At 64.3% G+C, this 55,770-nt stretch carries 56 protein-coding genes; 27 read left to right on the forward strand and 29 right to left on the reverse strand.

Annotation, left to right across the window (positions count from 1 at the left end; all coding sequences use genetic code 11):
- Positions 1 to 114 precede the first annotated feature (114 nt).
- Positions 115 to 2,859: a winged helix-turn-helix domain-containing protein gene (locus I6F37_RS08260; RefSeq protein WP_225150895.1), complete on the reverse strand. Its 2,745-nt coding sequence runs from the start codon at positions 2,857 to 2,859 to the stop codon at positions 115 to 117.
- Between the two features lie 305 nt (positions 2,860 to 3,164).
- Positions 3,165 to 3,908 (reverse strand): hypothetical protein, encoded by a 744-nt coding sequence (locus I6F37_RS08265; RefSeq protein ID WP_036022789.1) that lies wholly within the window; start codon positions 3,906 to 3,908, stop codon positions 3,165 to 3,167.
- Between the two features lie 245 nt (positions 3,909 to 4,153).
- Here I6F37_RS08265 and I6F37_RS08270 point away from each other — a divergent pair, with 245 nt between their 5' ends.
- Together I6F37_RS08270 and I6F37_RS08275 are read left to right on the forward strand one after the other, a co-directional pair.
- Positions 4,154 to 5,242, forward strand: a complete 1,089-nt coding sequence (locus I6F37_RS08270; protein WP_036022787.1) for an alpha/beta fold hydrolase — start codon at positions 4,154 to 4,156, stop codon at positions 5,240 to 5,242.
- A 126-nt stretch (positions 5,243 to 5,368) separates the two neighbouring features.
- Entirely contained in the window at positions 5,369 to 6,265 is an 897-nt protein-coding gene (locus I6F37_RS08275; RefSeq protein WP_225150897.1) for an alpha/beta fold hydrolase, read from the forward strand.
- 97 nt (positions 6,266 to 6,362) lie between these two features.
- Here I6F37_RS08275 and I6F37_RS08280 read toward each other — a convergent pair whose 3' ends face one another.
- Positions 6,363 to 7,067 carry a hypothetical protein gene (locus I6F37_RS08280; protein ID WP_225150899.1) on the reverse strand — a complete coding sequence of 235 codons (705 nt, stop codon included), beginning with the start codon at positions 7,065 to 7,067 and terminating at the stop codon, positions 6,363 to 6,365.
- Positions 7,068 to 7,370: 303 nt separating this feature from the next.
- Between I6F37_RS08280 and I6F37_RS08285 the strand changes: the two genes are divergently transcribed.
- A complete protein-coding gene (locus tag I6F37_RS08285) occupies positions 7,371 to 7,823 on the forward strand; it encodes a hypothetical protein (RefSeq protein WP_225150901.1) in 453 nt (150 codons plus the stop codon).
- A gap of 102 nt (positions 7,824 to 7,925) precedes the next feature.
- Here I6F37_RS08285 and I6F37_RS08290 read toward each other — a convergent pair whose 3' ends face one another.
- The 3 genes from I6F37_RS08290 to I6F37_RS08300 all read right to left on the reverse strand — a co-directional run bounded on the left by I6F37_RS08290 (position 7,926) and on the right by I6F37_RS08300 (position 10,747).
- Positions 7,926 to 8,747: a tetratricopeptide repeat protein gene (locus I6F37_RS08290; RefSeq protein WP_225150903.1), complete on the reverse strand. Its 822-nt coding sequence runs from the start codon at positions 8,745 to 8,747 to the stop codon at positions 7,926 to 7,928.
- A gap of 69 nt (positions 8,748 to 8,816) precedes the next feature.
- Positions 8,817 to 9,518, reverse strand: coding sequence for a GrlR family regulatory protein (locus tag I6F37_RS08295; RefSeq protein WP_225151159.1), 702 nt, complete (start codon positions 9,516 to 9,518; stop codon positions 8,817 to 8,819).
- Between the two features lie 194 nt (positions 9,519 to 9,712).
- Entirely contained in the window at positions 9,713 to 10,747 is a 1,035-nt protein-coding gene (locus tag I6F37_RS08300; protein WP_036000382.1) for a glutamine synthetase beta-grasp domain-containing protein, read from the reverse strand.
- A gap of 538 nt (positions 10,748 to 11,285) precedes the next feature.
- Between I6F37_RS08300 and I6F37_RS08305 the strand changes: the two genes are divergently transcribed.
- The gene (locus I6F37_RS08305) at positions 11,286 to 11,489 is read left to right on the forward strand and encodes a DUF2735 domain-containing protein (protein WP_036022780.1); all 204 of its coding nucleotides are present in this window, start codon (positions 11,286 to 11,288) and stop codon (positions 11,487 to 11,489) included.
- A gap of 111 nt (positions 11,490 to 11,600) precedes the next feature.
- Here the strand turns inward: I6F37_RS08305 and I6F37_RS08310 are convergent, their stop codons facing one another.
- Positions 11,601 to 11,927 carry an MliC family protein gene (locus I6F37_RS08310; RefSeq protein WP_036000389.1) on the reverse strand — a complete coding sequence of 109 codons (327 nt, stop codon included), beginning with the start codon at positions 11,925 to 11,927 and terminating at the stop codon, positions 11,601 to 11,603.
- A gap of 86 nt (positions 11,928 to 12,013) precedes the next feature.
- Here I6F37_RS08310 and I6F37_RS08315 point away from each other — a divergent pair, with 86 nt between their 5' ends.
- From I6F37_RS08315 to I6F37_RS08330, 4 genes are all read left to right on the forward strand, one after another.
- A complete protein-coding gene (locus tag I6F37_RS08315) occupies positions 12,014 to 12,757 on the forward strand; it encodes a tyrosine-protein phosphatase (protein ID WP_036000457.1) in 744 nt (247 codons plus the stop codon).
- Between the two features lie 24 nt (positions 12,758 to 12,781).
- Positions 12,782 to 13,462 (forward strand): SDR family oxidoreductase, encoded by a 681-nt coding sequence (locus I6F37_RS08320; protein ID WP_036000391.1) that lies wholly within the window; start codon positions 12,782 to 12,784, stop codon positions 13,460 to 13,462.
- 98 nt (positions 13,463 to 13,560) lie between these two features.
- Positions 13,561 to 14,247 (forward strand): DUF2161 domain-containing phosphodiesterase, encoded by a 687-nt coding sequence (locus tag I6F37_RS08325; protein WP_225141676.1) that lies wholly within the window; start codon positions 13,561 to 13,563, stop codon positions 14,245 to 14,247.
- A gap of 94 nt (positions 14,248 to 14,341) precedes the next feature.
- Positions 14,342 to 14,641, forward strand: a complete 300-nt coding sequence (locus I6F37_RS08330) for a hypothetical protein (RefSeq protein ID WP_036000395.1) — start codon at positions 14,342 to 14,344, stop codon at positions 14,639 to 14,641.
- Positions 14,642 to 14,721: 80 nt separating this feature from the next.
- Here the strand turns inward: I6F37_RS08330 and I6F37_RS08335 are convergent, their stop codons facing one another.
- The 8 genes from I6F37_RS08335 to I6F37_RS08370 form a co-directional block, all read right to left on the reverse strand.
- The gene (locus I6F37_RS08335; RefSeq protein ID WP_109143965.1) at positions 14,722 to 15,327 is read right to left on the reverse strand and encodes a GNAT family N-acetyltransferase; all 606 of its coding nucleotides are present in this window, start codon (positions 15,325 to 15,327) and stop codon (positions 14,722 to 14,724) included.
- Between the two features lie 152 nt (positions 15,328 to 15,479).
- Positions 15,480 to 15,878: a PaaI family thioesterase gene (locus tag I6F37_RS08340; protein WP_036000401.1), complete on the reverse strand. Its 399-nt coding sequence runs from the start codon at positions 15,876 to 15,878 to the stop codon at positions 15,480 to 15,482.
- A gap of 140 nt (positions 15,879 to 16,018) precedes the next feature.
- A complete protein-coding gene (kynU, locus tag I6F37_RS08345) occupies positions 16,019 to 17,221 on the reverse strand; it encodes a kynureninase (RefSeq protein ID WP_225150905.1) in 1,203 nt (400 codons plus the stop codon).
- An 8-nt stretch (positions 17,222 to 17,229) separates the two neighbouring features.
- Complete coding sequence (gene kynA / locus I6F37_RS08350) at positions 17,230 to 18,069, reverse strand: tryptophan 2,3-dioxygenase (protein WP_036022774.1); 840 nt, start codon at positions 18,067 to 18,069, stop codon at positions 17,230 to 17,232.
- Positions 18,070 to 18,101: 32 nt separating this feature from the next.
- Positions 18,102 to 18,914: an alpha/beta hydrolase gene (locus I6F37_RS08355; protein ID WP_225150907.1), complete on the reverse strand. Its 813-nt coding sequence runs from the start codon at positions 18,912 to 18,914 to the stop codon at positions 18,102 to 18,104.
- A 112-nt stretch (positions 18,915 to 19,026) separates the two neighbouring features.
- The gene (locus I6F37_RS08360) at positions 19,027 to 19,308 is read right to left on the reverse strand and encodes a hypothetical protein (protein WP_225150908.1); all 282 of its coding nucleotides are present in this window, start codon (positions 19,306 to 19,308) and stop codon (positions 19,027 to 19,029) included.
- Between the two features lie 5 nt (positions 19,309 to 19,313).
- Positions 19,314 to 20,591 carry an ArgE/DapE family deacylase gene (locus tag I6F37_RS08365; RefSeq protein ID WP_036000410.1) on the reverse strand — a complete coding sequence of 426 codons (1,278 nt, stop codon included), beginning with the start codon at positions 20,589 to 20,591 and terminating at the stop codon, positions 19,314 to 19,316.
- Positions 20,592 to 20,645: 54 nt separating this feature from the next.
- Complete coding sequence (locus I6F37_RS08370) at positions 20,646 to 21,371, reverse strand: pyridoxamine 5'-phosphate oxidase family protein (protein WP_225150910.1); 726 nt, start codon at positions 21,369 to 21,371, stop codon at positions 20,646 to 20,648.
- A gap of 74 nt (positions 21,372 to 21,445) precedes the next feature.
- Here I6F37_RS08370 and I6F37_RS08375 point away from each other — a divergent pair, with 74 nt between their 5' ends.
- Together I6F37_RS08375 and I6F37_RS08380 are read left to right on the forward strand one after the other, a co-directional pair.
- Positions 21,446 to 22,915, forward strand: a complete 1,470-nt coding sequence (locus tag I6F37_RS08375; protein WP_225150912.1) for a PLP-dependent aminotransferase family protein — start codon at positions 21,446 to 21,448, stop codon at positions 22,913 to 22,915.
- A gap of 67 nt (positions 22,916 to 22,982) precedes the next feature.
- On the forward strand, positions 22,983 to 23,228 hold the full coding sequence (locus I6F37_RS08380) for a DUF6719 family protein (RefSeq protein WP_225125650.1): 246 nt from the start codon (positions 22,983 to 22,985) through the stop codon (positions 23,226 to 23,228).
- 10 nt (positions 23,229 to 23,238) lie between these two features.
- On the opposite strand, the gene I6F37_RS08385 is transcribed toward I6F37_RS08380, so the two are convergent.
- Both I6F37_RS08385 and I6F37_RS08390 read right to left on the reverse strand, forming a co-directional pair.
- Entirely contained in the window at positions 23,239 to 23,601 is a 363-nt protein-coding gene (locus I6F37_RS08385; RefSeq protein WP_225150915.1) for a hypothetical protein, read from the reverse strand.
- 32 nt (positions 23,602 to 23,633) lie between these two features.
- Positions 23,634 to 23,798, reverse strand: a complete 165-nt coding sequence (locus tag I6F37_RS08390; RefSeq protein WP_167361658.1) for a hypothetical protein — start codon at positions 23,796 to 23,798, stop codon at positions 23,634 to 23,636.
- Between the two features lie 406 nt (positions 23,799 to 24,204).
- Here I6F37_RS08390 and I6F37_RS08395 point away from each other — a divergent pair, with 406 nt between their 5' ends.
- Entirely contained in the window at positions 24,205 to 24,417 is a 213-nt protein-coding gene (locus I6F37_RS08395) for a hypothetical protein (protein WP_036000463.1), read from the forward strand.
- A gap of 12 nt (positions 24,418 to 24,429) precedes the next feature.
- Here I6F37_RS08395 and I6F37_RS08400 read toward each other — a convergent pair whose 3' ends face one another.
- The gene (locus tag I6F37_RS08400) at positions 24,430 to 24,978 is read right to left on the reverse strand and encodes a CreA family protein (RefSeq protein WP_036000425.1); all 549 of its coding nucleotides are present in this window, start codon (positions 24,976 to 24,978) and stop codon (positions 24,430 to 24,432) included.
- A 208-nt stretch (positions 24,979 to 25,186) separates the two neighbouring features.
- Between I6F37_RS08400 and I6F37_RS08405 the strand changes: the two genes are divergently transcribed.
- From I6F37_RS08405 to I6F37_RS08425, 5 genes are all read left to right on the forward strand, one after another.
- The gene (locus tag I6F37_RS08405; protein ID WP_225150917.1) at positions 25,187 to 26,710 is read left to right on the forward strand and encodes a L,D-transpeptidase; all 1,524 of its coding nucleotides are present in this window, start codon (positions 25,187 to 25,189) and stop codon (positions 26,708 to 26,710) included.
- An 89-nt stretch (positions 26,711 to 26,799) separates the two neighbouring features.
- Complete coding sequence (locus tag I6F37_RS08410) at positions 26,800 to 27,369, forward strand: glutathione peroxidase (protein WP_225150919.1); 570 nt, start codon at positions 26,800 to 26,802, stop codon at positions 27,367 to 27,369.
- A 179-nt stretch (positions 27,370 to 27,548) separates the two neighbouring features.
- Positions 27,549 to 28,571, forward strand: a complete 1,023-nt coding sequence (locus I6F37_RS08415) for a polysaccharide deacetylase family protein (protein WP_225114138.1) — start codon at positions 27,549 to 27,551, stop codon at positions 28,569 to 28,571.
- A gap of 7 nt (positions 28,572 to 28,578) precedes the next feature.
- Positions 28,579 to 29,130, forward strand: a complete 552-nt coding sequence (locus tag I6F37_RS08420) for a dihydrofolate reductase (RefSeq protein WP_225150921.1) — start codon at positions 28,579 to 28,581, stop codon at positions 29,128 to 29,130.
- Between the two features lie 272 nt (positions 29,131 to 29,402).
- Positions 29,403 to 30,518 (forward strand): helix-turn-helix domain-containing protein, encoded by a 1,116-nt coding sequence (locus tag I6F37_RS08425; protein ID WP_225150923.1) that lies wholly within the window; start codon positions 29,403 to 29,405, stop codon positions 30,516 to 30,518.
- Positions 30,519 to 30,521: 3 nt separating this feature from the next.
- Here I6F37_RS08425 and I6F37_RS08430 read toward each other — a convergent pair whose 3' ends face one another.
- Together I6F37_RS08430 and I6F37_RS08435 are read right to left on the reverse strand one after the other, a co-directional pair.
- Positions 30,522 to 30,974 carry a DoxX family membrane protein gene (locus I6F37_RS08430; RefSeq protein ID WP_036000486.1) on the reverse strand — a complete coding sequence of 151 codons (453 nt, stop codon included), beginning with the start codon at positions 30,972 to 30,974 and terminating at the stop codon, positions 30,522 to 30,524.
- 352 nt (positions 30,975 to 31,326) lie between these two features.
- Positions 31,327 to 33,636: an NADP-dependent malic enzyme gene (locus tag I6F37_RS08435; RefSeq protein WP_225150925.1), complete on the reverse strand. Its 2,310-nt coding sequence runs from the start codon at positions 33,634 to 33,636 to the stop codon at positions 31,327 to 31,329.
- A gap of 239 nt (positions 33,637 to 33,875) precedes the next feature.
- Between I6F37_RS08435 and I6F37_RS08440 the strand changes: the two genes are divergently transcribed.
- Positions 33,876 to 35,840 (forward strand): hypothetical protein, encoded by a 1,965-nt coding sequence (locus tag I6F37_RS08440; RefSeq protein WP_225150927.1) that lies wholly within the window; start codon positions 33,876 to 33,878, stop codon positions 35,838 to 35,840.
- A gap of 165 nt (positions 35,841 to 36,005) precedes the next feature.
- Here I6F37_RS08440 and aspS read toward each other — a convergent pair whose 3' ends face one another.
- Entirely contained in the window at positions 36,006 to 37,778 is a 1,773-nt protein-coding gene (gene aspS / locus I6F37_RS08445) for an aspartate--tRNA ligase (protein ID WP_225150929.1), read from the reverse strand.
- Between the two features lie 197 nt (positions 37,779 to 37,975).
- Here aspS and I6F37_RS08450 point away from each other — a divergent pair, with 197 nt between their 5' ends.
- From I6F37_RS08450 to I6F37_RS08460, 3 genes are all read left to right on the forward strand, one after another.
- The gene (locus I6F37_RS08450; RefSeq protein WP_225150931.1) at positions 37,976 to 39,448 is read left to right on the forward strand and encodes a YdiU family protein; all 1,473 of its coding nucleotides are present in this window, start codon (positions 37,976 to 37,978) and stop codon (positions 39,446 to 39,448) included.
- 12 nt (positions 39,449 to 39,460) lie between these two features.
- Complete coding sequence (locus I6F37_RS08455; RefSeq protein ID WP_225150932.1) at positions 39,461 to 40,033, forward strand: hypothetical protein; 573 nt, start codon at positions 39,461 to 39,463, stop codon at positions 40,031 to 40,033.
- Positions 40,034 to 40,134: 101 nt separating this feature from the next.
- Entirely contained in the window at positions 40,135 to 40,464 is a 330-nt protein-coding gene (locus I6F37_RS08460) for a hypothetical protein (RefSeq protein ID WP_225150934.1), read from the forward strand.
- Here the strand turns inward: I6F37_RS08460 and I6F37_RS08465 are convergent.
- Positions 40,383 to 41,726, reverse strand: a complete 1,344-nt coding sequence (locus I6F37_RS08465; RefSeq protein ID WP_225150937.1) for a M23 family metallopeptidase — start codon at positions 41,724 to 41,726, stop codon at positions 40,383 to 40,385. The genes I6F37_RS08460 and I6F37_RS08465 overlap by 82 nt on opposite strands.
- A gap of 253 nt (positions 41,727 to 41,979) precedes the next feature.
- On the opposite strand from I6F37_RS08465, the gene I6F37_RS08470 reads away from it, so the two are divergent.
- From I6F37_RS08470 to I6F37_RS08485, 4 genes are read left to right on the forward strand one after another with little or no spacing between them, the layout of a single operon-like run.
- Entirely contained in the window at positions 41,980 to 42,831 is an 852-nt protein-coding gene (locus tag I6F37_RS08470; RefSeq protein WP_225150939.1) for a phosphodiesterase, read from the forward strand.
- Position 42,832: 1 nt separating this feature from the next.
- Positions 42,833 to 43,783 (forward strand): carbohydrate ABC transporter permease, encoded by a 951-nt coding sequence (locus I6F37_RS08475; protein ID WP_225150941.1) that lies wholly within the window; start codon positions 42,833 to 42,835, stop codon positions 43,781 to 43,783.
- Complete coding sequence (locus I6F37_RS08480) at positions 43,780 to 44,649, forward strand: carbohydrate ABC transporter permease (RefSeq protein WP_225150943.1); 870 nt, start codon at positions 43,780 to 43,782, stop codon at positions 44,647 to 44,649. The genes I6F37_RS08475 and I6F37_RS08480 overlap by 4 nt, the downstream gene beginning before the upstream one ends.
- An 11-nt stretch (positions 44,650 to 44,660) precedes the next feature.
- Positions 44,661 to 45,992, forward strand: coding sequence for an ABC transporter substrate-binding protein (locus I6F37_RS08485; protein WP_225150945.1), 1,332 nt, complete (start codon positions 44,661 to 44,663; stop codon positions 45,990 to 45,992).
- A gap of 76 nt (positions 45,993 to 46,068) precedes the next feature.
- Here I6F37_RS08485 and I6F37_RS08490 read toward each other — a convergent pair whose 3' ends face one another.
- Complete coding sequence (locus I6F37_RS08490) at positions 46,069 to 47,058, reverse strand: zinc-dependent alcohol dehydrogenase family protein (RefSeq protein WP_225150947.1); 990 nt, start codon at positions 47,056 to 47,058, stop codon at positions 46,069 to 46,071.
- A gap of 103 nt (positions 47,059 to 47,161) precedes the next feature.
- Here I6F37_RS08490 and I6F37_RS08495 point away from each other — a divergent pair, with 103 nt between their 5' ends.
- Positions 47,162 to 48,061: a LysR family transcriptional regulator gene (locus tag I6F37_RS08495; RefSeq protein ID WP_225114151.1), complete on the forward strand. Its 900-nt coding sequence runs from the start codon at positions 47,162 to 47,164 to the stop codon at positions 48,059 to 48,061.
- 351 nt (positions 48,062 to 48,412) lie between these two features.
- Entirely contained in the window at positions 48,413 to 49,561 is a 1,149-nt protein-coding gene (gene rnd, locus I6F37_RS08500; RefSeq protein WP_225150948.1) for a ribonuclease D, read from the forward strand.
- A 150-nt stretch (positions 49,562 to 49,711) separates the two neighbouring features.
- Here the strand turns inward: rnd and I6F37_RS08505 are convergent, their stop codons facing one another.
- The 5 genes from I6F37_RS08505 to I6F37_RS08525 form a co-directional block, all read right to left on the reverse strand.
- Positions 49,712 to 51,094 (reverse strand): aspartate aminotransferase family protein, encoded by a 1,383-nt coding sequence (locus I6F37_RS08505; RefSeq protein ID WP_036000540.1) that lies wholly within the window; start codon positions 51,092 to 51,094, stop codon positions 49,712 to 49,714.
- Between the two features lie 196 nt (positions 51,095 to 51,290).
- Positions 51,291 to 51,461: a hypothetical protein gene (locus I6F37_RS08510; RefSeq protein ID WP_167361657.1), complete on the reverse strand. Its 171-nt coding sequence runs from the start codon at positions 51,459 to 51,461 to the stop codon at positions 51,291 to 51,293.
- Positions 51,462 to 51,491: 30 nt separating this feature from the next.
- Positions 51,492 to 52,055 (reverse strand): isochorismatase family protein, encoded by a 564-nt coding sequence (locus tag I6F37_RS08515; RefSeq protein ID WP_036000543.1) that lies wholly within the window; start codon positions 52,053 to 52,055, stop codon positions 51,492 to 51,494.
- A gap of 25 nt (positions 52,056 to 52,080) precedes the next feature.
- Positions 52,081 to 52,701: a GNAT family N-acetyltransferase gene (locus I6F37_RS08520; protein ID WP_036000546.1), complete on the reverse strand. Its 621-nt coding sequence runs from the start codon at positions 52,699 to 52,701 to the stop codon at positions 52,081 to 52,083.
- Positions 52,688 to 53,305: a hypothetical protein gene (locus I6F37_RS08525; protein WP_036000548.1), complete on the reverse strand. Its 618-nt coding sequence runs from the start codon at positions 53,303 to 53,305 to the stop codon at positions 52,688 to 52,690. The genes I6F37_RS08520 and I6F37_RS08525 overlap by 14 nt, the downstream gene beginning before the upstream one ends.
- A 68-nt stretch (positions 53,306 to 53,373) precedes the next feature.
- Between I6F37_RS08525 and I6F37_RS08530 the strand changes: the two genes are divergently transcribed.
- Positions 53,374 to 54,414 carry a LysR family transcriptional regulator gene (locus I6F37_RS08530; RefSeq protein WP_036000552.1) on the forward strand — a complete coding sequence of 347 codons (1,041 nt, stop codon included), beginning with the start codon at positions 53,374 to 53,376 and terminating at the stop codon, positions 54,412 to 54,414.
- A gap of 17 nt (positions 54,415 to 54,431) precedes the next feature.
- Here the strand turns inward: I6F37_RS08530 and I6F37_RS08535 are convergent, their stop codons facing one another.
- Positions 54,432 to 55,598 (reverse strand): autotransporter domain-containing protein, encoded by a 1,167-nt coding sequence (locus tag I6F37_RS08535; protein WP_036000554.1) that lies wholly within the window; start codon positions 55,596 to 55,598, stop codon positions 54,432 to 54,434.
- Positions 55,599 to 55,770: the final 172 nt, after the last annotated feature.

Consider the following 55,770-nt stretch of genomic DNA (forward strand, 5'->3'; position numbering starts at 1 on the left):
CACACTTGCGCAGAACCTGGGAGATTGCTCGTTAGGTGATGTAAAAGCGCGTTATGCTCCGCCGGGCCGCTTGCTTGCCTCGCGATAACGCGAAGCGTCGCCCACCGAGAATGATCAGGACTGGAGCAGGCCGCGAGCCGACTGCAAATCGGCTGTCTCAAGCCCCTCACTGAAGCGAGCCAACGTCTGGGCTAAAGCCGTCAGCGCGGATTTCTTGCCCTGTTTGCCGGAAAGCACGACCAGCGTAATCTCGGAGCGCAGCCGCCAGGACAACGCGCCTTGCGTCTCGGCGAGTTCAATGGATGATTTGAGGCTCTGCCTCGCGCCGTCTTCGTCGCCGCCCTGGGCCTTCAGCTTGCCGCGAAGCCGGAGCAACTCCGGCATATCAAAAATCTCACCGCCGGCGGATGTACGGGACATCGAGTTGTCGAGCGCTTCAAGCGCTTCCTCAACCCGCCCTAGCCGGCCTAGCCCTTGCGCTAGGTCGGCGCTGAACCCGGATGCGTAGAGTTCGTAGCGGTCGGCGTGCAGGCGGGGCAGCACGTCGTGGAGAAGATCGACGCCGTCCTTCACGTCGCCGCGGGCTACCATCACCTGACCACGGAATCCGTCGGCCACGGCCTGATACGGAACGAAGCCGTGCATCAAGGCGTGTTCGCTCAGGCGCGCGGTCAATTTTTCCACGCTCGCCCAATCGCCGACCCAGCCAAATACTGATGCAGCCCAGCACAGCGCGATGCTGTACATCACAACGTCTTTTGGCGCGGCATCATTGGTGACCGCACGGGCGAGTTCCACCGCTTGATCAGGAAATCCCCGCAACCACAATGTTCGCGCCAGCGGAATGCGTGGCGTGCGCGCAAAGGCGAAGTGGCTGGGACCGGCAACGCGCAGCGCGATGTCGTTTTGCATGGCCTTTTCGAGGTGATGCTGCGCAAGGATCTGATTGCCGGCCAAATGATGGGAAACGCCGAGCAGGACGCTTGCTCCGGCAAGTCCTGCGGGATCGCCGATCTCGCGTGCCACTTCCTCGGCCGCCTCCGCGGACGGTACCAGGCGGTCGCATTCGCCGGTTCGCCGGTAGAACATGTTGAGGCGCGACAGCAGCCGGAATTGGTTGGGTCGATCCGACAATTTCCTTGCGACGGAGAGCCCTCGTAGCAGCGCGGCCTCGGCCTGCTCGCTGTTGCGCTCTGTGAACATGGCTGCGTGACCGAGCGCCGATTGCAGTTCGATTTCCCAGATTCCGCCGCGGTTGGTGTCGTCGAGCGCTCCGAGGGCGCGTTGCGCCACCCGGCTGCACTCGTTGAGCAGGTTCAGTTCGACGAGCAGCGGAGCACTAGCGCCGCTCAAGGGAACGCGCAATTCTGCCGCACCTTCATCCGAATAGGCCCATGACAGCGCGGCACGCACGTCGCCGAGCAGTTCGGAGCGCGCCGGCAGGCCTAGGGCATTTCCGTTCGACCCGCTACGGACCAGCGCGCTCATCACGTATTCCGCGTGCCGTCGCGCGATGGTATTGGCCTCGCCGCTTTCGCTGAGCCTTTTCAGCGCGTAGGTCCGGGTGGTGTCAAGCAACCGATACCGCATCGACGATTTGATTGGCCTGGCTGACAGCAGGGACTTGGCGACGAGTTGCCCGATCATGTCAATGACCTGCTCGTCGTCGGGCTCAGCTCCGGCAACCGCTATTGCAGCTTCCAGGGTGAACGCCCCGGCGAACACGGCAAGCCGCCGAAGCGCCAGCCGTTCGGCGTCGGTGATGAGATTGTAGCTCCAGTCCAGCATTGCGCTCAGCGTCTGGTGGCGCGGCGGTGCCGTACGACGCCCCCGCCATTCCAGTTTCAGCCGACCGTCCAGCAGCGCATCGATCTCGCGCAGGCCGTGCGCGCCGAGGCGAACGGCCGCGAGCTCGATGGCGAGCGCGATGCCGTCGAGTTTCTCGCAGATGCCGGCGAGGAGCCGCATATTGTCGGGACTCATCTCCACGCTGTATCCGGCCGCCGTCGCTCGTTCCGTAAAGAGCCGGACCGCCGGATAGGCCAGCATCTCCTCCGATGTGAGCGCCTGGTCCGCGGGGGGGGTTGCGAGCGGCGGCAACTCGACGATCTGCTCTCCCTGAACCAGCAAGGATTCTCGGCTGGTGGCAAGAATGCTGGTGCCAGGCGCCTGCAGATAGATGGCTTCGGCGAGCCGTGCGGCATGTTCGATGACGTGCTCGCAGCTGTCGAGAATGAGCACGACGCGCCGGCCGCCCAGGAATTGCACGATACTTGAGGTCGGGTCCGCGGTTTGCACGACCAGATTGAGCGCCGAAGCGACGGTGCTTGGAACAAGCTCGCCTTCCTTCAGGGGCCCAAGATCGACGAAGCGCACTTCCTGCGCGCGGCCCGACAATGCGTGGGCAACCGCAAGCGCAACCGTCGTCTTCCCGATGCCGCCAGGTCCCCGCAGCGTAATGAACTGCTCGGCGAGTAATCGCTCCGAGAGGCGCTGAACCACATCTTCCCGTCCGATCGTGCGGGTCAGCAGCAGCGGAATCGACGGTTCGCCCGAGACCATTGCCGCCGGCTTCGGGGCATCCTGCGCCGGCTGGCGCTGTTCGATGGTCGCAACGAAGCAGTATCCCCGATTGGGTACGTTGGTGATGAAGCGCGCACCGTCCTTGCCGTCGCCGAGCACCCTTCGGATCTCTGCGATGTGGACGCGGAGACTGGCCTCGTCCACCGTCAGGTTCGGCCAGGCGTGCGCCAGCAACTCGTCCTTGTGAATAATGTCTCCCGCACGACCAACCAGCAGGCACAGAATGTCGAGCGCGCGGCTACCGATCTTGACGGGACCCTGATCTTTTTCGAGCAATCGGGATTTTTCGTAAAGACAAAACCGGCCGAATCTTACGCCCAGGGAATCAGGCTCGCTCGCGCGAGATGGCTGTGCGCCTCTGTGCTTTGCTGGGAGGCTGGAAGGCATCGCCCGCTACTTCGACAATCGTCGCGATGCAATCCGCGGCGCGCGCGTTGCTTCGTTGCCGTTTATTTCGCGCATTTCACAACTATTCCGGGAAAATTAGCAGTACTGCGGTCGAGGCCAATGAGGAAGCATGTCGCGGGCGGAGCTTCAAATCAATACACAGTTAGGTCATGGGAGATGCGCCCAATATAGGGTCACGATCCGGCATTCGACTCGGCCGGGCTGAAACGAACCACAGATAGATCTATGCCGACCATCAGATCTTCCGGGATCGGCTTCAAATCACGGTCGCGCAGATAGGCGCGCTGCCTGGTCGGAATCGTGATGCCGTCGATCACGACCGGCTCGGAGAAGTATTGGGCGGCAGGAAAATTGCCGGCGATCTGCACGTGATAGTCGTGGCGCCTGATCAGCATGTCGGGTCCGAAATAGAAGTCCTGCTCGAGGCTGTGGCTGGCTAGCCTCTCCGGAAACACGGCCCGCAATCCGCGCCAGATTTCCGCGCCTTCGCGCCATGGTTCGATCTCGCGCAGCGTGAAGCCGCGCATCGTGAGCAGGAATGGCACGGTCAGGCAAGTCCAGAGCGCGTAGCCGCCGAAATAGGCCCGGTGCAGTAGATCCCAGGCGGTACGCATGTCGTGGCCATCGAACGATGCGCGCGGGTTCCTGCGCTCGGCGATTGTCCTGCTGCCGCCGGACAGGATCGCGACGCGGTCGGGGGTGAAGTCACTCCGTTGTCCAGGTTTGCCGATATCGTCGACAGACGCCCATTGCCGGTGCAGATCGACATGCACCGTCCTTGGAAGGCCACTCTGGTGCACGCATTTCAGGTCCCAGAGTTCGCCCGTGATGACGAACGATGCGCTGAGACGGCCGTGCGCCCGCCAGCGGCTTTCGCCACCATGAGCTTCGATCGCTTCGGCCAGGAGCGGAATCATGTCTAATTCTCCCCGTTTCAACCTGGCCATGGTGCCGCCGCCTACGCGCGCGGCGCGAGTTCATAGATGTAAAGCGATGTTAATGGCCGCCCGCGGAAGGCTGGACCGGCATGCGAACCGCCGGAATGGCGCCGTTTCGCGCCAAATAACATCAGTTAACGGGCGGAAATCGCCGTGTCGTTGCACAGTGAGCTCGCAACCAAGCTCGACCGAAAGCTGGACGGGCCAACGACAGGAAAATTACCATGTCAGACAAGATCGACGTTCAGCGCCGCAACTTCTTCGGCACCGCCGCGATGACGCTCGCCACGGCTCAATTTGCTCTGGCCGGCACCTCGCAGGCTGGCCTTACCAAGCTGACCGCCGCAGCCGATGCGGATCTCAACCGGACGAAATCGGGCAGCCTACCAGCGATCAAGCCGGGCACGAATACGGCTTTCTCTGCCCTCAAGCAGATCGATGCTGGCCTGCTCAATGTCGGCTATGTGGAGACCGGCCCGACAAATGGACCCGCGGTCCTGCTGCTGCACGGCTGGCCCTATGACATCTACAGCTTCGTCGATGTCGCGCCGCTGCTCGCCGGCTCCGGCTATCGCGTGATCATCCCGTATCTTCGCGGCTACGGATCGACGCGGTTTCTCTCCCCGACATCCTTTCGCAACGGTCAGCCTTCGGCGATTGCGCTAGACATGATCGCTTTACTCGATGCGCTTAGGATTGAGAAGGCTGTTGTCGCCGGCTTCGACTGGGGCGCGCGGACCGCCAACATCATGGCGGCGCTGTGGCCGGAACGCTGCAAGGCGATGGTATCTGTGAGCGGGTATCTGATCGGCAGCCAGCAGGCCGGCAAGATGCCGCTGCCGCCGAAAGCGGAACTGCAATGGTGGTACCAGTTCTATTTCGCCACCGAGCGCGGCCAGCTCGGCTATGACAAGTATCGCCGGGAATTCTCCAGGCTGATCTGGCAGCTGGCGTCGCCGAAGTGGAATTTCGACGATGCCACTTTCGAGCGCAGCGCGAGCGCCTTCGACAATCCGGATCATGTCGCGATTGTCATTCACAATTACCGCTGGCGGCAGGCGCTTGCCGATGGCGAGGCTAGATACGAGGACATCGAAGCGAAACTCGCGCAGGGTCCTGCCATCGCCGTGCCTACAATCACCATGGAAGGCGACGCCAACGGCGCGCCGCACCCGGAGCCGGCCGCCTACGCCAAAAAATTCTCTGGCAAGTACGAGCATCGGACCATCTCGGGCGGCATTGGGCACAATCTGCCCCAGGAGGCGCCGCGCGCATTCGCAGGGGCGATCATCGATGTCGATGGCGAAGCCTGATCCCGTCGAGCGAACGAGGAGAATGTGACCATGCGCAAGACAAGTGTTCTGGCGGCACTCGCCCTCATCGCGTTGCTCATGCTGATCCAATTCAGCCCGCCGTTTCTCTATGGTTAGGAGGTCGGTATGAGCGTGCGGGCAACAAATCGCGATCTGCGTTCGACACGACAGTCGATCGCCTATCGCAGCATCGAGATCGAAGGCCTCGAGATCTTCTACAGGGAGGCAGGGTCGGTCGATGCGCCGACCGTGCTGCTGCTGCACGGCTTTCCATCCTCATCGCGGATGTGGGAGCCGTTGCTGCCGCTCCTTGCCGATCGATATCACCTGATTGCGCCTGATTATCCCGGCTTCGGTCACAGCAGCGCGCCGCCGACATCCGATTTCACCTATACGTTCGACCGGCTCGCGCAGATCATGGACACGTTTGTGACGAAGCTCGGCCTCGCCAAGTATGTCCTGTTCGTTCAGGACTATGGCGGGCTCGTCGGCTTCCGCCTAGCGCTCGCTCATCCCGAACGGGTGCGCAGCATCGTTGTCCAGAACGCGGTGTCGCATGAGCAGGGTTTGAGTTCGCTGTGGGACGCCCGCCGCAGGTACTGGGCCGATCCGGCCGGCGAACTCGATAACCTCAAGGCCAATTTCACCTCGCTGGAGGCAACCCGGCTGCGGCATGTCGGGACCAGCCCGCATCCCGAGCGGTATGATCCGGATAGCTGGACCGACGAGCACGCGTTTCTCTCCCGTCCGGGTCAGGCGGATATTCAGGCGAAATTGTTCCTGGACTATCGCAGCAACGTCGCATCCTATCCGCGCTGGCAGAAATGGCTTCGCGAAGTTCAGCCACCGGTGCTAGTGGTCTGGGGAAAGTACGATCCTTCGTTCACCGTGGCGGGGGCAACTGCGTACGTCGACGATGTGCCTGACGCGGAGGTCCACCTGCTTGAAGCAGGTCATTTCGCGTTGGACGAGGCGACCGATAAGGTCGCCGAACTGGTTCGGCGCTTTCTTGCTAATTGCTAGGTGTGGTTGGTTAATGGCGCCTATGGCCCAATGCGGACATCCAGATGCGCGACTTGATTGTCGCCTCCGGAGCAGACGCGACAGAACGATCGGCGCCCTACGCTCTTCGCATCAGCTTGAGCGACGCCCTCAGCCGCAGGCTCCGCTTTCCCGCGAGCGCGATGCCTTCGAGCTCGCCGCTGTCTTCCGTGCAGGTCCCGGAGAAGCCGATGCCGACCTCGAGGCCGCCGAACACCGGGTTCTCGCCTTTCGCCGGCGTGTGCTCCTGGTTCAGCATCTCGCCCTTCCAGCGGCCGTCCGCCGAGGAATAGGCGCCGAGATAGTAGAAGAACGCATCGCCTCCGAGGATGCGCCCGTCGATCAGCAGCATCACGCCGGACAGTCCAGCATCGACGCCGTCGAGAGCGCGCAAGCCCATCCCATAGAGCCCGTTGGCGATGCCGCCCGGTCCGACCGTTCCGCTCGGCGGCAAGCCTTCGTCGTCGAGGCGCGTGAGATTGGCCCAGAACCTGGCGCCGGGCATGGTGTCCGCGCCGCCCTCGAGACGGATCTGGTTGCCGTAGAGCCGGCCACGCGCTCCGATCGAGGCGACGTCGGCGCCCATCAGCGGCTTGTAGCTGGGGTCGAGGTTGTGCCGCTCGGTGATGACCTGGGCGATGATCTCGCCGTCGCGCTCGACATAGGTACCGAGATGCGCGAAGCCAGAATTGCCGCCAAGCATCCTGCCGTCGTGCAGGCACATGATGCTGCAGCCGAACCCATCGTTGATGCCGTATTCAACCTTGTAGAGCCCGTCCAGCAACGTCCTGAACCTGCAAATTGAGAATGAATTGCGGGCTACCTAGCATCGACGCCACAGCGAAGCCACCGGCTTTTCCGCGCATCGCCACCCCGGGGACCTTCGCCCGCCATGATGCCATTATGCCCCTGTTTTGCCCGACGGGTCAAAACTCCACTTCGTAAAACCCGCAGTCAATGTTTTCAGGGACTTGGCTACTATGCATGGGGTTGTTTTGGAGGTTTGTTTGCCGGCCTCCGAAAAAAGCTCCTCGGCCGACCGGTGCCAGGCTCGAACCTGCCCCCACGGACGCACGACCAATCGCGCATGGACACGCAATCAGCCGAAGACGAGCTCAGCGCGATCATCGCCGGCGCCGCGAAGCAGCCGCTGCTCGATGCCGCCTACGCGCTCTGGCGCCAACGCTACCGTCTGGAGGCCATCGCGGGCCGCCCCACCGCCGAAGAGGTGCGGGTCAATCGCACCTTCTCGCCGGAGGAATTCATCATCCAGTACCGCCATGAACGCGCCCACGCCCATGAAGGGCCGATGTTCGGCTATGTGAAGCGCGCTCATCCGCGCGCCGACGATCAGGCGATCCGGCAAGCCATCATCACGGCGGTCAAATTCGAAGACGCCTACAACAAGCACTTCGACTGGAACGGCGATTTCGACGATTGCGTGGCGCGCGCGGTGAAACAGGCCGCGCGGAAATATCCGCATTATCTCGAGACCACCTACCGCGATGCCCGCAACGATCTCGCCTACTACATGAAGTGAACTAGAGCATGATCCGGAAAAGTGTGAAGCGGTTTTCCGAAAAGATCATGCTCAAACAATAGGCTAAAGCGCGATGACGATTCATCCTGATCGCATCGCGCTTTAGAAGCACAGCGTGGTGACCAGCCTGCCCTGCTTGTCCTTGATCGCATAGGGACAGCGAATGCGCTCCAGCGCCTTCTTGGCATCCTCGTCGCCGAGCGCGGCGGCGCGCTCGTAGTAGGCCTTTGCGGCGTCCTTGTCCTTCGCACCGCCGCGCCCCTCCTGCGCGAAGGCGCCCATCCGCTCCAGCGCGCCTGGATGGTTTTGCGCCGCCGCCTTCTCGAACAGCGCGCGCGCCGCGACATCGTCCTTTGCGCCGCCATCGCCTTCAGACAACGTCAGGCCGAGCTGGTACTGCGCTTCCGCATTGGTCTCGGCGGCCTTGCCGAGCAGCGCACGGGCTTGGGCGGGATCGGCCGGCGCGGCGCCACCTGCGCCACCGAGCGCTGCGAGATTGCTGACGCCGCGCGGGTTGCCGGCCTGCGCCGCCTTCTCGAAAAGCTTACGCGCCTGCGCCTCGTCCTTGGCGACGCCCGAGCCGGTGGCGTAGGTAACACCGAGCTCGACCATCGCCGCACTCGATCCCTTGTCGGCCGCCTTGCGCCAGGCAGCGATCGCCTCAGCGGTCTGCCGGTTCGCCGCGTAAGCGCGCCCGAGCTCGAACATCGCGCGGCGCGAGGCGTTTGCCGCCTGCTTGCAGAACTTGACCGCGGTCGCGATGTCGGCGGAAGCGATCTCCGCGACGCCCTTCACGTCGCCCGGCTTGTCGGGATCGCTGGGATCGGCGGCGAGACGGTCACACAACACGAGGTCGGCCGATTGCGCCTGCGCCGTCAGGGGCGCGGCGAGCGCAAAGAGCATGGCAAGGAGGAAAGTCCGCATGATCGTCACGTTGCGTCTGTGGCCCGGCAAATTCAAGGCTCAAGTCGGTTCGCGTCTGCGATGGGTGGCTCAGGCGCGATGCATCAGCTTGAGCGCTGCGGTCAGGCGCAAGCTCCGCTTGCCGGCCAGCGCGGTTGCCTCCAGCACCGCCTGCTCCGCGTCATAGCTGCCGGAGAAGCCGATGCCGACCTCGTGGCCGCCGAAGATCGGATCGTCCTTGGCCGGCGTGTGCTCCTGGTTGAGGATCTGGCCCTTCCAGCGGCCCTTCGCGGCGGTGTAGCTGCCGAGATAATAGAAAGCCGCATCGCCGCCGAGGATGCGGCCCTGGTTCAGCAGCATCACGCCGGTGAGTCCGCCGTCGAGGCCGTCGAGCATGCGCAAATGGATGGAGTAGAGACCGTCGCTGATGCCGGCTTCGCCGACGCCGCCGGCGATGGGCACCTGCTCGTCAGTGATCGGCGTCATCAGCGACTGAAACGGAACGCCTGGCAGCTCCTTGAGCTCGCCTTTGAAACGATAGAGATCGCCGTCGGCCCAGCCCTTCGCGATCAGGGTTGCATCGTCGGTGCCGGCCATGGCGCGGTAGCTCGGATCGGGATTATGGCGGACGGTCTTGATCACGATGTCGACGCCGCTGCCCGTCTTCTCGTAGCTGCCGATATGGGCGAAGGCCGAATTGCCGCCGAGCATCTTGCCGTCGCCGGCATGCATCACGCTGCGGCCGACGGTATCGCCGAGCTGAAATCTGACTTTGTAGAAGCCTTCAATCACCAGCCGTGTCCCCGGCCCTGCGCGCATCCGGATGCACTCTATCCCGCTTTCGGCGGCGATGGACAAGTTTCGCGGCGCCCGGGTCGGCAGGCACAGGAACGGTTGTCATCAAAATGCAAAAATCCGCCGGAGCCTTCGCTCCGGCGGATTGAATGCCAACCCGGGCCAGCCCCCCAGCCCGGGCCGGGAGGATCTTAGGCCGCGGCCTTCTTGTCGGTCGGCACGGACGAGATCGTCTTCAGGATCTGCGAAGCGATCTGGTAGGGGTCGCCTTGCGAGTTCGGACGGCGGTCTTCCAGATAGCCCTTGTAGCCGTTGTTGACGAAGGAGTGCGGAACGCGGATCGAAGCGCCGCGGTCGGCAACGCCGTAGCTGAACTTGTTCCACGGCGCGGTCTCGTGCTTGCCGGTCAGACGCTTGTCGTTGTCCGGGCCGTAGACGGCGATGTGGTCCATCAGGTTCTTCTCGAAGGCGGCCATCAGCGCCTCGAAATACTCCTTGCCGCCGACTTCACGCATATAGGCGGTCGAGAAGTTGGCGTGCATGCCCGAGCCGTTCCAGTCGGTGTCGCCGAGCGGCTTGCAGTGGAATTCGATGTCGATGCCGTACTTCTCGGTGAGGCGCAGCATCAGGTAGCGGGCCATCCACATCTGGTCGGCAGCGGTCTTGGAGCCCTTGCCGAAGATCTGGAATTCCCACTGGCCCTTGGCGACTTCCGCGTTGATGCCTTCATGGTTGATGCCGGCAGCCAAGCACAGGTCGAGATGCTCTTCGACGATCTTGCGGGCGACGTCGCCGACGTTCGAGTAGCCGACGCCGGTGTAGTACGGGCCTTGCGGCGCCGGATAGCCGGCGGTCGGGAAGCCGAGCGGACGGCCGTCCTTGTAGAAGAAGTATTCCTGCTCGAAGCCGAACCAGGCGCCGGAATCGTCCAGGATGGTGGCGCGCTTGTTGGACGGATGCGGGGTCTTGCCATCGGGCATCATGACTTCGCACATCACCAGCACGCCGTTGGTGCGCGCACCGTCCGGAAACACCGCGACCGGCTTCAGCACGCAATCGGAGCTGTGGCCTTCGGCCTGCTGGGTGGAGGAGCCGTCGAAGCCCCAGAGCGGAAGCTGCTCGAGCGTCGGGAACGACGCGAATTCCTTGATCTGAGTTTTGCCGCGCAAGTTCGGAGTCGGCGTATATCCGTCGAGCCAGATGTACTCGAGCTTGTACTTGGTCATTGAGCCTCTCTGTAGATGATGCGAAAGGTTGGGGGCCCGGGAGGGCCCCCGCACGTTTGTACCCGGCCATCATCGGCCAGCCTTTCCCAAGCATTTCGCGTGCCAAAAGGCCGCAGTACGGGCGGTTTTCCACCGCTTCCGGCTCCTCTTCGCCACAGACGGGCCCTCCACGGCACCGTGCGTCATAGCCGCGCACCTTGGCCCGAAGCTGCACTGCAAAAATCCGGCGGAAAACGCCCGATTTAGAAGCAGCGGACGCCGACCGCGCATTGCCGATGAAACGCGCATCAACGTCCGGTAACTTTCGCAAACTCCCCCACCCCTCCTCAGCAACCTTCGGAATAGCCCACGCGTTGTCAGCGGTAGCGTGCCTTGGAGGATGCAGAAGGCTTCCTGCCTACAAATTGAGCGGAAACTGATTTCCTTTTCAGCACTTTCCAATCGGGGATGAGCGGCCGATATGGGGATTCCAGTAACCACAATCGAACGAGTCGGGCGCACCATGGAGGCCAAGGCGCTTCGACCAAGGAGAATCGCAATGATGAACAATGGTCTGAGTCACGGATCTGCAAAGATCTACCAATTCCCCGTCGGCGGCCGTGCGGCCCTCGCCGGACGCCGCTATGGCGAGACCCGCCTTCCCGCCGATCAGGCTTCGCTGCCCGCGAACGTCTCGATCTGCAGCGACAGCTGGTATCACCAGGATGCGGTCGACGAAGCCAAGCCCAAATGGGAACGCTGATGCCAGCTGCTGGTCTGACAGTGCCGGGCTTTCGCAAGCGGCCGGCGGCAGTTTGAAAAAGGGTCGAAACAACGGCGTTTCGGCCCTTTTTAATTCCAGGTGCGCCCGCGCCTAGATCCCGGGCTTGTCGACCACCGCGCAGGCCGTAACCGGCCGCTTCAGGTGTTTGACCGTAGCGGGCCCGGTCTTGGGAATCCTCAGCGTGACTCCCGCCCCCGAATAGCGCATCCCCGAAACCGCCAGCCGCTTGGCGAGCGTAACCGGCTGGCCATCGATCTGGACGAAGGCCCGCTTGTCGTGGTCATAAAAGCCTAGGATGAACTGCGTACCATCGGCGCAGCGGTAGGTGTGGAAGGTCTGCGCATCGGCCTGCCGCGCACCGACCATTGCGCCCGCCAGCATGCTGACCGTCAAAACAATGGCCTTGTGCCGGCCCATGATCGCCCCCTGTAATAGACCGCAAGGACGCCAAACGTGCATCCGGTGGAACCATAACCCAAGCTGATCCCATGCAAGACTCCTCCCTGAAGGACTCCCCCGCCCGCCATCTCGCCCTTCAGGGTGCGAGCAATTTCCGCGACCTCGGCGGCTACCCGACCATTGATGGCCGCACCACACGCTGGCGGCACATCTTCCGCTCCAACCATCTCGGCCAGCTCACCGCTGCCGACATCGAGGTCGTCCGCGCGCTGGGCGTGCGCAGCGCGTTCGATTTCCGTGGCCTGGAGGAGCGCGCGGCCGGCATCTGCGTCGTGGACGAGATCACGGTGCATTCGCTGCCGATCGAGCCGACCGTCGTGGCCGGGCTGCGCGCCGAGCTCGCGAAGGGCACGCTGACCGCGGCCGTGGCGCTCGAGCTCATGCGCGAGTCCTATCGCAATTATGTGCGCCACAACACGCACAGCTTCCGCGCGCTGTTCGGTCATTTGCTGGAAGATCGCGCGCCGCTCGTGATTCACTGCACCGCCGGCAAGGACCGCACCGGCTTCGCCAGCGCGCTGATCCTGCATGCGCTCGGCGTGGCGGACGAGGTCATCGCCGAGGATTATCTCTTGACCAACCGGCACTACAAGCGCGACCCGTCGAACGTCTTCGATCTGCCCGCCGACGTCCTCGACGCGATCGGCAGCGTCGAGGCCTCGTACCTTGCGGCCGCTTTCGAAGCGGTCGGCAGCGAATATGGCGATCTCGAAACCTATTTGCGCGACGGGCTCAAGCTCGGCACGGCAGAGCGAGACGCGCTGAAGACGCGCTATCTGCAAGCATAGGGCGGCTGTGCCGGGAGAACGATCATGCAAGGCAAGATCTTGATCGTGACGGGCGCACGCGGCGCGCTCGGCCAAGTAGTCGCGGAAACGGCGCTGGTACGCGGCGCGCGCGTGGCTGGCATCGATCACGCGTCTTCGCAAACCGCCGCAAGCGCTGACCACATCGACATCGCGGGCGTTGACCTGTCCGACCCAGCGCAGGCGAAAACGGCCGTCGATGCGGCGGCAAAGCATTTCGGCCGGCTCGACGCATTGATCAACATCGCCGGCGGCTTTGCCTTCGAGACCGTCGGCGACGGCGATATCGCGACGTGGCAGCGCATGCATGCGCTGAACGTGCTGACCGCGCTCAACGCCTCGCGTGCGGCGTTGCCGCACCTTGCCAAGTCCACGGCCGGCCGCATCGTCAATATCGGCGCCATGGGCGCACTGCAGGCCGGCAACGGGATGGGCCCCTATGCCGCGTCGAAAGCCGGCGTGCATCGCCTGACCGAGGCCCTCGCAAACGAGTGGAAGGGCAAGGTTACCGTCAACGCGGTGCTGCCCTCGATCATAGACACCGCGGCCAACCGCGCCGACATGCCGAAAGCCGACTTTTCCAAATGGGTGACGCCCCAGGAGCTCGCCGAAGTCATCCTGTTCCTCGCCAGCGATGCCGCGAGCGGCGTCACGGGCGCCCTGATCCCGGTCGGTGGCCGGGTGTAGTCGCGTTCCGATCAAAACGTTAGAGGCACCGGCTCCGATTCAATCGGGGCCGAGAACGCTCTAGACTGGCTGCAACTGATTCTCTGATCGGACGTCCCTTGGAAACCGCGCTTTACCTGCCCGTCAAACGCTTCCTCGAAGAGCTCGGCTTCACGGTCAAGGGCGAGATCGGTGGTTGCGATCTCGTCGGCCTCAGCGCGGGCGATCCGCCAGTGGTGGTGATCGGCGAGCTCAAGCTTGCCTTTAATCTCGAGCTGATCCTGCAGGCGGTCGATCGCGCGCCGGCCGGTGACGAGGTCTGGATCGCAGCGAAGATGTCCGCGCGGGGCAAGGGACGCGAGAGCGACGCACGCTATCGCAATCTCTGCCGCCGCCTCGGCTTCGGCATGCTCGGCGTGACCGATCGCGGCCAGGTCGAAGTGCTGGTGAAGCCGCCGACCGCGGCGCCGCGCCGCGAGCCGAAGGTGCGCTCGCGTCTCGTCGCCGAGCATCAGCGCCGCCAGGGCGACCCCGTGCTCGGCGGCAGCACCCGCGCACCGATCATGACGGCCTATCGCCAGCAGGCGCTGGCCTGCGCGTCGGCTCTTGCCGAAGGGCCGAAGCCGGTGCGCGAGCTGCGCGAACGCTGCCCCGATGCCGGCAAGATCTTGCTTAACAATGTGTATGGCTGGTTCGAACGCACGGAGCGGGGAATCTACCGGCTCACCGAAGCTGGACACGCCGCCCTGAACCGTTGGCCTCAGCAACGGGTGGAGGTCGGCGCAGGTGCTGCGTCACCGCTGTGACACCAGACCGGTGCATAGCTGAGATGCCGCACCGATTTCATATTGCAATGCAACATTGGCGGCACTAGGTATCCGGCATCAAGATGAGGCCGTTATGAGCGCAGACTGGAATACCAAATATGGCACGCGGCGCGTCCGCCACGATCCCCCGACCCTGGACGAGGCGATCTTCGCCGCTGTCGGCATCACAGACGACCAGGCGCAGCAGGCCGAGATCGCCGCAGCCTTGATGGGGATGCCGCTCGACGTCGTCCAGGCCGAGGTGAAGAAGCAGGCCCGCTCCAACAGCCGCATCACCGCCACCCGCGTGATCGCCGGCGAACAGGGCGCGCAGCGCTCCGTCGTGGTCGAACGCCGCGTCGTCCGCCGCTTCGGCGCCGGCACGCGCAGCTGAGCATTCCTTTCATCGCACCGAACACGAAAGCGGACCGGCCTGGCCGGTCCGCTTTTTGATTCCTGTCCGCAATTTCCCGGTTATGCGGCGCGATTGCCGTACATGCTCGAGATCAGCTTCCAGCACGTGCTGTTGAAGCTGAGAAGCGCGCGCCCGGCCGTGAACGGCGAGGCCGCGAGATCGGCAAGCTCGGCCTCGGGCGTCTTGGCGAGGTCGATCGTGCCGGTCGATTCACCATGGCGGAAAGCCAGATGGGCCCCGAACTTCCTGGCGAGCGCCCGCATCGCATGATTGTCCGCGCCCGTCGTGATGCGCAGCTGCTTGTAGCCCTTCCAGCGGGCCTCTGCGATCAGGCGGCGGAACAGCACGGTGCCGACGCCCTGGCGGCGCGCGGAGGCTTCCACGCTGAAGGCGACCTCCGGCAAGGAACCGTCCTCCGGCGGGTGCAGCTCGGCCGCGCCGCGCACCACGCCTTCGACGATATAGGCAACGATGACGGTGCCGTCCTCGGCACAGCGGGCGGCGTAGCGCTCGATGAAGCTGTCGTCGAGAAAGCCGTTGAAACGGTCGTGCCGGCTGCCGGCATCAAGCCTCAGCAGGTGATCGCGCAGGAGCGGCAATTCTTCCTGCTGGATCAGGGTCCGCACATAGCCGGGAACGGTACGGACGGCGTCTTCAAGTACCACGTCAGAACTCCTCTTGGTGTTCCCTCGAGGAGGCGTTCGAATCCCTAGGCCTCCTATATTGTGCATCGCACCATGATTTTCAAGACGGAGACCTGCCCAAGTTTCGGGCACCGAAGCGACCAATTCGTTAATAAAATCAAAGTCCCATAGTTTCACAGGACCAGCTGGGTCTGGGTCACCACCGCAACCAATTTGCCGTCCTCGGTTTCCAATCTGGTGGTCCAGACCTGGGTCCGCCGACCCCTGTGCACCGGGGTGGCGGTGGCGATGACCGTGGCCCCCTCCTTGGCCCCACCGATGAAATTGGTCTTGCTCTCCAGCGTGGTCGTACCCTTGGCGTCCTCGGGCAGATTGATCACGGTCGCTGCCGCGCCGACGGAATCGGCCAGCGCCATCACGGCCCCGCCGTGGATGGTGTGGTGAAGCGTGCAGAGTTCTGGCCGGACCGTCATCCGCGCCACCACGCGGTCCTTCTCCGCCTCGACAAATTCGACGCCCTTGAGTTCGGCGAACGGCATCTTCATCGCTTTAAGTTTCTCGAGCGGCGTCATCGGATCTCCTCCCAACTTTTTGTTGGCTCAACGTGAATTGCTTCAAGCCGCAAAGCAATGACGTCCGAGGTAATGGCGATGCTGACATCGGCGCGCAGAGCCGGGAAGCGCTGCACTGCGTCCGGGGCACGAGACCACCCTCACGTCACTGCATGCACGACCTGATACTCCGGCCGTCGCCACACCTCCCCTGAAATCACCTCTTCGACGATCTCCGCGGCCCGCACGATCTCGCTCTCGCCGATGTACAGCGGCGTGAGGCCGAAGCGCATGATGTCGGGCGCGCGAAAGTCGCCGACGACACCGCGGGCGATCAGGGCCTGCATCGCGGCGTAGCCGCCGGCGAAGGCGAAGGAGACTTGCGAGCCGCGCCGCTCATGGTCGCGCGGCGTCACGAGCTTGAGTTGCGGACAACGGCGCTCGACTTCACCGATCAGGAGATCGCCCAGCGCCAGCGAACGCGCACGAACCTGCTTGATATCGACCTTGTCCCAGATATCGAGCGAGGCCTCCAACGCCGCCATGGCGAGCACCGGCGGGGTGCCGACGCGCATGCGCTCGACGCCGCCCGCGGACGCATAGGCAAGCTCGAAAGCAAACGGTTTTGCGTGGCCCATCCACCCCGACAGCGCGGCGCGCGCGCCGTCGGCATGGCGCGGTGCGACATAGAGGAAGGCCGGCGCGCCGGGGCCGGCGTTGAGATATTTGTAGGTGCACCCCGCGGCGAAATCGGCGCCGCTCCCGGCGAGATCGACCGGCAGCGCGCCGGCGGAATGGGCGAGATCCCAGACCGTGACGATGCCGAGCGCATGCGCTTTCGCTGTCAACTTCGCCATGTCGTGGCGGCGGCCGGTGCGGTAGTCGACCTCGGTGATGTACAGAACGGCGATCTCCTCAGACAATGCGTCCTCGATCTCCTCCGGTGCTACCAGGCGCAATTGATGGCCCCGTCCGAGCGTCGCGATCAGGCCTTCGGCCATGTATAGGTCAGTCGGGAAGTTACCGGTATCCGACAGGATCACCTTGCGCGAGACGCTCATGTCGAGCGCGGCAGCTAGCGCCTGATAGACCTTGAGCGACAGCGTGTCGCCGACCATGACCGAGCCGGCCTCCGCGCCGATCAACCGCGCGATGCGGTCGCCGACATGGCGCGGCTGCACATACCAGCCTGCACTATTCCAGGCGCGGATCAGCTCGTTGCCCCATTCCTCGGTGATCACGCGGTTGACACGCTCGGCAACGCCCAGCGGCAGCGCACCCAGCGAGTTGCCGTCGAGATAGATCACGCCGTCAGGCAAATGGAACAAGGCTCTAGTATCGTCGTAGACGCGAAGCCGGGTCATGGACATCCCTACAGAATCGTACGCACGCGCCAGAGTTCGGGAAACAGTTCGACTTCGAGCATGCGCTTGAGATAACTGACGCCGCCAGTGCCGCCGGTACCACGCTTGAAGCCGATGACGCGCTCGACCGTGGTGACGTGGTTGAAGCGCCAGCGCCGGAAATAATCCTCGAAATCGACCAGCTTCTCGGCCAGTTCGTAGAGCATCCAGTGGGTTTCCGGCGCCTCGTAGACGATACGCCAGGCCTGCAGCACGCCTTCGTTGAAGCTGTGGGTTTCGCGAACGTCGCGCGCCAGCACCGCAGCAGGCATCTTGAGCCCGTTGCGGTCGGCAAGCCGCAGCACCTCGTCATAGAGGCTCGGCGTCCCGAGCTCGGCTTCGAGCAGCTTGATCGTCTCCGCATCGTGCGCGTGCGGCTTCAGCATGGCGTGGTTGCGGTTGCCGAGCAGAAATTCGATCAGCCGGTATTGCCGCGACTGAAAGCCCGAGGATTGTCCGAGTTGCGAGCGGAAGCGGGTATACTCGCTGGGCGTCATCGTGCGCAGCACGTCCCAGGCGCCGTTGAGCTGCTCGAAGATACGCGACATCCGGGCCAGCATCTTCATCGCGGGTTGCACCTCATCCCGTGAGATCGCACGGCGCGCAGCCGCGAGCTCGTGGATGGCGAGCCGCATCCACAGTTCCGTGGTCTGATGCTGGATGATGAACAGCATCTCGTCATGCGCCTCCGACAGCGGATGCTGCGCACCCAGGATCGCGTCCAGCGCGAGATAATCACCGTAGGACATGCGCCGGGTGAAATCGGTCTCGGCGCCTTCGCTTGTGGGATCGTAATCGCTGGACGTCATGGCTGGCCCCTCTCGATCGATCGTCCCTGGCCTCATTCATCGAGGCCGATCAGGCGCGCGGTGATCTGTGACGACGGATCCTTGAGCCCGTCGATCACCGTGAAATGGTTGAGGCCGGGCTCGACGACGAGGTGCGTCGGCACGTCGAAGCCGGTCCAGATGTTCGCCATCAGATCGGACTGGCGGATGAATTCGGGCCGCTCGCTGCCGCCGACCCAGGCCGTCACGGGCGAATGCCCTCGTGGCAGATGCAGCGCCGCGCTTTCCAGCGTCGCCTCCTCCATCGTCATGCGCAGCGTCTCGTTCATTCCCGTCTTCAGGAGCGGACGCAAGTCGTGCAGGCCGCTGATCGAGAGCGTACCGGCGATGCGGTTGTAGACGGCGGACTCGAGCCGACTGTCGTCGCACAGCATGCGCGTGACGAGATGGCCGCCGGCGGAATGGCCGGCGAGCCGGATCGGCCCCGAGACGAGCGATGCCGCTTTGGCGATCGCGGCAGTGATCTCCGCAGTGATATCGGAGATGCGGGCAGCCGGTGCCAGCGTGTAGCTCGGCAGCGCCACCGTCCAGCCATGGTGCCGCGCACCTTCGGCGAGATCGGTCCAGGTCGATTTGTCGAAGCGCATCCAGTAGCCGCCATGGACGAAGACGACGAGACCCTTGCTCTCGCCGTCAGGCAGGATCAGATCGAGCCTCTGGCGCTCGCCGGCGCCGTAGGCGATGTCGGGGCGAAATTCCTTCAGCCCGGCGCGGTAGGCCGCCGCCCGCTCCGCCCACAGAGCCGGCAGCTTGTCCGAGCCCGGGATGTGGGCCGAATTGGCGTAAGCGTCATCCCAATCGCGCATCGTTGCTCCCGAGGACTAACCGAACGCCAGTCTGCCACCGGTCAGGGCGGCATCCTAGTCTTTCTTTTAAGCTTAAAGGATCTGGACCGCGATATTATTTCCGCCTGCAGGGCTACCAGGTCTGCCGATAGCCCTTTGGAAACCAGACGCCTCTCCAAACCGGCGCCTCCATGTTGGGAACAACATGACCTTGGTCGAGCGTTCGGATATCGACGTCTTCGATCACATCAATTATGGCAGGCATGATTTGATCTTCGAAAACTGTCCGACCAAGGATGATCAATGCATCATCATAGCCGTGGGCCGTGACGCCGCACCCCAACTGGAGAGGGTTGTACGGTTCAATTCCATCGAAACGAAACCAGTATCGCCGCAAGAGGCTGTTGGTCGACACAAAGCCTACGCCTTCTCCACGCCGCACCATTCCGCGATGAACAGCGCCATCGCCTTGGTCGCCTTCTTCAATGACTCCAGGTCGACGAACTCGTTGAAGCCGTGCATCTCGCCTCCGCTGGCACCAAAACACAGACTCGGGATGCCGTGATTGAGGCCGTAGAAGCGCGTGTCGGTCAGCGCCGTGAAGACGAGGTCCTCTGGCGTGCCGCCATAGACCCTGTTGAAGGCCTTCCCGAACGCAGCCTCAGGCTCCGCGGCGTTGGTCAGCTCATAGCCTTCCGACAGGAAGCCGGACCATTCGACCTGCGGCGGATTGTTGGCGAGGAAGCGGTGGTTGCGCGAAGCGGCGGCGACGCAAGCCATGATCTCCTTCTGGTGATCGGCGATCGACCAGCCCGGCAACACCGCAATCCGGCAGTCGACATCGCACCAGGCCGGCACGCTCGAGGCCCAGTCACCGCCCTTGATGATGCCGGCGTTGAAGTTGACGGGATGGTCGAGCGTCTTGAAGTGACGGTCGGCCTTGGCCCGCTCGTTCCATTCGATCTCGAGCTTTTGCAGCGCCTGGATCAGGTGATATGCCGCCATGATCGCGTTCGCGCCGGAGCCTGCGAAGGCAACGTGGGTCGGATGCCCCTTCACGCGGAGGCGGAACCAGATCACGCCGACCTGGGAGCGCACCATCTTGCCGCCGGTCGGCTCCGGAATGAAGCAGGCGTCCGCGCGATAGCCGCGTTGCAACGTCGAGAGTGCGCCGACACCGGTGCTCTCCTCCTCGATCACCGATTGGAAATGGATCCGCGCCGTCGGCCTGAAGCCCGCGGCCTTGATCGCGTCCAGCGCATAGAGCGCACCGATCGTCCCGGACTTCATGTCGCAGGCACCGCGGCCGAACATCTTGCCGTCCTTGATGACCGGCGCGAATGGCGGCGTTTCCCACAATTCCAGCGGACCGGCCGGCACCACATCGCAGTGCCCTTGCAGGATCAGCGACTTGCCGCCATTGGTTCTCGGACGGTAAGTTCCCACGACGGATCGCGCCTTCGAGAAGTCGTGCTCGATCGGACCGAAGCCGCGCAGGTCCTTCAAATCCTCGACGTCGATATGCCAGTCGTCGACCTCGTAGCCACGTTCGCGCAGGAGATCGCCGATCATGTCCTGGCATGGTCCCTCCGCCCCGCGGGTCGAAGGGATCGCGACGAAATCGCGGGTGGTTGCGAGCTGAGCCTCGAAGCCGCTGTCGACGGCGTCAAGAATCCTCTGCTGCGTTTCGGCATTCATTCGGGCGTCTCCAGACATTCCAATGGTCCCAGGGAGCGCGCAAACTAGCCGATTTCAGCCGTTCGGGTACTCCAGAAAATATGCATCCCGCAATGCATCTTCGAGCAGCCGGCCTTCGGAATAGCCGTTCAGAGTCGCAGGCCGACTCACACCACCGAGCAGGCGCGGGCACGGTTCGGGGGCGCCGAGCACGGTGCGGACCGGAATGCGCTCCGCATAGATCGGCAGCGCATAGTCCTCGTCGTCGTCGGCGACGCCCTTGGCGCGGATCTTGGCCGAGGCTTCCTCGATTTCCATTGCGATGAAGGACGTCGCCTTGATTTCCTGCGTGGTGCTCTGTCGCAGGCCGGCGGTGCGATCCGGGAAGAAGCGATCGACCATCGCGATCACCGCCCGCTCCTTCTCATCGGGGTCGGTGACGAGATAGGCTGTGCCGAACGCCATGACGGCGCGGTAGTCGGCGGAATGGTTGAAGCCGCAGCGTGCCAGCACGAGGCTGTCGAGATGGGCGACCGTCAGGCAGACGCGCTCGCCCTTGCTCTGGTTGCGTAGCATGCGGCTGGCGCTCGATCCGTGCCAGTACAGCCTGGTGCCCTCGCGCCAGAAGAAGGTCGGCGTGCAATAGGGCTGGCCGTCGATTGCGTAGGAGACGTGGCACAGCATCGAAGAATCCAGGATGCGATGAACCGTGTCGTGATCATAGAAGCCGCGGTCGTGCCGGCGCTTCACCTGGTTGCGTGCCGATGTCGGATAGGAATTCGAGGTCTCGGTCTGGCTCACGGCCGCTCCTGCTCGGATGGAAGAAATCCGGAGCAGTTGTAGCGGCGCATTTGGTCTGCGATAGTTCCAATTCCATGCAAAAAATTCCGACCAATTCGTCCTCCCGAGCCAAGCCCGAGCTTCCGCTCGACCTCACCGGCCCTCACGTCACGGCCGGCGCTTCCGCGGCGCACCGGCTCTATCAGGCGCTGTGCGAGATGATCGTCTCCGGCCTGGTCAGACCGGGCGAGCCGCTGCCGCCGTCGCGCACGCTGGCGAGGCAGACCGGCTTCCGCCGCAACGCCGTCGTCACCGCCTATGAGCGCCTGATCGCCGACGGCTTTGCCGACGCGACGGTCGGCTCCGGAACGTTCGTCGCGGCGCGTATACCCCAGCGCGCCGCCGAGCCGAACAAGCCGAAGGTCGTTCTCGAAGCGCCAAAGCAAGGCGCGTTTGCGCTTGGCTGCACCCATATCGACGAACGCGCCGTGCAGCGTTTTCGCGCTTTCGTCGGCCGCCGCATGCGCGCATTCGGAACCGAGCACCTGCATTATGGCGACCCTCGCGGCAGCCGCGAGCTGCGCGTGGCGATCGCCGACCATCTGTTGTCGGCGCGGGGGCTGCGTTGCGATCCCGACCAGATCATGCTGACCTCGGGCACGCTGCACGCGCTGCGCATCGTGCTGAGCGCGATCCTGAAATCCAGCGACCAGGTCTGGTGCGAGGACCCGGGCTATCCCGCCGCGCGAAAAACCATCGTCCATTGCGGTTATCGCACTGTGCCTGTCGCGGTGGACGAGCACGGGATGCGCGTCGCCAAAGGCCGCATCGCGGCACCGTCCGCGCGCGCGGCCTACGTCACGCCGTCGCACCAGTTTCCACTTGGCGTGCAGATGTCGATGCCGCGACGGCTCGAGCTTCTGGACTGGGCCAAACAGGCCGGCGCATTCGTGCTCGAGGACGATTACGACAGCGAGTTCCGTTATGACGGCGCGCCGCTGATGTCGCTCGCCGGCATCGATCGGCTCCAGCGCGTGATCTATCTCGGCACCTTTGCCAAGACGCTGTTTCCGGGCCTGCGCATCGGCTATTGCGCGCTGCCCGAACGCCTGATCGCGGACGTGACGACGGCGCGGGCGGCGCTCGACCGCTTTCCCGGCACGCTGATGGAGGGCGCGGTGGCGGACATGCTCAATTCCGGCGCCTTCGCCGCGAATCTGAAGCGCGTGCGGAAACTCTATCGCGAGGCGCGCGACGTGCTCGCCGAGAGGCTGGAAGTCGCATCCGGTGGCGCGCTTTCGGTGCCGGTGCCCTCACAAGGCCTGCATCTTGTCGCCCGGTTCGATCCTGCCGTCGATCCGGCGGTGGCGGCGCTGTCCAAGCAGGCGGCCGGCGCTGAAGGCTGGCTATTGGCCGACACTTATTCGCGCGGGCGTCCCCTGCCCGGCTTCGTGCTGGGATTTTCCGGACATCCCGTGCCGCAGCTCGTCGCCTCCGCCGAACGTCTCGCGAGGGAATCGCGCGCGGCCTTGGCCGCAAAAGGAAGACCGACCCGTCGGGCCTGACGAAGCTTCACTATCAGAATCGCCCGCCGCTCCCTAGATTGCGGCATTGATTCCGGGACCTCACATCATGCTGCTGCGCCGTGCGACCTGCCTCTCGCTGCTGATCTCCATCGCGCTTGTCTCGACGGCACGCGCTGCCACAGTCGGACGCGAGCAGGACATCGGCGATCTGAAGCTCGGCCAGCGCGTGCTCGTGGATGACGGAACCTGCCCCGCCGGTCAGCTCAGGGAAGTGCGCGGCGCGAAGATGACCGACAAGGGAGTCTCGCGCACGAGTTCCTGCGTGCCGCGGCACGGACCGAAAACGAAGTAAGGATCCGGGACTATTTCGCCGGATCGAACATGCACTGCAGGGTCGGTTTGGCGATCTTGGTGAAGGTCGGGCCGATCTCGCTGTGCTTGGAGGCCGGTACCCAATCGGTCTCGATGGTGGGCACGCCGGTCTCGCTGATGCCGCGCAGCAGCGCTTCGCGCAGATCGCGATCCTCGACGGCCGCGGCGGCGTGATCGTGCAGGCAGCCGCAGACCGCTTCCGGATGCTGCCAGCGCCCGAGCATGTGCGGCGCACACTGGCGCACGAATTCGCCACGCGGATCGGGTAGCCTGGAAGGTGAGCGGACCTGCGCCTGAACGGAGCTGATCGTCAGAAGGGACACGAACGCTGCGACGCAGAGACGAAGCAACATGATAGTTTTGCCGGCTGTTTCGTTGTGTGCAGTCAGAAGCGCGCGGCTACCATGATCGGCTGAGCGGCCGGAACCGCAACGGGCGAGCCGCTGTACTGGAAGGTACCGACACCAGGGAGATTGCCGTCGGGCGCACCCGCCAACGAGGAGCCGGCGAGCACGAAACCGAAAGCAAGGATGAAGCTGAGCGCGCGCATGATCTGTGTCCCAATTCTGTGACCGGCGGTGCGCCGTCGTCGTTATCAGCCTGATAACCATGGGCGGTTTCGCGCGTGATGCGCGAAAAACTGAAAATGGTTTCGTCTTCGTGAGAATTGTTTCGTCCCGGCCACGGCGACGAAACAATTCTCGGAAAATGCCAGTTATTTCAGATAGGTCTGGCGGCAGGCCAAAGTCGCCTGCCAAGTTCCGGCGCCGGCACGGACGTGCACCCCGCCCAGGCGTTGTCACGCGGCCGCCGCGCACGCTTCACATGCATTTTACGTTTTTCTGCTGAAAGGGCGGCAAAAGAAGGCTGGATCCTGTCGAACCGGAATTGGTTCGGCAACGACCATCGAAACCGAGACGCCCGGATCATCGGGCGCATTCACGTGAGGGATGGCCATGATGGCGGGAAATCGCGCAACGCCGCGCGATGAAAATCCACCGACGGAGCGCGCAGATCAACCGATCATTCGCGGCAGCACCGGCGCAATGGCGCTGCAATCGAGCCGCGGCCTCGAGGCGGCGCCGCAGACGTTCGTGCGACTGACCGGATCGCGCCTTGCGACGCCGCGCGATCGCCGCCGGGTGAACGCGAGCGCGTTGCAGGAGTGAACGCGGAGCGCCTCATTGCGTGAAGAACTCGCCGCACTTCTGGACGTTTGCGTCCGCCGGTCCCCACGGCATGATCGGCACGGTCGAGGTCGAGTTCTTGGGCGAGCCTTCGATCAGCTTGTCTGAATAGACCATGTAGACCAGCACGTTGCGCTTGGCGTCGCAGCCGCGCACGATCTGCATCTTCTTGAAGAACAGCGACCGGCGCTGGCGGAACATGTCGTCGCCCTGCTCCATTTTGTGCTTGAACTTGACCGGACCGACCTGGCGGCAGGCCAGCGAGATATCCGAGACCTCCTCGGCAAGGCCGAGCCAGCCTTTGAAGCCGCCCTTCTCCGGCACCGTGAAATGACAGGCGACGCCTTCGACTTCGGGATCGTCGAGACCATAGGTCGCGAGCTTGTCGTTCGGGCTCATCCATTTGAACACGGTAGAGCGGCGGAAGATCAGATCAGGTTCGTCGGCCGCAGATGCCGAGGCCATTGGCGCGGTCAGAGCCAGGAGGAATAAAGCGAGGCCTTTCAGACGGATGCTCGAAAGACCGGGGAAACGAGATGACATGAAGTTCTCCGCTAACAAGTCCCCGCAATGTAGGAACGCAAGCGGCGGTCAGGAAGGCGGCAGAGGAGCGGACCAGGCCGCCGTTTACCGCTCCGTGAGGCTTTTTTGCTACGCCTTGGACAAAAGTAGCTGATGGCAGAACCGCGCTGCTGGTGAACGCGTATCCCCTTTGCGAGACTAACGTCTGATTTGGATAATGGATTCGAGGATGAACAGCGTGAACGGGTGGGGTTCGCCTGCCAAGCCGGCACGGCTGTGGCAGGTCGCCATGTTGACGGCGGCGGGTGCGATCGGCGCAACCAGCGAAGCAAACGCAGCATTTTATTACTGGACGGACTATTCCGACCGGCCCTACTACACCCGGCCGAACCGGCTTCCCGAAATACCGCGCCAGAAGCCGCAAAAGCGCGGCGCCGCAAGCAAGAAGGACGTCGTTGTCGAGAAGGAAGCCGGCACCAAGCCGCAAGGGCCACTCGTCATTGTCGTCTCGATCGACCGGCAGAAGATGACGGTCTACGACAAAGCCGGCGTGTTCGCGGAATCACCGGTGTCGACGGGCATGAAGGGCCACTCGACGCCGATGGGCGTGTTCAGCATCATCCAGAAGCACAAATTCCACCGTTCCAACCTCTATAGCGGCGCGCCGATGCCGTACATGCAGCGGATCACCTGGTCCGGCGTCGCGATGCATGCTGGCGCGCTGCCGGGCTATCCGGCCTCGCATGGCTGCATCCGCATGCCCATGGCGTTCGCGATGAAGATGTGGAACTGGACCAGGATGGGCGCGCGCGTGATCGTGGCGCCCGGCCAGGTGTCGCCGCAAAGCTTCTCCCATCCCGTGCTCGCCTCCATGCGCGTGCCGCCGCAGCCCGCCGCGAGCCTCGCGCCGCAGACCAATGTCGCTGACAAGGCCGATAAGGGCACGACCGAAGCCAAGCCGGTCGAGACCAAGACGGCCAGCGCCGACAGCGTGGTCGAGCTGCGCACCTCGGTCGGCCATACCGTGTTGTCGGACGTGACCACCGGCCATGCGGCTGCGCGCGAGGAAGCCGCGGCGACGGCCGACGAGGTCAAGACGGCCGAAGGGGCCAAGCCTGCGTCCGAAGACGCCGCCAAGCCGGCGACCGAGAACAAGCCTGCCGACAAGGTCGACCCGGTCAAAACGGAAGCCGCGAAGGCACCCGATGCGCCGGCGCTCGCCACCGCACCCGATGCAAAGAAGGACGAGGGCCGCCTCACCGATCCTGCGCCGGCGGCAAAGCCGGACACACCCAAGCGGGCCGGCCAGATTGCCGTCTTCATCAGCCGCAAGGATTCCAAGCTCTATGTGCGGCAGAATTTTGCGCCGCTGTTCGAGGTGCCTGTCACGATCGCCGCGAGCGACCGGCCGCTTGGTACGCATGTCTTCACCGCCGAGCTCGACAAGGTCGACGCCAACACGCTGCGCTGGTCGGTGGTGTCGCTGCCCGTGACCGCCCGTTCCGTGGCGCGCGAGGACGACAACCGCGTGGCGCGCCGCCAGCGCGGTGCCGCCGTGATCCCCGTCGCCGCAAAACCGGTGGTGACACCGGACAGCCCGGCCGAAGCCCTCAACCGCATCTCGGTCCCCACTGAGACCATGGCGAAAATCAACGAGATGCTGACGTCAGGCGGCTCGATCATCGTCTCCGACCAGGGCATCAACCAGGGCGAGACCGGCGAAGGTACCGACTTCATCGTCCGCCTGTACTAGCTCTCTCGCAGGACCGATAACGCGGTGTTGACGCGCGAGGCCGCAGTGGCGGAGTAATCTGCCCTCGGATCATCTCGGGGGACGCCGTCATGATGAATCGCAGAACCGTGCTGAGCGTCACGCTTGCGGGCGCGTTCGCGCCTGTCACGCGCGCCCTCGCCGATGGCGCCATGAGCCGGATCTCGGCCTACGCCTTCTCCTTCCCCGCATTGTCAGGCGACGACATCCGCCTCGCCACGTTCACCGGCAAACCGCTGCTGGTGGTGAACACGGCCTCGCTCTGTGGCTACACGCCGCAATATGCCGGCCTGCAGGAAATCTGGAACGAGTTTCGCGGGCGCGGGCTCACCGTGATCGGCGTGCCGTCCAACGATTTCGGCGGCCAGGAGCCCGGTGGCAGCAGCGAGATCACGCAGACCGCACACCACCAATATGGCGTTACCTTCCCGATCACGGCCAAGGCTGCGGTGGTCGGTGCGAGGGCGCATCCCTTCTACAAATGGGCCGCGGAAGCCCGACCGAAGGAAGTTCCGCGATGGAACTTCCACAAATACCTGATCGGCCGCGACGGCTATATCGCGGAGGTATTTCCATCCGCCGTCGATCCGGCCGACACGCGGATCAAGACCGCGATTGCAAGGGCCCTGGCCGACACTTGACTCACGTGCACGACTCAAGTGCACGCCATCCGGCTGGGCACAATTGCGACGCGGCATCAAACAGCCGTTGCAATGGCGATGGCCCACCATCTAGGCTAGGATTGTTTTGGGCAGGACGGTTTTTGCCGCAGGCGAAAAGCCACGGCGGAACAACGGGATCAATCTCGAGGGACATCACCATGCGCGTGGCGGCAGGACTGATTTTAGCAGGTGCGATGTCGGTGGCGCTCTCCGGCGCCGCATGGTCGCAGACGCCGGCCGCGAAGCCCGCGGCCGCACCGCAAGCCGCGCCGACGGCAACACCGGCGGCTGCAACGTCCCCTGCAGCTCCAGCGCCCGCAGCAGCGGCCGCGGCGCCGGCGGGTTTCGTCAATCCGCCTCCGCCGAAACAGCCGCCGCAGCCGGCCCGCGCGGCCTGCAACACACCGGGCGCACTCGGCGTCGCCCGCACCGTCGAGATCGACACCACGGGCGGTCCCGGCTTCGGCTTCGAGCATTTCAAGGAGCTCGACTTCCTGCGCGACAAGGAGGTCGTGCTGACCTTCGACGACGGCCCCTGGCCGCGCAACACGCCCGCGGTGCTGAAGGCGCTCGCGGACGAATGCACCACCGGAATCTTCTTCATCATCGGCAAGCACGCGACCTACGAGCCGGAGGTCCTCAAGCAGGTCTACGCAGCCGGCCACACCGTCGGCGCCCACACTTGGTCGCACGCCAACCTCAACAACAAGAAGCTCAACGAAGCGCAGCGCAAGGACGAGATCGAGAAGGGCTTTGCGGCGGTGAAGTGGGCGCTCGGCGGCATCTCGCCCGCGCCGTTCTTCCGCTTCCCGGCGCTGCAGCATCCGCCCGAGATGGTCACCTATCTCGGCAACCGCAATGTCGCGAGCTTCTCCTGCGACATCGACTCGTTCGACTTCAAGGCTTCCAAGCCCGAGAAGATCGTCGAGACCGTGATGAAGAAGCTCGACACCAAGGGCAAGGGCATCATCCTGATGCACGACTTCCAGAAGCACACCGCGGAGGCCCTGCCCGAGCTGCTCAAGCGGCTGAAGGCCGGCGGCTATAAGGTGGTCGCGATGCGCGCCAAGTTCCCGGCCTCGACGCTGCCGGAATACGACCAGGAGCTGCTCAAGGACCTCAAGCTGCCGACGGTGAGTCAGCGCCCGGTCAATTCGGTGGTGACCACCGTTTCCGAATAGTAGGCCATTGTCTTTCCGCTTCGAAGGCTACGTCATCGTCTCCGCGGACGGCATGCTCGCCGATCCGTCGCACATCATGCCTGAGACGTTGAAATTCGAAGGTGACAAGCGGTTCTTCGAGCAGGCGCTCGATCGCGCCGCGCTGATCGTGCACGGCCGCAACTCGCACGAGCAGCAGCCGAATTCGGCCAGCCGCAAGCGGCTGATCCTGACCCGCAAGATCAGGGACCTCACCGTCGATCCCGAGATGCCGAACGCGACGCTGTGGAATCCTGAGCATGCGAGCTTCGAGGAGGCCTGCGCCTTCGCCGACGTCGCATCCGGCATGGTCGCCATCATCGGCGGCCCGGTCGTGTTCGACCTGTTCATGGACCGCTACGACACGTTCTGGCTGTCGGAGGCTCCGCATGTGCGGCTGCCCGGCGGTGAAGGCTGCTTCGTCGGCGTACCCCAGCGGACGCCTCACGAGGTGCTGGCTGCGCGCGGGATGAGGCCGGGTGCGCCCTACCTCCTCGACGCCGCGCATGAGGTGACCGTGACCCCGTGGCGGCGGGGGTAGCCTCTCGATTCGAAAGTGGAAAAACAACCCCATGCACAGTACCGGCAATAGAATACCGTTTCGTATCTTGCTGCTTCATCAGGCCTAAAATTGGTCCGCCGCCGGCCAGCGCAAAGCCGGCTAGCATATTTGCCGAGACCCTAAAATCGGCCCCGACGGCGGTCGTGGCGCTATAGCCAACGTCCGCGGCGCGGCGTCAATACGAGCCAACGGCTGCGACACACCGCATCAATAGACTGAGACAAAAGAGCAAAAACTAACCCACGGCCAGAATGAGCGACGACTGCACGACGACTAGTCCGACGGACGCTTCCGGATTGAATGACGATGTCGCCCCGATATCATCCCTGCTGCCGGCATTCGGCTTCAGCGCCGATCAGATGGAGACGGAGGCGAACATCGCAGCGTGGCGGGAAGCCGTCGCCACGCTGTTCGAGGTGGACGAGCTCGCCGCCGGCGAACCGGGCCCGTTTCGCGCCGACCTCAGCTCCTACGCCATGGGACCGGTGCTGATCGGGCTGAGCCGTGCCAGCGGCCAGCGTTTCCGCCGGACGGCCGAAACGATCGCGCGCAGCGGCGTCGACCACATCATCCTCCAGCTCTATCTGAAGGGCGGCTATGACGGCGTTGCCGGCACACGGCCGATGCGCGTACGCGCCGGCGACATCTGCCTGTTCGATCTCGCCCAGGCGCTGGAGACCAAGGCGACGGCGTTCGAGAATGTCACGCTGGTCGTGCCGCGCCCGATGTTCGCCGCCCATCTCTTGCGGGTCGATGATTTGCATGGCCTGGTGCTGCCGGGCAGCAGCGTGATCGCGCGATTGCTGGCGGGGCATCTCACCGCCCTGTTCGAATTTGCCCCGCGCATGAGCCTCGACGAATGCCAATCCGTGGTCGAGGGCACGGTGTCGCTGCTGGCCGCGTGCCTTCGCAACGAAATCGAACGGGGCGAGGCCGATGCCGACCATGGCGTCGCGGCAAGCCCGTCCTTGATGCGGATCCGCCAATATATCGAGGCTGGCCTTGCCAGCGAGGATCTGTCGGCCAATTCGATCGCCGGCCATTTCGGCCTGTCCCGGGCCTCGCTGTACCGGCTGTTCGCCCCGGTCGGCGGCATCGCCGACTACATCCGCAGCCGCCGGCTGCACCGCGCCTTCTTCGACCTCGCCGATTCGGGCGCGCGGGGCCCCCGGATCAGCGAGGTGGCACGGCGCTGGCAGCTCGGCACCGACGCGCACTTCACACGCTCGTTCAAGGCCGCCTACGGCATCACGCCCCGCGCCGCACGGGAGGCCGCCCTGCTCGGCCGGCAGCGCGGCAGCGATGGAGCGAGCAGCGCGACGATTTCCCGCTGGATGCGCGAGATCGCGCCGCCGAGAGCGGAGTGACCGCTAGACGTCGCCGTAGGCCGCCTCGGCCGGACGCGTGGTGCGGCCATAGCCGATGATCATGCAGAGCGCGCCGATGATCGAGAGGTTCTTGAGCGCGTCGACCAGCATCTTGGCGTTGTCGGGCGCCGCCATGTTCCAGAAATCGTAGAACAGGACGGTCGCGACGGCGACGTAGACGATCAGCAGCATCGCGAAGAAACGCGCGCCGAAATTCAGCGCGATCATCAGCCCTGCAATGATCTCGAGCCCGCCGATCGCGATCGCCAACAGCTGCGGCGTGGTCATGGCGGTCGCCGTCTCGACCTGCTGGGCATAAGGCGCGACGACATCGGGCACCACGAGCTTGGTGGCGATGACGTCGGCGGTGGCCTGGATGGCAAACAGCTTGGTCGCGCCCGTGTAGATGAACAGCACGGCGAACAGGATTCGCCCGAAAGTCACGAACGCTGGCATGATCGGCCTCTTGGCAAGCTCAGAGCGCAGAACGCTTGAGGAGATTATGGAGAGTCGTGCGCCGGTTTACAAACGGGGAAATGGCGAACTGATAGGAATTCAAAATTGCCGGTCTCTTCCCTTCTCCCCCTTGTGGGAGAAGGTGGCTCGCCGCGAAGCGGCGAGACGGATGAGGGGTATCTATCGGCACGAGCAACTTGCGAGATCCCGACTCGCGGAAACAACCCCTCATCCGGCGCCACGGCCGAAGCTTCGCTTCGGCGTCGCTAAGAACGGCGGCCGAAGGCCGCCTATGCCACCTTCTCCCACAAGGGGAGAAGGATTGCACCTCCAGCGGCGCGACAGCGGTGCCTTACGTAAACAACGTCGGCTGCTGCCGCGAGGCGCGTTCCTGCGCTTCCACCACGGCGACTGCGGTCATGTTGAGGATGCCGCGTGCCGTCACCGAGGGGGTGAGGATATGCGCGGGGCGCGCGGGGCCGACCAGGATCGGGCCGACGGGCAGCGCGTCCGCCAGCGACTTGATCATCTGATAGGCGACGTTGGCAGTATCCAGGGTCGGCATGATCAGGATGTTGGCCTCGCCCTCCAGCTTGGAATGCGGCAGCACCATCCTTCGCGCAGCTGCGGAGAGCGCGGTGTCGCCCTGCATTTCGCCGTCGGCCTCGATCTCCGGATGCTTGTCCTTCAGAAGCTGGGTCGCCAGCCGCATCTTGCGCGAGGAATCGGTGTCGTAGTTGCCGAAATCCGAATGCGAGACGAAGGCGATCTTCGGCTTGATGTTGAAGCGCTGGACGTGGACCGCGGCGAGCGATGCGATCTCGGCAAGCTCCTCCGCGCTCGGATTGGGGCGAACTTGCGTGTCGGCGATGAAGAAGGCGCCTTTGCTGGTGATCAATAGCGCCAGCGCCGCATAGTCGCTGATTCCAGGCGAGAAGCCGACGATCTCGCGGACGTGGCGCAGATGGCTCATGTAGCGGCCCTCGACGCCGCAGAGCATGGCGTCTGCTTCCCCGCGCGTCACCGCAAGCGCGGCGATCACCGTATTGTTGGTGCGCACCACGGTGCGGGCTGCATCCGGCGTCACGCCGCGGCGACCGGCGACCTCGACATAGGACTGCACGTAGGAGCGGTAGCGCGGATCGTCCTCGGGATTGACGAGGTCGAAATCCTTGCCGGCCCGGATCGAGAGGCCGAAGCGCTTGATGCGCGCCTCCACGACCGACGGACGGCCGACCAGGATCGGCCGCGCCAGCTTTTCCTCCAGCACGACTTGCGTGGCGCGCAGCACGCGCTCGTCCTCGCCTTCGGCATAGATCACGCGCACCGGCTGGGTCTTGGCCTTGGCGAACATCGGCTTCATGACGAGGCCGGAGCGGAAGGCGAAGCGCTCGAGCAGCGCGGTGTATTCGTCGAAATTGGTGATGGGGCGCGTTGCGACGCCCGATTCCATCGCCGCCTTCGCCACGGCCGGCGCGATGCGCAAGATCAACCTGGGATCAAAGGGGCTCGGGATCAGCGAGCCCGGACCGAAGCCCTGCGTCTCGCCGGTGTCGAAACCCTGCGCGACGGCATCCGACGGCGCCTCGCGCGCGAGCTGCGCGATGGCCTCGACGGCGGCCTGCTTCATCTCCTCGTTGATCGCGGTGGCGCCGACATCGAGCGCCCCTCGGAAGATGAAGGGAAAGCAGAGGACGTTGTTGACCTGGTTCGGGTAGTCGGAACGGCCGGTGCAGATCATGGCGTCGGGGCGCGCCTTGCGCGCCTCTTCCGGCATGATTTCCGGCACCGGATTGGCGAGCGCCATGATCAGGGGCTTGTCGCCCATCGCCTTGGCCATCTCCGGCTTGAGCACGCCGGGTGCCGAGAGTCCGATGAAGATGTCGGCGCCGCCGATCACGTCGGCGAGCGTGCGCTTGTCGGTCTTCTGCGCATAGACCGCCTTCCAGCGGTCCATCGAGGTGTTGCGGCCCTCGTGCACGAGGCCGTCGATGTCGCAGACCCAGATGTTCTTGCGCTGCGCGCCCATCGAGACCAGGAGATTGAGTGTCGCGATCGCCGCGGCCCCTGCCCCCGACGCGACGATCTTGACCTCGGACAGCTTCTTGCCGTTCAGCCTCAGACCATTGGTGATGGCGGCGGCGACGATGATCGCAGTGCCGTGCTGGTCGTCGTGGAAGACCGGAATCTTCATGCGCTCCTTCAAGCGCGCTTCGATCTCGAAGCATTCCGGCCCGCGGATGTCCTCCAGATTGATGCCTCCGAAGGTCGGCTCCAGCGCGGCCACGGTCTCGACCACGCGGTCGATGGTGTCGGCGGCGATCTCGATGTCGAACACGTCGATGCCGGCGAATTTCTTGAACAGGACCGCCTTGCCTTCCATCACCGGCTTGGAGGCCAGCGGACCGATATTGCCGAGGCCGAGCACCGCGGTGCCGTTGGAGACCACGGCAACCAGGTTGGCGCGCGTGGTGAGCGTGGCCGCCTCGGCCGGATTCTTGGCGATCTCGGTGCAGGCCGCGGCGACGCCCGGCGAATAGGCCAGCGCGAGGTCGCGTTGATTGGCAAGCGGCTTGCTTGCCTGGATCTCGAGCTTTCCAGGGCGCGGCAGACGGTGGTAGGCGAGCGCCGCCTGGTGGAGATCATCAGAATAGGACGACATGCGGTGTCTCGCCTCGCGTTACCGGCCTCAAAAATGCGATTCGACGGCCCAAGCGGACCGTATTTCCGGGTCATGGAAACGGGATGAAGCACGGCCGAAGGCCCGGTGGCAACATCCGATTGCATCCCCGTCAACAGGGCGCGCCGTCAAATATTTGAAACCATAGCTTTCTCTGGACCGCGCGGCGTTTCGCGAATATGGCAGGTTGCGCGATCCAAAATCGGCAATCGGAGCTGGGAATGAAGCGAATCCTGATCGGCCTCGTCGTGGGAGCGGTGCTCGCCGCGGGCGGATGGTTCGGCTTCAATCTGTATGTGCAGAACCGGGCGACCGCCGAGGTCGAGGCGGTGTTCGCGCAGATCCGCTCGGGTGGGGGCAAGGCGAGCCATGGCAAGATCGGGTTCGAGCTCGCGACCCGGACGCTGACGGTGGAGGACATCAAAGTCGAGCCTGCCCAGGCGCAGCTCGCCACCTTGAAGGTCGCCAAGATCACGGCCGTCGGTGTGCGCCAGCCGGACGAGGCTCGTTTCTCGGCCGACAGCATCGAGGCGTCGGGCGTCGAGGTCGGCTTTACATCCACCGAGCGGATCACCGTGAAGGCGAACTACAAGCTCCCGCAGATCACCGCGCGCGATTTTTCCGGCCCGACCCGCGCAGAGGGCACGCCGGTGACCGGCTCGATTATCGACATGTACCGCTTCATCCTCGCGCAATACGCGAACATCTCGGCGTCGGAGATCGCGGTGCCGACCCTCGAGGTCAACGTCGATGCGGGCGGCAATGCCGGCGGCGGTGATTATGTCTATTCGGGCGTGTCCATCCAGAACGTCAACCGGGGCAAGATCGAAACGGCGAAGATGGACCGCGTCGCCCTTACGGTCGACCTGACCCAGCCGGGCAGGCCCGCGAAGATGACCGGCGAATTGTCCGGCCTGGCCATCTACGAATTCGACCCAACCGCCGTGAGGGCTGCGCTCGATCCGCAAGGATCGAACGACGACAATTTTCACAGGATCTATCGGCGCATCTCGGTCAACTCCTATGTCGTGACGGCGGCTCCCGGCATGCGCATGCAGGTGGACGGGTTCACCTTCGACGACATTGCCATCCGGCCCTCGAAATTCCGGCCGGCCGAGATCATCGCGCTGGTGCCGGCCGACGGCTCGATCCCAACGCCGGCACAGTCGCGTGACATGATCGAGAAGGTGGCCGACCTCTTCGACGGCTTCCAGATCGGCAAGGCCGAAATTGGCCGGCAAACGGCCGAGACGCCGCAGGGGACGGGACGGCTCGACGCGGTCAAATACGATCAGGACAGAATAACGCTGGAGGGCCTCGACATCCCGATGCCGCAGGGCCAGTTCAAGATGGACCGCTTCGCGTTGAAGTCCTTCAGCGTGGCAAATCTGATGCGCTGGGCGGCGAGTCTCCAAACGCCGGGACGGCCGCCCTCGCCCGATCAGATGGTCGGCCTATTCCGCGTGCTCCAAGGTGCCGAGATCAAGGGCGTGGTCTCGCCGTACAAGACGACGCGGCAGCTCTTCACCATCGATACGATCAGCCTGAACTGGGGGGAGTTCGTCGGGCCGATCCCGAGCAAGGCCAATCTGGTCGTGAAGATGGTCGCGCCGACCGATCCCGCCAATCCGGCGCTGCAGCCGCTGATCGTGGCAGGCGTGGACAAGCTGGCGATCGATCTGGATCTCGGCGCGGCCTGGACGGAATCGTCGGGCGCGTTCGCGCTCGCCCCCGCTACGCTCGATCTCGGCAACCTCGCCAGGCTGCAGACCCGCGTCGCGCTCGTCAATGTGCCGCGCGGCCTGTTCACGACCGACCCGGCGCAGGCGATGGGGCAGGCAGCGCTGGTCGAAACCGGCGCGCTTGAGGCCTCGCTGCGTGACGGCGGCGTGGTCGATCTCGTCGTGGCGCAGTTCGCACGCATGCAGAATGTCAGCCGCGATGCCGCCCGCAGCGCCATCGTCGCGATGATCAGGGCGCAAGGCGAGAAGATCGCAGGGACCAATAGCGATGCCAGGGGCGCGGTCGACGCGCTCGCCGGATTCGTGGAAGCGCCGGGGCAGACGCTGACCATCAAACTGACGCCCCGCGCCAAGGTGCCGTTGATGCAATTGATGCAGCTCTCGCAAACTGACCCGCAGAGCGCGCTGGCGCAGTTCAGGATCGAGGCCTCGACGGGGCTGTAGGGAAGAGACAGGCGGCTCTCTCCTCCTCGTCATTGCGAGGAGCTCTTGCGACGAAGCAATCCAGACTCGTTCCGCGGAAAGATTCTGGATTGCTTCGCTGCGCTCGCAATGACGAGGAGGAGAGAGCGTGCTTTTCCGCGCACGAGGAGAGGCGTAGCCTCACCTTCACTTCTGCGGCAGGTTTACCCGGATGTGCAGCTCGCGGAGCTGTTTCGTGGTGGCTTCCGACGGGGCGCCCATCAGGAGGTCCATGGCCTGCTGGTTCATCGGGAACAGCGAGATCTCCCGTAGATTCGTGGTGCCACAGAGCAGCATCACGATGCGGTCGACACCCGCGGCCATGCCGCCATGCGGCGGTGCGCCGTACTGGAAGGCGCGGTACATGCCGCCGAAGCGGTCGACCACTTCCTGCTCGCCGTAACCTGCAATCTCGAACGCCTTCACCATGGCTTCCGGCACGTGGTTGCGGATGCCGCCCGAGGCGATCTCGTAGCCGTTACAGGTGATGTCGTACTGGAACGCCTTGATCGTCAGCGGATCCTGCGACTTCAGCGCCTCCAGGCCGCCCTGCGGCATCGAGAACGGGTTGTGCGAGAAGTCGACCTTCTTGTCGTCCTCGTTGTACTCGTACATCGGGAAGTCGACGATCCAGGCGAGCTCGAACCGCTCCTTGTCGGTGAGGTTCAATTCCTCGCCGACCTTGTTGCGGGCGAGACCTGAGAACTTCCAGAACTTGTCGGGATCGCCGGCGACGAAGAAGGCGGCATCGCCTTCCTTGACGCCGAGCTGCGCGCGGATCGCGGCGGTGCGCTCGGGCCCGATGTTGTTCGCGAGAGGACCTGCGCCCTCGCCGCCCTCGCGCCACATGATGTAGCCGAGGCCGGGCTGGCCCTCGCCTTGCGCCCACGAGTTCATGCGGTCACAGAAGGCGCGGCTGCCGCCGCCCGGTGCCGGGATCGCCCAGACCTGGTTCTTGGGATCTTCGAGCATGCGCGCGAACACCTTGAAGCCGGAGCCGCGGAAATGCTCGGAGACGTCCTGCATCTCGATGGGATTGCGCAGGTCCGGCTTGTCGCTGCCGTACTTGCGCAACGCCTCGGCGAACGGAATCCGGCGCCAGCCCTTGGTCACCGGCTTCCCCTTGGCAAACTCTTCAAAGACGCCCGTGATCACAGGCTCCATCGCCGCGAAGACGTCTTCCTGCGTCACAAAGCTCATCTCGACGTCGAGCTGGTAGAACTCACCGGGCAGACGGTCGGCGCGCGGGTCCTCGTCGCGGAAGCAGGGCGCGATCTGGAAGTAGCGGTCGAAGCCCGACATCATCAGCAGCTGCTTGTACTGCTGCGGCGCCTGCGGCAGCGCGTAGAACTTGCCGGGATGGATGCGCGACGGGACGAGGAAGTCGCGCGCTCCTTCCGGCGAGGACGCGGTCAGGATCGGCGTGTTGAACTCGAAGAAGCCCTGCCCCTCCATGCGCCGGCGCATCGACTTGATGATCTCGACGCGCGTCATGATGTTCTGGTGCAGCTTCTCGCGACGCAGATCCAGGAAGCGATACTTGAGGCGGATGTCTTCGGGATATTCCTGGTCGCCGAACACCGGCAGCGGCAGGTCGCCGGCCGGGCCCAGCACTTCGATCTCGCTGATGTAGACCTCGACCTTGCCGGTCGGCAGATCGTCATTGTCGGTGCCCTCGGGGCGGCGGCGGACCTTGCCGTCCATCTTGACCACGAATTCCGAGCGCAGCTTTTCGGCCAGCGAGAACGCCGGCGAGTCCGGGTCGACCACGCACTGGGTCAGGCCGTAATGGTCGCGCAGGTCGATGAACAGCACGCCGCCATGGTCGCGGACGCGATGGACCCAGCCGGAGAGGCGGATGGTCTCGCCGATATTGCTCTCGCGGAGCGCGCCGCATGTATGTGACCGGTAGCGATGCATGGTCGTCCCAAAATCAATGTCTGAAGGAAGCGAATCGAACGGCCCGTGATGGCCGGTCCGAAGTTGCGGCAGGGTTTACCCCGGCAGGACGGGGGCGGCAACCAAGGGAACGGCCGGATTTGGACCTCAGATGCCCATTTTTGGCTTATCCGGGGACGAACCTTTGCCGATTGACGTTCCAGCCCTATCTTGAGGTCATGACGGTGCATTTCCCCTTCCAGAACTCCTATTCGGCGCTGCCGGACAACTTCTTCGCTCGCGTCGCGCCGACCCCCGTCGCCGCCCCCCGGCTGATCAAGCTGAACCGGCCGCTGGCGGTCCAGCTCGGGCTTGATCCTGATGTGCTGGAGACCCCTGAAGGCGCGGAAATCCTGGCCGGCAAGACGGTTCCCGCCGGAGCGGATCCCATCGCCATGGCCTATGCCGGGCACCAGTTCGGGCATTTCGTGCCGCAGCTCGGCGACGGCCGTGCCATCCTGCTCGGCGAGGTCATCGACAAAGACGGCGTCCGCCGCGACATCCAGCTCAAGGGAAGCGGCCCCACCCCATTCTCCCGCCGCGGCGACGGCCGCGCGGCGCTCGGCCCGGTCTTGCGCGAATACATCGTCAGCGAGGCCATGTTTGCGCTGGGCATCCCGACCACGCGCTCGCTCGCCGCGGTCGTCACCGGCGAGCACGTCATCCGCGAGACCGCGCTGCCCGGCGCGGTGCTGACCCGCGTCGCCTCCAGCCACATCCGCGTCGGCACTTTCCAGTTCTTCGCCGTCCGCCGCGACACCGAGGCGATCCGCCGGCTCGCCGATCACGTCATCACGCGCCATTATCCGGACCTGCTCCACGCCGAGCGGCCGTATCACGCCCTGCTCGCCGCCGTGGTCGCGCGCCAGGCCGAGCTGATCGCGCGCTGGCTGCTGGTCGGCTTCATTCACGGCGTGATGAACACCGACAACAGCTCGATCTCGGGCGAGACCATCGATTATGGCCCGTGCGCGTTCATGGATTCCTACAATCCTGCCCAGGTGTTCTCCTCGATCGACGAGATGGGCCGCTACGCCTATGCCAACCAGCCGCGCATCGGCTTGTGGAATTTGACGCGGCTTGCCGAATGCCTGCTGCCGCTATTTTCGGACGAGCAGGAGAAGGCCGTCGCCGAAGCCCAGGACATTCTCGGCGCGTTCTCCGACCAGTTCAGCGCGGCCTATCAGGCCGGCTTGCGCAGGAAGGTGGGCCTGTTCACGGAGCGCGACGGCGACGATGCGCTGATCCAGGACCTGCTCGACGCCATGGCCAAGAACCAGGCCGACTTCACCCTCACCTTCCGCAAGCTCGGCGAGGCCACTGGCGATGAGGCTGCGGACGTGCGCGGCCAGTTCATGGAGCCCGCAGCCTTCGACGAATGGGCCGGCCGCTGGCGCGCACGCATCGCGCTGGAGCCGCAAACCGCCGCCGAGCGCCAGGCCGCCATGCACGCGGTCAACCCGCTCTTCATCCCGCGCAACCACCGCGTGGAGGCCGTGATCCAGGCCGCGGTGAACGACGGCGATTACGCGCCGTTCGAGGAGCTGGTGCAGGTGCTGGCGAGGCCGTTCGACGACCAGCCGGAGTATGCGGCCTACGCCGACCCGCCGCTGCCGGATCAGCGCGTGTTGCAGACGTTCTGCGGGACGTGAGGCAAGCGGAATATGCATCCCGAATGGCGCCTCGAAGTGGCGGAACTACTTGTTGCCCGACGCTATTCGGAAGCGCTCACGCTGGTTCGCCAAGCGATCGAGGAAGGCAACATGTCCGCACGCGTGATTCTCGCGAAGATGGGCGAGAATGCAGGCCTCGTGCGTGATGAGGTCGATCGTCTGATCGATGAGGTCGAAACTACCATGGCCCCCGCAGACGTCGAAACGCATCTCGAATTGAGTAGCGCGTATGACCGAAGGCTCGGCAACCTCCCCTATCTCGAGAAGGACAGGCGGTGCTTCGATCACCTGCTGAAAGCGGTCGAACTCGGAGCCGGACCGGTTTACACGACCGCGCTGGCCATCAAATACGGGGTGGGCACGCTGTCCGTTGAGGCCAATCAGGACGAGGCCGTCCGCTGGCTCAAACATGCAATCCAGCAAGGTAGCGTTGAAGCCGCCGATCAATTGCAGAGGCTCTATCGACACATCGAGCAAACGCGGCGCAAACGCGAGATCTCCGGCAGCAATGCGTCCGCCCACTCGGTCACTCTGGTCCAGCGAACTGAGAGCGATCGGTCGTGATCACGCAACTCCCGGACGACTTTCGGTTCTCCGGACCCGAAATGCCGCTCTGCTCCCTCGCAATTCGGATCGCAGACCTCGCAAAACGCTTCGGCTTCACGTTGATCCATTATCAGGACGACGGCCTCGGCTGGGCCGCCTCGATGTTCGTGAGGCTGGAATCCGGGCGGCCCCTCTTTCTGACCGAGCACGCGCATGCAGTCGAGCACCTCGGCGCAAAGGGCCCTGTGGTCGAGGTTGATGCGCAAGATATCGCGGAGATCGATGTCAAACCATTTGTCGGCGAAGTGTTGGAGGCTTTCCAGCTGTCACTCCAGGATGCCGACTGGATCACGCCGGTCGACAGGGCCTATGCGCGCGATTGGATCCGCTGGTGGGCCGACCATGTTGCGAAGCGAGATCGAGCGGGCAACGGAGAGTCGCCGACATGAATGATCCACTCACTGCCGACGAGATCGAGGCGATCAAAGCGCGATGCGAACAGGCTACCGCCGGTCCGTGGAAATCGTTCATCGAGACGCGCGAGAATATCAGCGGATCTGACTTCATCCAGACCGAAGGCGAGGATATTTACCTCACCGGCGCAACGGAAGCCGATCAGGACTTCATCGCTCACGCGCGGCAGGACATTCCAAGACTGATCGCCGAAATCGAGCGTTTGCGCACGATCGATCGTTAACCCCCTACTTCGTCGCCTTCCTGACGCCGCCGAACGATGCCACGTCGAATTTCTGAGGATCGACGGTCTCGTAGCGTGACCACTCCATGTCCGGCATCTTGCCGTAGCGTTCGCTCCAGGCTTGTCCGTCGTCGTGTTGCCGGGAGCGACGGGGCGAAGCTCGAAATGCAGCACCTTGCTCGGGCCGATCTCGCCGATCGTGTCCTTCGCTTTGACGGTCGCTCCCACCCTGAGTGTCTCGCCTTTCGGACCGACCACGCGGCCGAGCTGGACGTAGCGCGTGTAGACGATGCCGCCATTGGGATAGGTGTGCTTGAGCACGACGTATCGGCCGCAGCCGCCGATCCCGGGAAAATCGGCCGGCGCCTGCTCGCCGGTCTCGATCTTGACGATAACGCCGTCCGCCATCGCTGCCACCGGAGCGCCCGGCTTGTCGGCGGTGAAATCGACACCGGGATGCTCGTCGTGGGTCCAGCATCCGCAGGATGTCATCGTCGTGTCCGCCGGCTTGTCGGCACGTGGAAAGCTGCGCGGGGTCAGGAATTCGCTGACCAGCAGTCCCGGCCCGTCGGGCGAGGTGAAGGCGTGGATCGCATAAAGCGAGAGCTTGCCGCCGACCGGCACCTCGTTCGGGAGAAACCCGTAAACCACGTCCTGCATGAAGACCTTGAGCTCGCGCCCCTTGGCGGAGCGCACCGTGATGCAGTTGGTCGCCTGCAGGCTGTCGGCATCCTGCTTGGGCATGCCGCTCATGATCAGAGACCGCTTGAGCGCTCCGTTGGCACACGGCTCGCCGTGAGAGGCCAGCGTGACATCGAGCTTCAGCGGCGACATTGGGTAGACGTCCATGCCGGTGGCGGGCCGCCGGCGCGCCAGGAATTCGTCGAGATCGGTCTCCTTGTAGCGGGCGAAGTTGAACTCGGCCGCGGTCGCACGCGGACCGGTGCTCAACACGGCAAGCAGGACGGAGAGAGAAGCAAGCAATCCCAGCTTGCGGAAGACTCGCGGCGGCATTGGGGAAACTCGTGATGCAAATGAGGCTTGGACCCAGCAAACCATGACCGCATCTTCACGGCAAGGTAGCTCCTTCACTGCAGCGCAATCGTGAGGCGCCGTCCGCGTCGCATCTGCCCCCGGAGGCGTGTCCACATCTTCAGCAGGCCGCGGGAACCGCTGTCATCAAACTGAAACACACGCGCTCTAACGGGCTGACAGCGCCGTCTTGCCGGAGGCGCCGATCCTCCCACCGTCTCCATTTAGGCGCGCCATGCCCTTTAAATTCATCCACCTCACCGACACGCATCTCGCGAATCCCGGCTCGATGCTCTACGGCCTCGATCCGCGCGCCCGGCTGGATGCGGCGATCGCCGACATCAACAAGCATCAGTCCGACGCTGCGTTTGCGGTCGTGACCGGCGACCTCACCCATTGGGGCGAGCCTGAGTCCTACGCCAACTTCGCCGAGGCGATGGCGGCGCTGAAACTTCCCTACATCGCGATGGTCGGCAATCACGACAAGCGCGTCACCTGCCTCGACGCGCTGAAGGCGGCGCCGCGCGATGCCAACGGCTTCGTGCAGGGCACGCGCACCACCGAGCACGGCCTGTTCGTCTTCCTCGACACGCTGGACGAGACCAGCCATGCCGGCGAGATGTGCGCAAAGCGCCTCGGCTGGCTGGCGAATACGCTCGCCGCCGCATCCGCCGACCAGGAATTCGTCGTGTTCATGCACCATCCGCCTTTCCCGGTCGGCGTCCACGCCATGGACGAGATCGCGCTGAAGCAGAGCGCCGAATTCGCGGAAGTCATCGCGCCCTATCGCGCGCGGATCCGCCACCTCTTCTTCGGCCATGTGCACCGGCCGATCTTCGGCAGCTACGGCAAGATCCCGTTCTCGACGCTGCGCGGCACCAACCACCAGGTCTGGTTCGAGCTCGACGTTGCGGCCAGCGAGCATCTCGCCAGCCACGAGCCGCCGGCCTATGGCGTCGTGCTGATCGACGACGAGAACCTCGTCGTGCACAGCCACGATTTCCTCGACCAGAGTCTGCGCTTCCCCTTCGAGCCGCCGGCGGGAGTGGACGGCCGCGACTACGCGCTCAATTTCCGGGCGCGATGAGATGAGCCTCGCTGAACCCGCGGCTCTCCCGGTCGCGACGTCGGCGGCACCGCGCCTGCACCTTCTGAAACGGTTCACGAGCCGCTTCAAGGCCTCGCTGCCGGCCTATCTGCTGCTCCTGCCCTCGCTGGTCTTCCTCGCGCTGTTCACCTATGGCGCGATGGGGCGCGTGCTGATCGATGCGCTCTATCAGCGCGCGACGCCGAAGGCGCCGGTGCGTTTCGTCGGCTTTGAGAACATCAGCGCGGTGCTCGCCGACCCCGCCTTCGCAGGCGCCGTCGTCAACAATTTGATCTACGCCTTCGGCACGGCGGTGCCGAGCATTGCGCTTGCGCTGTTGTTCGCGCTGGCGCTGTCGCGCACCAACGCGGTGACCAGCGCGCTGCGCGCCGCGCTGTTCCTGCCGGTGCTGATCCCGATGGTCGCGGCCTCGGCGCTGTTCCTGTTCATCTTCCTGCCGAATGTCGGCCTGCTCGATTATTACATCGGCCGGCTGCTGCCGGTGCTGCCGAACTGGCTCGGCGATCCCGACATCGCGCTCTACGCGATCATGGTCATCACCGTCTGGAAGAACGCCGGCTATTACATGCTGTTCTTCCTCGCCGGCCTCCAGGCCGTGCCCGAGGACGTGATGGAGGCGGCGCATCTCGACGGCGCCGGACCGTATCGGCGGCTGCGCCATATCATCCTGCCGGAGCTCAAGCCCACCTTCCTGTTCGTCACCGTCATCGCCACGCTGAATGCGGTGACGCAGGTCGACCACGTCTTCGTCATGACTCAGGGCGGGCCGTCCAATGCGACCAACCTCGTGCTGTTCTACATCTACCAGCAGGCGGTCGAGCACTACGACATCGGCAAGGCTTCGGCGGCGACGCTGCTGACGCTGGCCGCGCTGATGGCCCTCACGGCGCTGTCCTTCCGCACCATGGCGAGCCGCGAGGGCGGGCCATGAAGCTGTTTGATACGCTGTGGAAGGACGCCCCGCTCGCCACCCGGGGCGAGATCACACCCAAGCTCGGCTTCGCCCTGACCGTGCTGCTCGCAATGGTCTGGCTGATCCCCTTCCTGTGGATGGTCGTCGCGACGCTGCGCCCCGCGTCCGACGGCATCAACGCCATGGCCGAGCTGATGCTGAGCCTCAAACCCACGCTCGACAATGTCAGGGATGCCTGGGAAATCGGCGATTTCCCGCGCTATACGCTCAACACCACCATCATCTGTACCGGCATTCTCTTGGTGCAGTTCGTCACGATCACGCTGGCCGGCTTTGCCTTCGCGCGCCTCGATTTCGCCGGCAAGACGCCGATCTTCTACCTGTTCCTGATGCAGCTGATGCTGGTGCCGGTGCTGCTGATCGTGCCGAACCTGTCGCTGGTGGCGCAGCTCGGTCTCTACGACACGCTCACCGGGGTGATGGTGCCGTTCTTCGCCTCGGCCTTCGGCACCTTCCTGATGCGCCAGGCGTTCGAGGCCATTCCGACCGAGCTGGAAGACGCCGCGCTGATCGATGGCGCCGGTCTGTTCCAGCGCATCCGCCACATCTACGTGCCGCTGTCGATGCCGAGCTTCTCGGCCTTCGCCATCATCTCCGTGACCAGCCACTGGAACGACTTCCTGTGGCCCCTGATGGTGATCAATTCGCCGGACAAGCGCCCGCTCACGATCGGCCTCTCCGTTTTCACCAAGACCGCCGAAGGCACGCAGGCCTGGGGCACGATCGCCGCCGGCACGCTCATGGTGATCGCGCCTCTGCTCGTCGCCTTCCTGATCTTCCAGAAACGCTTCATCAGCTCTTTCGTCACCTCAGGCATCAAATAGGAGATTTTCCGATGCTGTTCTCCCGCAGGCTCATGCTCGGCCTTGCCATGGTAGGCACCATGGCAGGCGTCCTCGCCGTTCCGGCCAAGGCCGAAGGTCCGACCGAGGTCGACCTGTTCTTTCCCGTCCCCGTCGACGGCAAGCTCGCCCGCGACATGGGCACCCTGATCAAGGAGTTCAACGAGACTCATCCCAACGTCAAGGCGACCGCGGTCTACACCGGCTCCTATGACGACACGCTGATCAAGACGCGCGCCGCGATCAAGGCCGGCAAGCCGCCGGCCGCCGTGATCATGTCGGCGAACTTCCTGCTCGACATGCAGATCGAGAACGAGCTCACCAATCTCGATGCGCTGATCAAGGCCGACGGCACCACCAAGGACCAGTTCCTCGGCCAGTTCTTCCCGGCGCTGCACGGCAATGCCGTGATCAACCGCTCGGTCTACGGCGTGCCGTTCCACAATTCGACGCCGCTGCTCTACATCAACGCCGACAAGGCCAAGGAAGCGGGCCTTGATCCGAGCAAGCCGCCGCAGACCTGGGCCGAGCTCACCGACTGGGCCAAGAAGCTGACCAAGCGCGAGGGCGACAAGGTGACCCAATGGGGCATCGCGATCCCCTGCGCCTACGACTATTGCGGCTGGATGATGGAAACGCTCACCATGAGCAATGGCGGGCGCTACTACAACGAGGAGTTCGGCGGCGAGGTCTATTACGACACGCCCTCGATGCTGGGTGCACTGACCTGGTGGAACGACCTGATCTACAAGCACAAGGTCCACACGCCCGGCGCCACGCCCGGCCCTGCGGTGAGCACCTCCTTCATCTCGGGCAATGCCGCGATGATGATGCTGTCGACAGGCTCGCTCACCTATGTGCGCGACAACGCCAAGTTCCCCTACAAGGTCGCCTTCATCCCGCGCAACGTCCGCAATGCCGTGCCGATCGGCGGCGCCTCCCTGATCATGCCGGCCGGGCTTGAGGCCGACAAGCAGAAGGCCGCCTGGACGCTGATCAAGTGGATGACTTCGCCCGAGAAGAGCGGCTGGTGGAGCCGCGCCACCGGCTATTTCGCGCCGAACATGGCCGCCTACAAGACGCCGGAGATGGTCGAATTCCTGGCCAAGAACCCGGACGCCAAGACCGCCGTCGAGCAGCTCGACGTCGCAAAGCCGTGGTTTGCGACCTACAAGACCGTGCCGGTGCGCAAGAACCTCGAGGACGAGGTGATGCTGGTCCTCAACGGCAAGAAGCAGCCGAAGGAAGCCCTCGCCGCCGCCCAGAAAGCCGCCGACGAGACGCTCAAGCCGTACAATGCGGAGACGTCGCTGAAGCTGCCGTAAAATCGGCTGTCCATCGCACGAACAAGCTTCGGCGCCCCGTCATGCGGGGCGCCGAATGCGTTGGGAATGCGCTCGATCAGATCGTCACCACGATCTTGCCGAACTGATCGTTCGACTCCAGAAACCGATGCGCTTCGACGATGTCCTCGAAGCGGAACGTCCTGGCGATGACCGGCTGCAACGTGCGATCCGACAGCCCGTCGAGAATGAACGCCTTGGCCTGCGCAAGGCGCGCCGGATCGCGGATGATCTCGTGCACGAGGTAGCCGCGCAACACCAGGCTCTTCGTCAACACGTTGAAGAGCGGAAACGGCGTCGGCTCAGGACTCAATCCACCATATTCGATCAGGATTCCGCCCGGCGACATGGCCGCGGTCAGCGGCTCGAACGCGGGACCACCGACGGCGTCGAAGACGACGCGGACCCCGTTAGATCCGGCGATGGCCTCCAGCCGCGCCCGAATGTCGTCTTCGTCCGAGGCGACGACATGGGCCGCGCCGGCATCGCGCAAGGCCCCAAGCTTGGCCGAGGTCCGCGTCAGCGCGACCGCCGTCGCGCCGACCCGGTTCGCAATCTGAATCGCCGCAATCCCGACGCTGCTGGATGCAGCGGTGATGGCGACGATGTCCCCTCGACCAAGTCGGGCGATGTCGACCAAAGCGCCGTAGGCCGTCAGATACTGCATCCACACGGCCGCCGCCTTCTTGAAGCCGAGCTCCGGCGGATGTTTCACGATGAGTTCGGCCGGAAACGTCGCGAGCTCGGCATAGGCCGGCCATCGCACCATCGACAGCGGCGGCACGATGCTCACGATATCGCCCGGCACAAAGCTCGTCACATCGTCCCCGACCGCTTCGACGATGCCGGCCGCCTCGAGACCCAGCCCAGATGGAAATGTCGCGCGCTCGATATAGGTCCCCGTTCGCAACAAGGCCTCGGCGCGATTGAGGCCGAGTGCCTTGACCCGGATCTGCACCTCGCCCGTCGCCGGTGACGGAACATCGATCGTTTCGATGCGCAGCACGTCGGGACCACCATGGCGATAAAAGCGAACGGCGCGGGCCATGGATGCACTCCAAAACAGTTGAACTGAATAGAGCTATGCCGATCCGTGCGAAGGGAATAAATCGCCCAAGCAAGCCAAAAGTCGAAACCAGGAGTTTTCAATCATGGACCGCCTGACCAGCATGGCCGTGTTCGTCAGGGCCGTCGATCTCGGCTCGTTCGCGGCTGCGGCCGATGCCCTGGAGATGTCGGGGCCGATGGTTGGCAAGCACGTCCGTTTCCTCGAAGAGCGCCTCGGGGCACGGCTCCTCAACCGCACCACGCGGCGCCAGAGCCTGACCGACGCCGGCCAGGCCTACTACGAACGCTGCCGCGCGGTGCTGAGCGAGGCCGAAGCCGCAGATAGCGTCGTTGCCGACCAGCTGTCGGAGCCGCGCGGCAGGCTGCGCGTCACCATGCCGGCCCTGCTGGGACGGCACTGCATTGCGCCGTTGCTGATGAAGCTCGCGCGGAAATATCCGCATCTCGAACTCGACCTCTCGTTCGGCGATCCGATTGCCGACATCGTCGAGGCCGGCTACGATCTGGCAATCCGAACCGGCGATCTCGACGACCAGTCCGGCCTGATCGCACGGCGCATCGCAAGCCAGCGCATGGTGGTATGTGGCGCGCGGTCGTATTTGCGCACGAGCGGCAGGCCGAAATCGCTCGACGATCTCGCCGCCCATCAAGCGATCATCTATCGCGGCTCAGGGCGTGTCCGGCCGTGGCTCTTTCCGCAGGAGGGCGGACCTCAGCGCGAGATCATGCCATCGGGCCGGCTCCGACTTGACGACCTGGAGGCGATTGCCGATGCCGCGGCACAAGGCATGGGTCTCGCCTGGCTACCCTATTGGCTGGTCCGCGAGCGCCTCGACACGGGTGCGCTGGTCAATCTCTTCAGCAGTCAGCCCCAATTCCTCTACGAGTGCCACGCTCTCTGGCCGCGCTCACCCCGGCTGCCGCCGAAGGTGCGCGCCGCCGTGGACATCCTCGCGACCGGCTTGCCGAAGCTGATGGCGTGACCATGGCTGCGCCCAATTAACTTCTCGTCCACCATCCGGCCCGGCCTGGCGCCGGTAACCACGAGAATTAACAGACCCTCAACGCACCCCCGACAAATCTATCAATGTTTCTGGAGATTTCGCCGTGGATCTGTTGGTTTTCGAGTTCCTGGGATTGGCCTTGGTCGCCATGTGCGTGATCGTGGTGGCGCTGCCCTGCGCCCGCAAATCCTCGCACCGGATCCGTTACGAATAGGAATTTCGTCGGAAAGGGACGATTCCGGCCCGATGCAAGGCTCGAATTCGCTTAGAGCCCCTTGACATCACAGCACTTTCGGCGGAACGGCTGATACCAAGTGTCATGGGCCGTTCATGGATTTAATTACCACCACCGCTGACCTCGCGGCTGCCTGCAGCCGGCTGGCCAAGCACCCCGTCATAACAGTCGATACCGAATTCCTGCGCGAGACCACTTACTACCCGCTGCTGTGCGTGGTGCAGATGGCCAGCGCCGAGGAAGCCGTGGTCATCGACACCCTGGCCGAGGGGATCGATCTCAAGCCGTTCTTCGAGCTGATGGGCAACGAGGGCTTGCTCAAGGTGTTTCACGCCGCCCGCCAGGACATTGAGATCATCTGGCACCAGGCGGGCATCATCCCGCACCCGGTGTTCGACACCCAGGTGGCTGCGATGGTGCTCGGTTACGGCGACAGCATCGCCTATGACGCGCTGGTCGAGAAGGTCACCGGCCACCGTCCGGACAAGACCCACCGCTTCACCGACTGGTCGCGCCGGCCGCTGACCAAGGAGCAGATGCATTACGCGGTCTCCGACGTCACCCATCTGCGCGACGTGTTCGCCGCGCTCGACGCCGACCTGAAGAAACGCCGCCGCAGCGAATGGGTCTCCATCGAGATGGAGGTCCTGACCTCCCCCCGCACCTATGATTTCCATCCCGAGCGCGCCTGGGAGCGCCTGAAGACGCGGGTCCGCAAGCCCAAAGACCTCGCGGTGCTGATGGAGGTCGCGGCCTGGCGCGAACAGGAGGCGCAGAGCCGCGACGTGCCGCGCGGCCGCGTGCTGCGCGACGAAGCCGTCACCGATATCGCGACCCACGCGCCGACCACGCTGGAGAAGCTCGCCCATCTGCGCTCGGTGCCGAAGGGGTTCGAGAAATCCAAATGGGGCGCGGACATCATCGCCGCGGTCGAGCGGGGGCTGGCGCGGGACTTCTCGAAGCTGCCCAAGCTGGAGAAACCGCGCAACAATTCCAACGGCGCCGCCATCGTCGAGCTGTTGAAGGTGCTGTTGCGGATGACCGCCGAGCGCCACGCAGTCGCAAGCAAGGTGATCGCGACCGTCGACGACTTAGAGGAGATCGCGGCGGACGATGAGGCCGACGTGCCCGCCTTGCGCGGTTGGCGCCGCGAGCTGTTCGGCGACGCCGCGCTGAAGCTCAAGCGCGGCGAGCTCGCGCTCGCGATCGAGAAAGGCCGCGTGATCGGGGTGCAGCGGGCGTAGGGGCACGCTGTCGCGCCGATTTCCCGTCATTGCGAGCCAACGGCTCCGCGCGAAGCGCGGCCCGATAATCCAGAATCCCTCGTCGGAAACAGTCTGGATTGCTTCGTCGCAAGAGCTCCTCGCAATGACGACGGAGAGAGCGACGAAGCCTTACGCCGGCGTCAGCTTCGCCACTTCGCTCTTCATGTCGTTCAGCACGCCGGAGATCGCGTCCACCAGTTCGTCGATCTGGGTCTTGGTCGTGATCAGCGGCGGGCAGATCGCGATGGCATCGAGCATGTTGCGCGAGATCACGCCGCGCTCCTGGAGCATGCGGCTGGCGATGCCGCCGACGGCGCCCGGCGTTGCCGCCGCGGTCTTGCGCGCCTTGTCGAGCACGAGCTCGAGCGCGGCGATCATGCCGACGCCGCGGACCTCACCGACCAGCGGGTGGCTGGCGAGTTCACGCAAGCGGCCCTGCATGTAGCCACCGAGCTCGGCCGCGTGTGCGACTAGGCCGCGCTCCTCGATGATCTTGAGGTTCTCCAGCGCAATCGCCGAGCCGACCGGATGGCCGCCTGCGGTGAAGCCGTGGCCGAGCACGCCGATCTTGTTGCTCTCGTCCGCGATCGGCTCGAACATGCGGTCGTTCAGGATGATCGCCGAGAGCGGGAAATAGCTCGATGTGATCTGCTTGGAGACGACGATCGCATCGGGCTTGATGCCGTAGGTCTCGCAGCCGAACATCTTGCCAGTGCGGCCGAAACCGCAGATCACCTCGTCGGCGACCAGGAGAATGTCGTACTTCTTCAGGACCTTCTGGATCTTGTCCCAATAGGTCGCCGGCGGCACCACGACACCGCCCGCCCCCATCACCGGCTCGCCGAAGAACGCCGCGATCGTATCCGGCCCTTCCTTCTGGATCAGGGCGTCGAGCTCCTCGGCCCGGCGCGTGGCGAAGGCTTCCTCGCTCTCGCCGGGGGCGCCGTCCTTGTAGAAGTGCGGCGAGCCCGTATGCAGGATGTTCGGCAGCGGCAGGTCGAACGAGCGATGGTTGTTCGGCAGGCCCGTGAGGCTGGCGGATGCGATGGTGACGCCGTGATAGGCACGCAGGCGGCTGATCACCTTCTTGCGCTGCGGTTGGCCGAGCGCGTTGGAGCGATAGGCGATCAGCTTCAACACGGTGTCGTTCGCTTCCGAGCCGGAATTGGTGAAGAACACCTTGCTCATGGGCACCGGCGCGAGCGCGACCAGCTTCTCGGCGAGGTCGATCGACGGACCGTGCGATTTGGCGGAGAACGTATGGTAGAACGGCAGCGCCTGCATCTGCTTGTGCGCCGCCTCGACCAGTCGCTTCTCGTTGAAGCCGAGCCCGACGCTCCACAGGCCCGCCATGGCTTCGAAATAGCGCTTGCCCGACGCGTCGAAGACGTAAGGCCCCTCGCCGCGCTCGATCACCAGCGGACCGGCCTGCTGATGCGTGCGCGCATTGGTGTAGGGATGGAGCTGATAGGCCACATCCCGGGCCTCTTGCGAATTGGGCAGCATGGACATTTGCGATGATCCCTAAAAGCGTCACGCCGCCGGCGGGCCGGCGTCATCACTCGATGGCGAGTACTTGTCTCAAGTACTTGGCTATTGCCACGACGCAAAACTTGCAATGCCAATTCGTCGGCGGCAAGCGCTCAGCAGCGATGCACAAAGCCGCACATGACAGGACCGCGGATCGCAGAATCGGGCTGGGCAGCTCTCACGCCGCGCCGTCGTCGTCCACTTCGTCGGTGGCGGAAACGGCTTCCCTCACCTCCATCAGCGCCATCGAGAGCAAGTAGACCGTGGTAGGCAGCCCAAGCCTGCGCGCCTTCTCGGCGGCATGCGACAGATCGCTCGCCAGCTCCTTGAGCTCGTCTCCCCGCGACAATTCTCAACCCCATCGACCGGCCGCGGCCGCCTACACCGCAACGGCGCCGCTGGTTCTGATCAGTTCGGCGCTGGACTGGACTGTAGCAAAATTCGCAATGACATCCACTACCGCATGCCGGTAGGCCGCGGCATCGTCCGTGCCGGGCTGCCGGCAAGCCACCGCGTCGGTGATCACATGGTAGCGATGACTGCGGTGAAACCCCTCGACGGCAGTGGCCAGGATGGTCTCGTCCAGGGAAAAGCCGATCAGGATGCAGCGTGTGGTGCGGATAGCGGACATGTGGCCGCCAAACCGCGACGAGCTGTAGGCGGACGGCAGCGGGTGCTCGAACGTCATCTCGCCCGGTTGTGGCCTGGTCTCCGCGATCCAATCGGTCAGCCTGGATGACGGATTGAACCAGGCCGCCTGCGCGATGCGCTTCAGATGCATCACCGGCCATAGATTGCTGCGCCACAGCGTCAGGAGTTCCAGGCAGCGCGCCGCCGTCGCATCGCCGTCGCGGATAACGTGACGGCGGCCGGGAGTCAGGTACTCGACCTGAAGATCCGCACAGACCAGGATCGGCGGATCATCGTGCATTGAAACCAGCATCGAGTTGCGCGCAGCTGCACCTGTTTCAGCGGTCGGCGAGCGCGAGGTCCCGCAGCGGCGAGGTCACCGCCCGCCCGGCCGAGGCATCGAGCACGCCAGGACGGTCCCAATCGCCCTCGGGACGAATAATCACATAGGGATCGCTATCCAGCGTGATGGCGTCCGGGCCCGGCTCGATCTCCAGCAGCATCTCCGTGTAGGAGAAATCCGAGAACGTGATCTTGCGGTTGTGACCGAGCGGCTTGGCACCGAAATGGGCCCAGAAATCGACCAGCCGGTCCTGCGCCTGGCCGTAGATCTTGCGAAAGCCCTTGCGCTTCACATAATCGACACTGGCCTGCACCAGCTTGAACGAGACGCGCGAGCGCCGATATTGGTGACGCACCGCAAGCCGCTCCACCTTGGCGAAATCGCCGAAGAAGCGCACCCGCAGGCAGCCCGCAGGCTCGTTGCCGACGAAGCCGATGAAATGCGCCGCGACCATGTCGTTGCCGTCGAACTCCTCCTCGAACGGACAATCCTGCTCGGCGAGGTAGACCGCCGAGCGGATGGCGGTCACCAGCATGAGATCGCTTGGGTCGCGCGCGAGGCGGATGGTGATAGCGCGGGAACAGGGCTTGGCGACTGGAATCCTAGTACCGTGCATCTGCAAAGCTCCTTGATTGGATGATCGCTCCCGGCATGCGCATCGGCTGTCGATGCCAGGGCCGCTCGTAGCACCAAAGGTCGGGTTGGAAGCTCGGGACGGGCGCAAAGCCTGTCGCCTTCATGATGTCGCGTCCGGCCACCGTTGACGGCTGCGCATAGCAATCCGCATCGCGAAACCTTATCTGCCGCAGATGAGCCGCGGCCTTACCGAGACCGGCGATGCCGCGGCCCGTCGCCGCGATCGCCCAGATGTAGATGGCAGCGACGTCTTCGTCTGCCGATGCGAGATAACGCGTCTCGGGCGCGGTGAGGCAAATCTCGTCGAGCAGCAGCGCGTCATGTCCGCGGTCATTGAGAAACAGGAAGGCCATGCCGCCGACGAGCTTGCCTTTGCGGCTGAATGTCAGGATGCTCTGGGGATCGAAGACGTAATATTTGGCAAGCTCCGCCGTCCCGATCTGCACGCCCGGCACCAGCCGGTGCGCCATCTCCGAAAGCGCTCCAATTTCGGAAAATTGCGCACAGCGGACGTCGACGTCCGGGCTCAGCGGCAAGGCATCGAAATCATGCCTTGCGGCAAACGTGCCCCTTTCCATACTCATGTCGCGCCTCTATCGTTCGAGGCTTTCATGCCCCGCTACGACGAGCTTAGCGGTTGGGGATCAGGAGTATGCAGCAGTTATTGCACCGGGGTGCTGCGATGATGCAGCACCGTGAAGAAGCCCTGGGCGCGTCCTGGGATGATTTGAAGCTGTTTTTAGCGTGCGCAAAATTTAAAAGTTTTCGGAATGCCGCCGAAGAGCTCGGCCTCACCTCCACCACGCTGATGCGCCGCATCGACCGGCTCGAGGAGAGCATTGGGTGCAAGCTGTTCCTGCGCGACCAGAGCGGGCTGACGCTCAGCGATGAAGGCGCCGCGATGATCGCCGACGTCACGCATATGGAGCGTCATGCCTTCAACGTCTTCCGCCGCGCCGCGCGGTCCTCGAACGACACCTCGGGCACCGTTCGCGTCGCGGTGACGGAAGGCCCCGGCAATTTCTGGATCCTGCCGCGGTTGATCGACTTCCAGAAGACGTACCGCAAGATCACGGTCGATCTGCGCTGCGCGATGGAGCAGGCCGACGTCGCGCGGCTCGAATCCGATATCGCGATCCAGCTCGAGCCGCCGACCAATCCCGATCTGATCGTCGCCAAGCTCGGCCGCCTCCACATCTATCCCTTCGTCTCCAAGGAGTATGAAAGCCTCTACGGCGTGCCGGCAACGCTCGCCGAACTGAACAATCACCGCATCATCAAGCAGAGCGCGCCGCAGGTCGACGACGGCGCCTATGCCCGCGTGCTCGGGCTGAAGTCGCTCGAAGGCATCGTCGGGATCAAGACCAATTCGTCGGTGGGCGTGCTCTACGCGGTGGAGCGCGGCGCCGGCATCGGCTTCCTGCCGACGGTATCGATCGCGCTCGGTGCGCCGCTCGTTGCGGTCGATCTCGGCGTCAGCCATCACGCCGATCTCTGGCTCACCTATCACAAGGAGTTCCGCAGCTCCGAGCGGCACAAGATCGTGGTCGACTGGCTGAAGAAGATCTTCGATGCCAGGACCTATCCCTGCTTCCGCGACGAGTTCATCCATCCGAACGCGCTGGTGCCGATGATGACGGCGGCGCGCGAGGGCTTTGGCCTGGCGGGATACGTGGCGACGGCGCCGACTTAACGCAGGCGAGCGTCAGCTCACCATTTGTATTCGAAGCCGAGCGTGCCCTGGTGCGAGGTGAGCTCGTTGCGAAATTTGCCGTCGTAATTGACGTAGAGCCTCGCCACGTTGGTCAGGCTGAGCGAAGCCGAGGCGCCGGCATCCGCGCCGTAACGGCTCTCGCCGATGCCGGGGACGATGACGTTCTGGGCGCCCAGACTGACCTGGATGGATCCGAGGTCCTGGTGGAAATTGTCGACGAACTTGCCGTAGGCCGAGAGGTCCAGGATCTTCTGGTCGATGATGAAATAGCGGCCGACCTCGGCCCCGAGCATGATGCGCGCGCGCGAGAGCGCCGACGAGCCGACGTTGAGCGGATCGAGCCCGCCGGTCTCCTGGAACGCGGCGCTGGTGGCACGCACATATTCCAGCGCGCCCTTGGGCACGATGCGCATCTCGTCCTTGGTCCAGTAATAGCTGATCTCGGTCAGCGCGCCGTCCACGGCGGCGCGATAGCGCGCGGTCGCAAGGCCAAGGCCGGTATCGCGGCTGGAATGGACCTTGCCGAAGCCGTGCACCATGGCAAAGGCCCAGGTCCACGGGCCCTTGTCGATTGAGCCGCTGAAGCCGAGCTGGGTGAGATCGAGGGTTGCGGATTGCAGCGCCAGCGGCACGTCGATGTCGGTGTGGCTGTGGTCGACGGAGAATCCGATGTTGACGCCGGGTGCGAGCCGCGCGCCAAAGCCGGCAACGCCGCCGAAGGTCTTGCGCTTGTCGCCGACGAAGTCGCCTTGCGCTTCGGTGCGGACCGACAGGCCATAGCCCTCGAACCAGGTGCGGTAGCGCGGATCTTCCGCAGCCACCGAGGCGCCGCCGCCGCCCGGATTGGTGCGGAACGCCCGGCTGACGCCGCTCGAGGCCTGATTGCCGAGCCGCTCCAGAAAGCCTGAGCCGAAATTGAGCATGCTGTTGCCGGCTGACTGATTTTGATTGGTCGAGGTCGGCGACGGAATCGGGGTCGGTGACGGCGTGGGTGTCGGCGTGGGCGTCGGGGTCGGCGTGGGCGTGCTTTGCGCGAAGCCGGGCGTTACGGCCGCCATCGTCACGACCAGGGCAAACGCCATCGCGAGCGCAGCCACGATCCGGCGGACGCGGTCCAGCCCGATCGTCTGCCGTGTCCCGAAGAGCTGCGCGGCGCAGCGCATGCGATGAATCCCGAAAGCGAAGTGGCGGGCGCGCAAAAATGCAACACGGTCTGCGGCGCTTGCGGCGATTTGGGCCGAACTGCCACGAGGGGTCAACCGGTTGGCGCATAACGGCCGAGGCTATTGCACCGATTGTGGTTCTGCTGCCACAGGTCGCAAATTGCGCTTGAAG

This window comes from Bradyrhizobium sp. NBAIM08 (assembly GCF_020193935.1).
Classification (GTDB): Bacteria; Pseudomonadota; Alphaproteobacteria; order Rhizobiales; family Xanthobacteraceae; genus Bradyrhizobium; species Bradyrhizobium yuanmingense.

Bases quoted from the DNA above. Each gene is read 5' to 3' on its own strand.
- I6F37_RS08265 (WP_036022789.1), bottom strand. From the start codon at position 3,908: ATGATTCCGCTCCTGGCCGAAGCGATCGAAGCTCATGGTGGCGAAAGC.
- I6F37_RS08270 (WP_036022787.1), top strand. From the start codon at position 4,154: ATGTCAGACAAGATCGACGTTCAGCGCCGCAACTTCTTCGGCACCGCC.
- I6F37_RS08275 (WP_225150897.1), top strand. From the start codon at position 5,369: ATGAGCGTGCGGGCAACAAATCGCGATCTGCGTTCGACACGACAGTCG.
- I6F37_RS08285 (WP_225150901.1), top strand. From the start codon at position 7,371: ATGGACACGCAATCAGCCGAAGACGAGCTCAGCGCGATCATCGCCGGC.
- I6F37_RS08290 (WP_225150903.1), bottom strand. From the start codon at position 8,747: ATGCGGACTTTCCTCCTTGCCATGCTCTTTGCGCTCGCCGCGCCCCTG.
- I6F37_RS08300 (WP_036000382.1), bottom strand. From the start codon at position 10,747: ATGACCAAGTACAAGCTCGAGTACATCTGGCTCGACGGATATACGCCG.
- I6F37_RS08305 (WP_036022780.1), top strand. From the start codon at position 11,286: ATGATGAACAATGGTCTGAGTCACGGATCTGCAAAGATCTACCAATTC.
- I6F37_RS08310 (WP_036000389.1), bottom strand. From the start codon at position 11,927: ATGGGCCGGCACAAGGCCATTGTTTTGACGGTCAGCATGCTGGCGGGC.
- I6F37_RS08320 (WP_036000391.1), top strand. From the start codon at position 12,782: ATGCAAGGCAAGATCTTGATCGTGACGGGCGCACGCGGCGCGCTCGGC.
- I6F37_RS08330 (WP_036000395.1), top strand. From the start codon at position 14,342: ATGAGCGCAGACTGGAATACCAAATATGGCACGCGGCGCGTCCGCCAC.
- I6F37_RS08340 (WP_036000401.1), bottom strand. From the start codon at position 15,878: ATGACGCCGCTCGAGAAACTTAAAGCGATGAAGATGCCGTTCGCCGAA.
- kynU (WP_225150905.1), bottom strand. From the start codon at position 17,221: ATGACCCGGCTTCGCGTCTACGACGATACTAGAGCCTTGTTCCATTTG.
- kynA (WP_036022774.1), bottom strand. From the start codon at position 18,069: ATGACGTCCAGCGATTACGATCCCACAAGCGAAGGCGCCGAGACCGAT.
- I6F37_RS08355 (WP_225150907.1), bottom strand. From the start codon at position 18,914: ATGCGCGATTGGGATGACGCTTACGCCAATTCGGCCCACATCCCGGGC.
- I6F37_RS08365 (WP_036000410.1), bottom strand. From the start codon at position 20,591: ATGAATGCCGAAACGCAGCAGAGGATTCTTGACGCCGTCGACAGCGGC.
- I6F37_RS08375 (WP_225150912.1), top strand. From the start codon at position 21,446: ATGCAAAAAATTCCGACCAATTCGTCCTCCCGAGCCAAGCCCGAGCTT.
- I6F37_RS08380 (WP_225125650.1), top strand. From the start codon at position 22,983: ATGCTGCTGCGCCGTGCGACCTGCCTCTCGCTGCTGATCTCCATCGCG.
- I6F37_RS08385 (WP_225150915.1), bottom strand. From the start codon at position 23,601: ATGTTGCTTCGTCTCTGCGTCGCAGCGTTCGTGTCCCTTCTGACGATC.
- I6F37_RS08390 (WP_167361658.1), bottom strand. From the start codon at position 23,798: ATGCGCGCGCTCAGCTTCATCCTTGCTTTCGGTTTCGTGCTCGCCGGC.
- I6F37_RS08395 (WP_036000463.1), top strand. From the start codon at position 24,205: ATGATGGCGGGAAATCGCGCAACGCCGCGCGATGAAAATCCACCGACG.
- I6F37_RS08400 (WP_036000425.1), bottom strand. From the start codon at position 24,978: ATGTCATCTCGTTTCCCCGGTCTTTCGAGCATCCGTCTGAAAGGCCTC.
- I6F37_RS08405 (WP_225150917.1), top strand. From the start codon at position 25,187: ATGAACAGCGTGAACGGGTGGGGTTCGCCTGCCAAGCCGGCACGGCTG.
- I6F37_RS08410 (WP_225150919.1), top strand. From the start codon at position 26,800: ATGATGAATCGCAGAACCGTGCTGAGCGTCACGCTTGCGGGCGCGTTC.
- I6F37_RS08415 (WP_225114138.1), top strand. From the start codon at position 27,549: ATGCGCGTGGCGGCAGGACTGATTTTAGCAGGTGCGATGTCGGTGGCG.
- I6F37_RS08425 (WP_225150923.1), top strand. From the start codon at position 29,403: ATGAGCGACGACTGCACGACGACTAGTCCGACGGACGCTTCCGGATTG.
- I6F37_RS08430 (WP_036000486.1), bottom strand. From the start codon at position 30,974: ATGCCAGCGTTCGTGACTTTCGGGCGAATCCTGTTCGCCGTGCTGTTC.
- I6F37_RS08435 (WP_225150925.1), bottom strand. From the start codon at position 33,636: ATGTCGTCCTATTCTGATGATCTCCACCAGGCGGCGCTCGCCTACCAC.
- I6F37_RS08440 (WP_225150927.1), top strand. From the start codon at position 33,876: ATGAAGCGAATCCTGATCGGCCTCGTCGTGGGAGCGGTGCTCGCCGCG.
- aspS (WP_225150929.1), bottom strand. From the start codon at position 37,778: ATGCATCGCTACCGGTCACATACATGCGGCGCGCTCCGCGAGAGCAAT.
- I6F37_RS08450 (WP_225150931.1), top strand. From the start codon at position 37,976: ATGACGGTGCATTTCCCCTTCCAGAACTCCTATTCGGCGCTGCCGGAC.
- I6F37_RS08455 (WP_225150932.1), top strand. From the start codon at position 39,461: ATGCATCCCGAATGGCGCCTCGAAGTGGCGGAACTACTTGTTGCCCGA.
- I6F37_RS08465 (WP_225150937.1), bottom strand. From the start codon at position 41,726: ATGCCGCCGCGAGTCTTCCGCAAGCTGGGATTGCTTGCTTCTCTCTCC.
- I6F37_RS08470 (WP_225150939.1), top strand. From the start codon at position 41,980: ATGCCCTTTAAATTCATCCACCTCACCGACACGCATCTCGCGAATCCC.
- I6F37_RS08475 (WP_225150941.1), top strand. From the start codon at position 42,833: ATGAGCCTCGCTGAACCCGCGGCTCTCCCGGTCGCGACGTCGGCGGCA.
- I6F37_RS08480 (WP_225150943.1), top strand. From the start codon at position 43,780: ATGAAGCTGTTTGATACGCTGTGGAAGGACGCCCCGCTCGCCACCCGG.
- I6F37_RS08485 (WP_225150945.1), top strand. From the start codon at position 44,661: ATGCTGTTCTCCCGCAGGCTCATGCTCGGCCTTGCCATGGTAGGCACC.
- I6F37_RS08490 (WP_225150947.1), bottom strand. From the start codon at position 47,058: ATGGCCCGCGCCGTTCGCTTTTATCGCCATGGTGGTCCCGACGTGCTG.
- I6F37_RS08495 (WP_225114151.1), top strand. From the start codon at position 47,162: ATGGACCGCCTGACCAGCATGGCCGTGTTCGTCAGGGCCGTCGATCTC.
- rnd (WP_225150948.1), top strand. From the start codon at position 48,413: ATGGATTTAATTACCACCACCGCTGACCTCGCGGCTGCCTGCAGCCGG.
- I6F37_RS08505 (WP_036000540.1), bottom strand. From the start codon at position 51,094: ATGTCCATGCTGCCCAATTCGCAAGAGGCCCGGGATGTGGCCTATCAG.
- I6F37_RS08515 (WP_036000543.1), bottom strand. From the start codon at position 52,055: ATGCTGGTTTCAATGCACGATGATCCGCCGATCCTGGTCTGTGCGGAT.
- I6F37_RS08520 (WP_036000546.1), bottom strand. From the start codon at position 52,701: ATGCACGGTACTAGGATTCCAGTCGCCAAGCCCTGTTCCCGCGCTATC.
- I6F37_RS08525 (WP_036000548.1), bottom strand. From the start codon at position 53,305: ATGAGTATGGAAAGGGGCACGTTTGCCGCAAGGCATGATTTCGATGCC.
- I6F37_RS08530 (WP_036000552.1), top strand. From the start codon at position 53,374: ATGCAGCAGTTATTGCACCGGGGTGCTGCGATGATGCAGCACCGTGAA.
- I6F37_RS08535 (WP_036000554.1), bottom strand. From the start codon at position 55,598: ATGCGCTGCGCCGCGCAGCTCTTCGGGACACGGCAGACGATCGGGCTG.